Source organism: Amycolatopsis bullii (genome assembly GCF_014654205.1).
Taxonomy (GTDB): domain Bacteria; phylum Actinomycetota; class Actinomycetes; order Mycobacteriales; family Pseudonocardiaceae; genus Amycolatopsis; species Amycolatopsis plumensis.
The window spans coordinates 1-41,662 of sequence record NZ_BNAW01000069.1; the positions used below are offsets into that span (position 1 = coordinate 1).

The window sequence follows — 41,662 nt, forward strand, 5'->3', positions numbered from 1 at the left end:
GTCTCCGCCTACTACTCCGCCGCCGTCCTCGTCCCCGACGCCCTCGCCGTCCTCGAAAGCGCCGAGATCGGCCGGGAAACGCCGTGACCGTCACCGAAGAGACCACCTCGGTCCAGCTGTCGCTCAGCGTCACCGCGGCGCGGACGCTGACCACGACCACCAAGACGCTGCCGCAGATGCGCGGCATCACCACCCGCTGGCTGCTTTCGCAGCTCCCGTGGGTGGACGTCCCGGCCGGCAGCTACCGGGTCAACCGGCGGCTCACCTACACCCTCGGCGACGGCAAAGTCTCCTTCTACAACACCGGCGCCCGCGTTCAGGTGGTGCCCGCCGAGCTGACCGAACTCGCGCTGCTGCGCGGCTTCGGCGACGAAACGGCGTTGGGTGCGCTGGCGGAGGCGTTCGAGCAACGGGAATACGAGCCCGGTGACACCCTCTTCGCCGCCGGCGCCCCGCGGGACACCCTGTTCCTCCTCGCGCACGGCAAGGTCACCCGCCACGGCACCGGGCCCTACGGCGACGACCTGCTCCTCGGCGCCGTCACCGACGGCGACCACTTCGGCGAAGAAGTCCTCGGGCCCGAGCCCGGCGCGTGGCCCTACACCGCCCGCGCGGCCACCCGCGTCATCGCGCTGGTGCTGCCCGCCGGCGTCTACGCGCGGCTCAACGGCCGGTCCGAAGCTCTGCGCACCCATGTCGCCGAAGCACTTTCGCGGCCGCGGAAACCGCAGAACGCCAAGGGGGAAGCCGCGATCGACCTGGCCGCCGGCCACGACGGCGAGCCCCTGCTGCCCGGCACCTACGTCGACTACGACCCCTCGCCGCGCGAGTACGACCTGGCCGTCGCCCAAACCGTGCTGCGGGTGCACAACCGGGTCGCCGATCTCTACAACCAGCCGATGAACCAGCTCGAGCAGCAGCTGCGGCTGACCGTGGAGGCGTTGCGGGAACGCCAGGAACACGAACTGGTCAACAACACCGACTTCGGGCTGCTGCACAACGCCGACCTCAAGCAGCGGCTCACCACCCGCACCGGCCCGCCGACCCCGCTGGACCTGGACGATCTGCTCTGCCGGCGGCGCAAGACGCGCTTCTTCCTCGCCCACCCCCAGGCGATCGCGGCGTTCGGCCGCGAATGCACCGCCCGCCGGATCTACCCGGACACGACCGTGCTGGCCGGCAAACGCGTCACCGCCTGGCGCGGGGTGCCGATCCTGCCCTGCGACAAGATCCCGGTGAGCGCGGCGGGGACGACGTCGATCCTGGCCATGCGCACCGGCGAAGACGACGCCGGCGTGATCGGCCTGCGCCCGAAGTCGCTGCCGGACGAATACCAACCCGGGCTCAACGTCCGGTTCATGGGCTCCGACGACCGCGCGATCACCTCGTACCTGGTCAGTGCCTACCATTCCGCGGCCGTGCTCGTTCCCGACGCTCTCGGCGTGCTCGACGACGTGCAGATCGGCCACTGATGACCACGATGAACACGAGAACCGCGGCGCGCCCGCTCGCCGGCGTCCTCGCGTGGAGCAAGGGACTGGTCGACCCGGCGCTGCGGACGGCCGCCGAGCGGCTGCCGGAGGTGATGCGGCGGATCGCCGCCTACCACTTCGGCTGGCAGGACGCCCACGGGCGGCCGGCGGCCACCGACGGCGGCAAGGCGCTGCGGCCGGCGTTGGTGCTGCTGTGCGCGGAAGCGGCGGGCGGCGACGCGGCCGACGCCGTGCCCGCCGCCGTCGCGGTCGAGCTGGTGCACAACTTCTCGCTGCTGCACGACGACGTCATGGACGGCGACACCACCCGGCGGCACCGCGCGACGGCGTGGACGGTGTTCGGCACCGGGCCGGCGATCCTGGCCGGGGACGCGTTGCTGAGCCTGGCGTTCGAAGTGCTGGCCCCGAGCGGGGCGGCGCACGCGAAGGTGCTGTCGGCCGCGACACTGGCCCTGCTCGAAGGCCAGGCCGCGGACCTGGACTTCGAGCAACGCGACGACGTCACCCCCGGCGAGTGCGTCCGGATGGCGGAGGGCAAGACAGCGGCCTTGCTGGGCGCGGCCTGCACGCTCGGGGCGGCGACCGGACCGGACGGCACGGACGACCGCTTCGGCGCGTTCGGCCAGGCGGTGGGCCTGGCGTTCCAGCACGTCGACGACCTGCTCGGCATCTGGGGCGACCCGGCCGTCACCGGCAAACCGGTGTACTCGGACCTCCAGAACCGCAAGAAGTCCCTGCCGGTGGTGACGGCCCTGTGTTCCGGCACCCCGGCCGGCGCGGACCTCGCCGCGCTCTACGCCCGGAGCGAGCCCCTGGACGAGACCGAGCTGGCCCGTGCGGCTTCCCTCGTCGAGACCGCGGGCGGCCGCCAGTGGAGCCAGGCCCAGGCGGACGCGTTGCTCGCCAAGGCCCTGCGCGACCTCACCGCCGCCGTCCCACCCTCCCGGGCCACCACCGAACTCGCCGCCCTGGCCCGCCTCATCACCACCCGCACCCACTGACCCGTGCCCGCAGGGGCATCACCCGTGATCGGCCGGGCATCTCACGTGATTGGAGGGGCATCTCACGTGATTGGAGGGGCATCGCGGAGATGCCCTCTCAATCACGCGTGATGCCCCTCTGCGCACGCGTGATGCCCGTGGGATCACACGAGATGCCCGTTACCTGCCGGGGCGGGTGAGGCCGGATTTGTCGGCGTTGAGGCTCAGGATGTTCTTGTCCGTGTCCTGGAGGGCCTTGGTGACCTGGGGAGACGAGGGAGATGTCGACAAGTCGATCAGGCGGATCGGGGCGTCAAGGCGGATCAGGGTCGGGATGTACTCGGCTTTGTCGACCTTCCAGCGGTCTCCGTCGCGGACGAAGCGGAAGCGGGCGGCCGCGCCCTCTTCCGTGTCGCCCTTGGGTTCGGAGTGGCGGGCGACGCTGTTGCCCAGCCCGTAGGCCACCCACTTGCCGCCGATCTTCTCGAACGGCTGGACCACGTGGGCGTGGTGGCCGACGATCAGGTCGACGTCGTCCGACGCCAGGATCCTCTTGGCCTGCGACCGCTGCTCGGCCGTCGGCTCGTGCTGGTACTCCACGCCCCAGTGCAGGCTCGCGATGACGACCTGCGCGCCGGCTTGGCGGGCTTTGCGGGCCGCCGCCAGCACGGCGTCGACATCGATCTGGTTGGCCAGCCACGGTTTGCCGGCCGGCACCTTGATGCCGTTGAAGCCGAACGCGTACGACACCTGCGCGACCTTGACGCCGTGGACGTCGAGGATCAGCGGCTTCGCGGCTTCGGCCGCCGACCGGGCCGAGCCGGTGTGCTTGACGCCGACGGCGTCGAGCTTGTCCAGGGTACGGGTGACGCCCTCGGCGCCCTGGTCGATCGTGTGGTTGGACGACGTCGAGCAGGTGTTGTAGCCGGTGTCCTTGATCGCGTCGGCGATCTCCGGCGGCGCGCTGAACGACGGGTAGCCGCTGTAGGGCCCGCCCTCCGGCGCCAGCGGCGTCTCGAGGTGACAGATCCCGAGGTCGGCCCCGGAAATCAGCGGCTTGATCCCGGCCAGCAGCGGCCGGTAGTCGATCTTGCCGCCGCCGTCGGCCTCGGCCTGTTCGGTCAGCGCCGGGTGGATGAGGACGTCCCCGGTGGCGACGACGCTGAACGACCCCTCGGGCGCGCCAGCCGAAGACGGAGCCGCCGTTTCCGGGAACGGCGTCGGCGCCGGCCCCTGCTGCCGCGGCGGGTTGCTGCACGCGGCCACCAGGACGGCGACCCCGGCGAGCGCGGCGACGCGGTACTTCGTCATCGGGTCCCCCTAACGTGGTCCGGCCATCCTGCCAGCCGGTCCGCACGAGCAGCGACGGCATCCCGGGGATCAGCAACATCCACCACAGTCGACAACACCGATCAGAACATTGTTACCTGGCAAAACCGGACAACGCCCAGCCCAGGTACGAAAAAATACGATAAATCACCCGGGCATGCGTCACGACAGAACTACAGAGGGTAGGTCTCGCTCCGCTAACTGCGCCTTGACGCTCCTCGAACGGGTGTTTTGTAATACGAGTCACTGCGCTAACCCGACCGATCCACTCGACCTCGGCCCCCATGGGAGCACTCGATGTCCACATACCCGCACAGGTTCCGGACCTGGAGCGTTGTTGGTTGTTGTTTGATTTCCGGCGCCCTGCTGGCCTCCTGCTCTTCCGGCAAAGACACCGCCGCGCCGCAGCAGCAGGCACCCGCCAACGGCAAGATCACCCTGTACTACCTGCAGAAACAGGGTGACCAGCAGTACTTCGTCGAGCAGGCCCAGGGCGCGCAGGAGAAGGCGAAGGAGCTCGGCGTCGAGCTCAAGGTCGTCAACCTCGGCCAGGACGCCAACAAGGCGATCACCGAACTGGACGCGGCGGTCGCGCAGGGCGCCAACGGCGTCGCGATCGTCGTCCCGGACCAGGCCATCGGCCCGCAGGTGATCGACAAGGCCAAGAGCGCGGGCATCCCGCTGATCGCGTCCGACGACGTCATCAAGGACGGCACCGGCGCGAAGGCCCCGTTCGTCGGCTTCAACGGCAGCCAGATGGGCGACTCGGTCGGCACCGAGGCCGGGAAGCTGTTCAAGGCCGCGGGCTGGGCCGCCGCCGACACGAAGATCATCAGCGCGTACAAGCAGGACCTGACCGTCTGCACCGACCGCGTCAACGCCGCGAAGTCCGCGTTCGCCAAGGCCGCGGGCGCGGACGTCCAGGTCATCGACGTCGGCACCGACAACTCCCCGGTCGACGCGCAGAACCGCTCCGGCGCGGTGATCGGCTCCAACCCGGGCGTCAAGCACTGGGTGGTCTGGGGCTGCAACGACGAGAACGAGACCGGCGTCGTGACCGCGCTGGCCAACTCCGGTGTCCAGGCGGAGAACATCATCGGCGTCGGGCTCGGCGCCTACCTCGACTGCAAGGACTGGGCCGCGAACAAGGACACCGGCAACAAGGCCGCGCTCTACATCTCCGGCGCCGAGGTCGGCCGCTCGGCGATCCAGGTGCTGGTCGACAAGGTGAAGAACGGCAAGGAGCTGCCCGCGGAGACGATCGCCAAGACCACGATCGTCAACAAGGACAACTACAAGCAGGCCGGCGTCAACTGCACCTGACCGCCCACCCCTCGTGAGTGGTAAGGCGGGTTCTAACCCGCCTTACCACTCACGACCGCCGTACGGAAGGCGACCATGTCCAGCTCTCCTCCCGCGCTCGCCGTCGAGGGCATCGGCAAGCGCTTCTCCGGGGTCACCGCCCTCGACGACGTCTCCCTGGAGTTCCGCTCCGGCGAAGTCCTGGCCCTGATGGGCGAAAACGGCGCCGGCAAGTCGACGCTGCTGCGCGTGCTGTCCGGCGACCAGGGCCCGGACGAGGGCCGGCTGCTCCTGGACGGCACCGAAGTCGCCTTCGACACGCCGCGCGCGGCGATGGCCGCCGGGGTGCGCGTCATCTACCAGGAACCCGAGATCATCCCGCACGTTTCGGTGGCGGAGAACGTCTTCGTCGGCGAACTCCCCGCGAAGGCCCGGGTGTTCAGCCGCCGCACGCTCACCAACGCCACGCACGACGCCCTCGTCGAGTACGGCTTCGAAGGCGTCCTCAACCCGGCGACGCTCGGCGCCGCGCTCTCCCCCGCGCAGCGGCAGCTCGTCGAGATCCTGCGGGTGCTCACCGCGGCCACTCCGCCGCGGGTGATCGCCTTCGACGAACCGACGTCGTCGCTGTCCGAACACGAGGTCGAGGCGCTGTTCCGGCTGATCGGGCGGCTGCGCGACAGCGGTGTCGCGGTCGTGTACGTCTCGCACCGGATGAAGGAGATCTTCCAGCTCGCCGACCGCGTCGCCGTGCTGCGCGACGGCAAGCTCGTCGGCGTCCAGCGGGCCGCGGAGACCGACGAGGCCGGCCTGGTCCGGATGATGATCGGCCGCGACCTCTCGGCGCTCGAGCGCCGCGTCACCCAGGACACCGGCGACGTCGTGCTGAAGCTGACCGACGTCACGACCGACGACGTCACCGGCATCTCGCTGCAGGTCCGCGCGGGCGAGGTCGTCTGCCTGGCCGGGCTGGTCGGCGCGGGCCGCTCCGAGCTGGCCCGGGCGATCGTCGGCGACCTGCCGATCCGGTCCGGGACCGTGGAACTCGACGGCAAGCGGCTGCGCGCGCACAACCCGGGTGACGCCGTCAAAGCGGGCATCGGCTTCGCGCCCGAAGAGCGCAAGACGGACGCGTTGCTCATGCAGCGGTCCGTCCGCGACAACGTCTCCATCGCCGTCCTGGATCGGCTTCGGCGCTTCCGGGTCGTGAAGCGGGCGAAGGAACGCGCGCTCGTCGAGGAGTACGTACGCGAGCTTCGCGTGCGGACGCCGTCGATGGAGCAGGAAGTCCGCAAGCTTTCCGGCGGCAACCAGCAGAAGGCCGTCCTCGCGCGCTGGCTCGCGCGGCGGCCGAAGCTGCTGATCCTCGACGAACCGACGCGCGGGGTCGACGTCGGCGCGAAAGCCGAGATCTACCGGATCATCGACGGCCTCGCCGCCGAAGGCATCGCGCTGCTGGTCATCTCCTCCGACCTGCCCGAGGTGCTGACGCTGGCCGACCGCATCCTCGTCATGCGTGCCGGGCGCCTCGCCGGAGAGCTCGGCCGCGAGGAAGCGACCGAAGAGGCCGTGCTGACCCTCGCCATCCCCGAAACCGAACCAGCCGTGGACGACGCCCAGGAGATCGGCGCATGAGTACCCCCACCAAGGAAACGTCGGCGCCTGCCGCACCGCCGCAGCCGAGCGCCGCGCGCCGCGTGCTGTCCGGCATCGGCGTGCAGAACTCCAGCCTGATCATCACGCTGATCGCGCTGGTGATCCTGCTGAGCGTGCTGAACGAGAACTTCTTCCGCACCAACAACCTGCTGCTGATCGGCAGCGCGATCACCATCATGGGCCTGCTCGCGCTGGTCCAGACCCTGGTGATCATCCTGGGCGCGCTGGACATCTCGGTCGGTTCGATGGCCGGGCTGGCCTCGGTCATCTCGGCGATGGTGTTCACCTCGACCGGCAACGCCGAGGTCGGCATCCTCGCCGCGGTCGGCGTCGGCATCCTGTGCGGCCTGGTCAACGGCATGATCATCATCTTCGGCCGGGTCAACCCGGTGGTCGCGACGCTGGCCATGCTCGCCACCTACAAGGGCATCGCGCAGGTCATCTCCGACGGCAAGGCGCAGGGCTACACCGGCGGCGACGACCTGTTCATCTTCCTGGCCAAGGGCGCGATCGCGGGCCTGCCGTCGCTGGTGTGGGTGTTCCTGATCGTCGCGGCACTGCTGCACTTCCTGCTCAAGTACACCGACATCGGCCGCAACGTCTACGCCATCGGCGGCAACGACACCGCCGCGCGGCTGGCCGGCATCAACATCAACCGGTACATCATCGGCGTGTACGCCCTGGTCGGCGTGGTCGCGGCGATCGCGGGCGTGCTGATCACCGCCCGCACCGGCTCCGGCCAGCCGACGTCCGGCTCGGAAGGCCTGGAGCTGCAGGCGGTCACCGGCGCCGCGCTCGGCGGCACGATGCTCAAGGGCGGCCGCGGGTCGATCATTTCGACCGTGCTCGCGGTGGTCATCCTCGGCGTGCTCGACAACGGCATGTCCGGGCTGGGCATCAACCCGTTCTGGCAGAACGTCGCCCACGGCGCGCTGCTGGTGATCGCGGTCGTGCTGCAGCAGCTGCGCAGCGGGGAGCGGCGCGTCGGCCTGCCCGAGTAACGGTGCGCAACCTCCACGCGCGCATCGTCGACGAATTGGGCCGGCTCATCGTCGAAGGCGCTCTCGGGGACGGGCAGCCGCTCGTCCCCGAGGAGCTGGGCCGGCGGTTTTCCGCGTCGCGCACGGTGGTCCGCGAGGCGTTGCGCGTGCTCGAGTCCAAGGGCATGGTCACCGCGCGCCCGCGGGTCGGGACCTGGACGCTGCCGCCCGAGGCGTGGGACGCGATCGACCCGGACGTCATCGCCTGGCGCGTCGGCGGGCCCGGCGGCCGCGAGCACCTACGCGAGCTGCTGGAACTGCGGCTGGCCATCGAACCGCAGGCGGCCCGGATGGCGGCGCTGCACCGGCGTCCCGACGAGCTTTCGGCGATGGCGGCGGCCTACGCGCAGATGGCCGACGCCGAGGACACCGCGGCCTTCGAGGCCGCCGACGCGCAGTTCCACGCGGCGCTGGTCCGCGCGGCGGGGAACACGTTGATCGCGCAGCTGCAGGTGCCGGTGGTGGCGGCGCTGCGGGCGCAGGGCGAACCGGTGGACACGCTCGTCGCGCATTCCCGGGTGCTGACGCTGGTGCTGGCGAAGAACGCCGACGGCGCCGAGACAGCGTGCCGCCGATTGCTGGAAACCGTTGCGGCGTACCGGTGATCGGTACCTTGACACGGTTACCGGGACGCGCTTCACTCGCTGCGGATGCCCGCCGCCATGACCTGTTGAGGAGGACGCTTTCATGCGTTTCCCGGGAATTCGCGGTTTCGGCGTGCTCGCGGCCACGGCGTTGGCGGGCGGTCTCTTCACCGCCCCGGTGGCGACCGCGGCGACCTGCACCATTTCCGACGAAATGGTGTCCGCGGGCAACTACTGGGTGACCAACGGGACGAACCTCGACGCGCCGGACTGGCAGAACGCCACGTTCCACGTCGGCAACCTCGCCCTGGTCCGGACCACCGGCCAGTCCAACCACAAGACCTACCCCTGGGCCCAGGCCAACAAGTACCTGCTCCCGGACGACCCGAAGCGGCCGTTCTTCCCGGACAACCAGGCGGCCGGCGAGGCGTACCTCGACCTGTACACCTACTTCCACCCCGAGATTCCCCTGGATTCGATTCGCACGCGGATCCGCGACGAGGTGGCGTCCGTCCAGGCGGGCCACCGCGACTACTGGAACTACGTCGACGCGCTGAACATGGCGATGCCGTCGTTCGCGCGAATGAGCCTGATCGACCACGATCCGTCCTATTTGGACGCCATGGACCAGCTCTTCCGGTCGTCGGAACACAAGCTGTTCAACGAGTTCACCGGCCTGTGGTACCGCGACGCGCGGTTCAAGGGCTCGGGCGTGTTCTGGTCCCGCGGCAACGGCTGGGCCCTGGCGGCGTTGACGAAGGTGCTCCAGGTGCTGCCGGCGGACGACCCGCGGCGGCCGGAGTACCTGCGTGTGTTCAAGAAGATGGCGGCCACGCTGGCGCTGGTCCAGCGACGGGACGGCTTCTGGAACTCGGACCTGCTGAACCCGTGGGACCACGGCGGCCCCGAGGCCAGCGGCACGGCGTTCTTCGCGTTCGGCCTCGGCTGGGGCGTCAACGCGGGCATCCTCGACGCGGCCCGCTTCCGCCCGGTGGTGGACAGGGCGTGGACGGCGCTGTCGACGAAGGCCCTGCAGCCCAACGGCTTCGTCGGGTACGTCCAGCCGGTGGGCGACCGCCCGGCCGCCGCGCACGCGACCGACACGGCGGCATACGGAGTGGGCGCGTTCCTGCTGGCGGGCCAGCAGGTGGCCCTGCTGCAAGGCTGTTCGGCACCCTAGGGCCAAATGCCACAATCACGTGGCATTTATAAGTGCCACATGATTGTGGCAATTCAGCTTAGGCAGTCGCGGGGGTCTCCGCGGGTCAGGGCCGGGTCCGACTGGAGGAAGGTGCGCGCGACGCCGGGGCCGGAGGACCGGCGCTCGAAGCGGACCGTCACCCGGCCGTGGCCCGCGCCCTGGACCCAGCCCGTGCCGAACTCCTCGTGGACCACGTCGTCGCCTTGACGCCACTCCGAAGGCGCCGCGGGAGCCGGGGCTGACACCACGGTCGACGTCGAAGGCACCGAAGGCGCGGCCAGGCTGAACAGCGCGTCCTGGTGCGGCACCGAAAGCCCGCTGTAGGCCACGCCCGCCAGCCGGATGCCGCCGAACTCCGCCGGGTCGATCAGCAGGCGCTCGGCCGTCGCCGCCAGCTCGGCCAGGTCGTCCGTGGGCGCCGAGATCGTCTCGGACCGGGTCACCGTGTGCATGTCCGTGTGCCGCAGCTTGATCACCACCGTCCGCGCCACCCGGCCGGCCTTGACCAGCCGCTGGTGCGCGCCCACGGCGATCCGGCGGACCTCCGCCCGCAGCGAGGCGAGGTCCTTGATGTCGGTGTCGAACGTCGTTTCGGCGCTGACCTGCTTGGTCTCGGCACGACCGGCCACCGGGCGGTCGTCCACACCGGTGGCCAGCCGGCGCAGGTCGCGGCCGACCACGCCGCCGAGCGTGGCCACCGCGTCCGGTTCGGACAGTGCGGCCAGCTGCCCGAGCGTCTGCACGCCGATGAACCGCAGCTTCCCTTCGGCGACCGGGCCGATGCCCCACAGCGCGCGCACCGGTAGGGGTGCGAGGAACTCCCGTTCGGTGCCCTGCGGCACCACCAGCAGCCCGTCCGGTTTGGCTTCGTCGGAGGCGATCTTCGCGATCTGCTTGCCGTTGCCCGCCCCGATCGACGCCACCAGGCCGGTTTCCGCGCGGATCCGGGCGCGCAACGAGGCACAGAACGAAGTCACCTCGTCGAGCGAAGCGCCGACCAGTGACGGTGGTTCGGCGAAGGCTTCGTCGAGGGAGATCTTCTCCAGAACCGGGGCCACCGACGTGACGACCGCGAAGACCTCTTGGCTGAGCCGCTCGTAGACGCGGAACCGCGGCGGCACGATCACGCCGTTCGCCGGCAGCAGCCGCCGTGCCTGGGCCATCGGCATCGCCGAGCGGATGCCGAACGCGCGCGACTCGTAACTGGCCCCGGCGACGACCCCGCGGGGTCCGGTGCCGCCGACGAGCACCGGGCGCCCGGCCAGCGTCGGGCGGGTGAGCTGCTCGGCCGAGGCGTAGAAGGCGTCCAGGTCGAGGTGGATCACCCAGCGGCTCACGTCAGTCCCCGCCGGTGGCGTCCAGCAGCTGGTGCAGCGCCTTGGTGTAGCTCTCGAACGCGGCCCGGCCGGCCGTGGTCAGCCGGACCAGGGTGACCGGCGTGCGGTGTTCGTAGGCCTTGGTGATCTCGACGTACTCGGCGTCTTCGAGCTTGCGCAGGTGCGTCGAGAGGTTGCCCGCCGTCATGTCCAGCAGCTGCTGCAGCCGCGGGAAGGTGATCTGGTCGCCCGCGCGCAGCCCGGCGAGCGCGACGGTGACCCGCAGCCGCGCCTGGGCGTGGATGACGGGGTCGAGCTGCGGCAGGTCGCTCATCGGCCGGTCTTCTCGCGGACGAAGTAGACGATCGCGCCGAGCAGGAACCCGCCCCCGCCGCAGACGGTGAGCACGAGGAAGTTCGCCGGGTAGCCGATCAGCACGCTCAAGGCGGCCGACACGATCATCCACGCACCGAGGCCGTACATGAGCCGGTCCTGCCACACCATGCCACCGGCCAGGTACATCACGCCGGTGAGCAGCAGCCACGTGCCGGTCCACAGCAGCGACACCTGCTCGGACGACAGCGCCTGGAACTGCGTGATCCGGATGTCGACGACCATCAGCCCGATCGAGCCGAGCGCCCAGCCGTAGCCGTACATCGCGCCGACCGTGCGGGACGGCCCGCGGATACCGCGGCCGGTGCGGATGCTGGTGAACGCCGTGTAGGCGACGGCGCCGAGGAAGAGCAGCGGGACGACGATGCCGCCGGAGACCCAGCCGGGGATGCCCACGCCGGGCAGCGTCGTGACGTAGGTGAAGCCCCAGCCGACGATCCAGGCGAGGGCCCAGGCGGCGAGCATCCGTGCCGGGCCCCCGCCCAGTTCCCGGCGCGTCCGCCGGTTCTGCTGGGCGATCAGGTTCAGCGACTCTTCGGCCGACATCGGCTCGTCTTCCACCTGGTTCGCCCTCTCCCGTGCCACTCCCTCGACTGCACGGAAGCTAACACGCATTCACAGCCGGGCCGTGTCCAGCCGGAAGCGGCGCACCACGATCAGGGCGGGCACGACCAGCCAGCCCAGCAGCACCAGCGCCGCCAGGAGCATCCCGCCCTGGTGGGCCAGCGGTTCGAGGCCGATCCGGCCGAGCCAGTACGTCGGGAAGAAGCGCGCCAGCGAAGCCATCCAGTCCGGGAGCACCCAGAGCGGGATCCACAGGCCGCCGAGCATGCCCAGGGGCATCATCAGCGCGCCGGTCACCGCGCCGACCGTGTCCCCCTTGCCGAACAGGCCGATGGCCAGGCCCAGCACGGCGAACGGGAGCACGCCCAGCCACAGCGAGCCCAGCACCAGCAGCCACTGCGCGGCGGTCATCTCGACGCCCGTCGCCAGGCCGGCGAGGAACAGCACCACGAGGACCGGCAGGGCCACGGCCATCGCCGAGAGGACCTTGACCACCAGGTAGCCGGGGCCGCGCATCGGCGTCAGCCGCAGCTGCCGCTGCCAGCCGTCGGTGCGTTCCTGCGCCACCCGCGTCCCGGTGAACAGGGCGCCGCCGCTCGCGCCGTACGCGGCCAGGTTGATCATGGTCTGGACGTTCGAGGCGAGACCGTTCGGCGCCACGAGCTTGCCGAAGATCGAGCCGAACAACAGGAACATGGCCAGCGGCATGCCGATGGTGAAGACGGTGAACTGCGGGCTCCGGACGATCCGCTTGATCTCCAGGCTCAGGTACGTCGTGTTCACGCGGCGGCCTCCTCGGCGGTCAGCGCCAGGAAGGCCTCTTCGAGGCCGAGCGCGGTGATTTCGATGTCGGACGCGTCCGGGTGGGCGAGCAGCAGGGCGCGGATCGCGGCGTCGGAGTCGGCGCAGGCCAGCTCGGCGCGACCGCCGCGCAGCTGGACGTCGGTGACGCCCGGCAGGCGCGCGAGGTCCGCGTCGGTCGCGCCCGGCACGACGGCCTTGAGCACCCGGCCGGACACCGCGGCCCGGACTTCGGCGACCGGGCCGTCGGCGACGACGACGCCGTGGCGCATCAGCACCACGCGGTCGGCGTAGTCTTCGGCCTCGGCCAGGTAGTGCGTGGCGAACAGCACCGTCCGGCCGCCGGCGGCGAACTCGCGGATGGCCGCCCAGAACGCGCGCCTGCCGTCGACGTCCATCGCCGCGGTGGGCTCGTCGAGCACGAGCAGCTGCGGGTTGCCGGCCAGGGCGAGGGCGAACCGGACGCGCTGGCGTTCCCCGCCGGACAGCTTGCCGCAGCGGCGTTTCACGAGGTTCTCCAGCCCGGCCCGGGCGATCACTTCGGTGGCGGGCAGCGGGTTCTCGTGCGTCGAGACGATCAGGCCGACGAGCTCGCCGACGGTGGCGTCCGGCAGCAGCGCGCCGTTCTGCATCATCGCGCCGACGAGCCCCCGGTCGACGGCCTCCCGCGGGCTGCCACCCGCGACGGTCACCTCCCCCGCGTCCGGCTTGGTCAGGCCGAGCAGCATGTCGACGGTGGTCGACTTGCCCGCGCCGTTCGGCCCGAGCAGCGCGACGACCTCGCCGCGCGCGACCTCGACGGACACCCCGCCGACCGCCGTGACCTGCCCGAACCGCTTGGTGAGGCCGTGCAGCGCGAACGCCGGTCCCCCAGTCATGGCGTCCTCCTTCCGTGGACTTTGAATCGCAAAGTTGATGCGCACTTTGTAACACAAAGTCCGCGCAGGTTCAAAGCCCCCGGTACCGGAAAGCAAGAAAAACGGGGTGCCGGGCAGTGTGCCCGGCACCCCGTTTTTCAGGGTCTCCGCAGGTCAGCCGGTGAACCGCCCGGCCACCATGCCCTGCGTCGCCGCGATGTCGGCCTTCGCGGCCGTCGGGGCCGGCGGCGTCGGCTGCGGCAGCGGGGCGCACTCGACGTCGGCCGTGCGGCCCGGCTTGCGGGCCGGGAGCGCGCCCGTCGCCAGGTAGTCGGCGATCTTGGTGTCGACGCACGCGTTGCCGCGCGGGGTGATCGCGTGGCTGGTGCCGCCCGGCTCCGCGATCAGCGAAGCACCGGGGAACCGGCTGCGGACCTCGAGGCTGCCTTCGAACGGCGTCGCCGCGTCCAGCGTCTCGTCGATCATCAGCACGCTCTGCACGCCCCGGCCGTCGATCTTGGTGGGCTTCCCGGCCTTCGCCGGCCAGTACAGGCAGGGCGCGTTGAACCAGGCGTTCTGCCAGGTGAAGTACGGCGCCTTGGTGAAGGTCTGCCAGTTGTCGCGCTTCCACTGGTTCCAGCTCTGCGGCCACTGGACGTCGGTGCACTGCACGGCGAGGTACACCGCGTAGCCGTTGTCGTCGCCACGGCCGCCGAAGGCCTCGAACAGCGTCTTCCAGTTCTGCCAGTCACCCTGGTTGACGAACCGGGACAGCGCGTCGCCCAGCAGCGTCCACCGCAGCTGGTAGTAGCTCGCCTGCTGGATGACGTCGAGGATCTCGTCCGGCCCGATCACGCCGCCGGCCGGGTTGAACTGCGCCTTGAGCAGCTGCTCGTTGACCACCCGCTGCACGGCGGCCTGCGTCTTGCCGAGGTGGTAGACGTCGTCGTGCTGGGCCAGCCAGCCGAACCAGATCAGGATGTTCTTGTCGAAGGCGATGTCCTGGTTCAGGTTGTCGCCGTACCAGACGCCGCGCGGGTCGACCGTCGAGTCGAGCACCATCCGCCGGACGTTCTGCGGGTACAGCGAGCCGTACACCTGGCCGAGGTAGGTGCCGTAGGAGTAGCCGTAGAAGTTCAGCTGCTTCGCCCCGAGCGCCTGGCGGAGGGAGTCCATGTCCTTGACCGTGTCGGTCGTCTTCATGTTCTCCAGCAGCGCGCGCGAGTTGTTCTTCGCGCAGGCCTCGGCGTAGCCCTTGGAGCGGTTCAGCCAGGTCTTCTCCAGCTGCGGGGTGAACGGCACGTACTGCGGCCGGTTGTAGTCCATGTAGTTCGGGTCGCAGCTGAGCGCGGGCTTGCTGGCGCCGACGCCGCGCGGGTCGAAGCCGACCCAGTCGTAGGCGTCGCCGGCGTGGTTGGGCACGCGCGGGCCGCGGGTGGCGAGCAGCAGGCCGGACCCGCCGGGGCCACCAGGGTTCGTCAGCATGACGCCCTGGTACTGCGCGTCGGGCACCTTGTGCTTGACGCGGCTGACGGCGAGCTGGATCTGTTCCCCGGCCGGACGGCGGTAGTCGAGCGGCACCGAGAGGTACCCGCATTCGGCGCCGGCGGTGACCAGCGTGGGATCGGTGCACGGTCCCCAGGCGATGGCCTGGCCCCCGGGTGCGGCGTTCGCGGCCGGCGCGGCCACGAGCGCGGACGCGACCGCGGCGGCGGCCACCGCGGCCAGAAAGGCACGTCTCACTGATTTCTCCCTTTCCCCTGCGACTTCGGGCGGGAGAACCCTAGTCCCGGCGCGGCCGTGCCGGGACGGTCAAACGGGTGCGGACCCCGAATGCCCTACGAAAGGCGGAAATCGGGTGGCGCGGACGTTCCGGGATCCCGTACGTTCGGTTCCATGATCTTCTTCATCCGGCTTCGCCTCGTCTGAGACGGCGTGACCGCCGGGCTCCCCGCGTACCGGGAGGGTCCCTTCACCTGCGCGCCGTCTGGTCTTTCTCCCTTGAAGGAGCACCATGCTGCGCAAACACATCGTCATGGTCGGCTGCACCGCGCCGAGCCACGTCTACCCGTCGCTGGGCGTGCTCGCCGAGCTGGTCCGGCGCGGGCACCGGGTGTCCTACGTCGTCGGCTCGCCGCTGGCCTCGCTGGTGGCACCGACGGGCGCCGAGGTCGTCGAGCACCCGACGATCTTCCCGCTCGGCGAGGCGGCCGTGTGGCCGGAGGAGCCGGCCGAAGCCATGCGCGTCTTCCTCGACGAGGCCATGGCCATCCACCCGCTGCTGACGTCCCGGTTCGACACCGACCGGCCGGATCTGGTCCTGTACGACATCGGCGGGCTGGGTGCGCCGCTGCTGGGTGCGCGCTACGGCGTGCCCGCGGTGCAGCTGTCGCCGACGCTGGTGGCGTGGGAGGGCTACGACGAGGACATGGCTTCGGTGATGGCGCCGATCAAGGCGTCACCGTCCGGTGTGGACTATGCGAAAACTCTCTCGGGGTGGCTTGCGCCCCACGGCGTTTCGGCCGATCCCTGGGAGTGGCTGGGGCATCCGGAGCGGGTGCTTTCGCTGATCCCGCGGGCGATGCAGCCCCAGGCGGACCGGGTGGGCCCGCACGTGCGGTTCGTCGGGCCGTGCCTGGATCCGGCGCGGCTGGCCGACCGGTCGTGGACGCCGCCGTCGTCGGGCCGCCCGGTGCTGCTGGTGTCGTTCGGGACGGCGTTCACCGACCAGCTCGAGGTCTATCGGGCGTGCGTTGCCGCGTTCGCTTCGGACTGGCACGTGGTGATGTCCATCGGGAAGCACGTGTCGCCTGCGTCTCTCGGGCCGCTGCCGCCGTCGGTGGAGGTGCACGAGAACGTGCCGCAGCTGGCGGTGCTCGAAGCGGCGTCGGCGTTCATCACGCACGCGGGGATGGGCGGGGCGACGGAAGCGCTGTGGTTCGGGGTCCCGACGGTGGCGATTCCGCAGGCCGCGGACCAGTTCGGCAACGCGGCCCAGCTCGAGGCGCTGGGAGTCGGCCGGCACCTGCCCGCGGAGTCGGTGACGGCTTCATCGCTGCGGGAGGCGGTCGATGAGGTGTCCTCGTCGGCTTCGGTGGCTGCGCGGCGGGCGTCACTGAAGGCGGAGATCCGGGGACACGGCGGGGTTTCCGTCGCCGCGGACGCGGTGGAGTCCTATCTGTAGTAGCCGCCGGAATTGCTGCTGCCGCTGCTGCCGGAACCGTTCAGCGTGAGCAGGAGGATCAGCAGGACGGTCCCGGCGACCAGGATCGCGATCGCGACCGCGAGCCAGATCTTCGCGCGGCGGGAGAGTTTCTTCTTCTCAGCGGTTTCGTCGCTCTCGGCGGCCGCCACCGGCTCGGTGGCGGCCGCCTCGGGCTCGGTCACGGCCGCTTCCGAAGCCACCGGCGGTCCGGGCTCGGCGGCCACCGGCGCCGCGGCGGTCCGCGGCTCAGGCTCGGCGGCGACCGGCGCCACCACCTCGACCGGCGGCTCCAGCGGCGCCACCTCGACCGGCGGCTCCGACGCCACCACCTCGACCGGCCCCTCGGCCTCCCCCACCCAAGCGGCCGCCGCCGCCGAAACCGTCCGGCTGTCGTCGTCCACCAGCCGGCGGATCTCCTCCGCCGTCCGCTGCCGCACCCACTCGTTCCCCACCCGGTGAAGCCGCTTCAGCCCTTCCAGCGCGTTCAGCCGGTCCGAAGCGATCGGGCTCGCCAGCCCGTGCCGCAGGTACTCCGGCAGCTCCCACCGCGGGTTCCGCGCCAGCACGATGCGTCCCTCCACATCGGACTGGTGCTTCGGCCGCTGCCGCGGCATCTCCGCCACCACGCGCTCGTGGACGTAGCTGTACAGCTCGTCCACCGTGACGTTTCCGTCGCCGTCGAGGTCGGCGCTTCCGTCTCGCAGGCCCGCCACCAGGTGCCGGGTGAACACCGAGCGGGCTGCCGAGCCCACCACCGCATCGCCCTCGAACGAATACTGCGTCGCGTCCGAGGCCGTCAGCACCGCGCGGCCGCGGCCCTGGAACCGCTCCAGCGTGTGCACGTCCGCACCCGACTTCGCCAGGCGCCCGGCCGGGAACGCACCGCTGTAGCAGCAGTCCAGCACCAGCACCTTCTGCCGCGACGGGCAGCCCGCCATCGCGCGGTCGACCAGCTCCGCCGCCAGTGCCGTGAACATCAGGCTGTCCCGGCGGGTGTTGGCCATCGCCAGGTACAGGCTGCCGTCGTCGTCCTTGACGCCGTGGCCGGTGAAGTACAGGAGCGTGAGCTCGTCGCGGCGGCGCCCCCGGTAGAACTCGCCGATCGCCTCGCCCACCACGTGGTGGGGCTGGTCGACCAGCGTCGTCACCTCGAAGCCGGCGATCGCCGGGTCGCTCAGGACGGCGGCCAGCTCCCGTGCGTCGCCGCCGGGTGCGGTCAGCTGCCGCAACGCCGGGTCGGCGTAGGTCTCCGTCGCGATCAGCAGCGCGTGACGGCTAGCCATGGCGGCGGACGAAGGCGTCGATCAGCTGCTGGCGCTCGGCCGACGTCGCGCGCTCCAGCTCGACCGTGTCGCCGTCGATGGTCACCTTGATCTTGTGCTTGCCCGCCTGGCGGCCCAGCCACTCGCGCAGCGTCTCGACCAGCCCCGGGAACACGCCACCGGCCGCGCTGAACGCCACCATCAGCGAGCCGATCGTCACCGGGTCGGCGGCCTTGGCTCCCGCCGGGAGCTCGGCCGGCACCGGCAGCAGGTCGACGTCCAGCCCGCCCAGCTCGGCCCGCAACCGGCGGGCGAGCAGGTCGAACTCTTCGGCGTCCGCCTCGCCGTCCGGTTCGAGGCGGACCAAGGCCCGCGTGTCCGATTCGGTCATGCGCGCCATCGTGCGCCCGAACGGCCGCAGGGACAAGGTCCGTTCGGGCAGCGTCAGGCGCGGATCTCGTTGAGGTAGTTGTAGATCGTGTACCGGGTGACGTCGAGGCGCCCGGCCAGGTGGTCGACCGCGTCCTTGATGAGGAAATAACCGGCTTCGTCGAGCTCCCGCACCACGGCCGCCTTGTGCCGCTTCTTCATCAGGTCGACCGGGATGCCCGCCTTCGTCACCGCCCGGTCCACGAGGAACCGCTGCAGGCTGTCGACGTCCGGTGGGAAAGTCTCCGGCTCGCCGTTGCCGCCGGCGGACGCGGCCTCCTCGACGCTGTTGACGCACAGGCAGCCGACCGCGACCCCGTCGGCGTCCCGCAGGAACAGCGTCGAGGAGCGGATCGGCCGGCCGTCGGGGCCGTGGGTGCGGTAGTTCGTCAGGTCCTGGGTGGTGCCGCGGCGGACCAGGCCGAGCAGCAGGTCGGTCATCGGGCCGCCGACGCTGCGGCCGGTGAGGTCTCCGGCGATCGCGATGATCGAGTCCGGCAGCCGGCTCAGGTCGTGCAGCAGGACTTCGTTGCCCGGGCCGAGCATCGCCGCGAGCCCCGGGATGGCCGGGACCAGCGCGGTGAGCACGTCGTGCGTGGTCGCCCCCGCGGCCGGGACGACCAGGGGCGCACGCGGCGCCGTCAGCGTCTCCAGCGCTTCCCGGAGCAGGTCGGCGGCCGCGGCCGGGGTCGAGGCGTGCGGCGACAGCCGGACGTGCTCGGGCCGCACGGTCGCCGCGATCCCGGCGTTGGCCAGCGCCGCCCCGACCTGCTCGGCGGGGTGGCCGGGCAGCGTGAACGCCAGGATTCCCGCGCGCCGGTCGACCGCCGAGACGACTTCGGCGCCGCAGGAGGCCAGGACCTCTTCGAAGGAGGCCAGCCGCTCGGCGATCCGGGCCGCGATGGCCCCGGCGCCGGCGTCCTCGACCAGCTCCAAGGCCTCGGCGAACGCGCCGGAGGTGATCGGGCTGAGGTTGGAGATCGACCAGGCCTGCGCGGTCGCGTCCGGCGGGTGGATCTCGTCGTCGAACAGGCCCGGGTCACGCGCGCCGGTCCAGCCCGACAGCACCGGGTCCATCCGCTCCAGCGCGCGGTCGGACAGCACCGCGAAGCCGGTTCCCCAGCCCGCGCGCAGCCACTTCTGCCCGCCGACGACCAGGACGTCGGCGACCTCCCAGGGCTCCTCGACGACGCCGAAGCCCTGGATGCCGTCGACGACCAGCAGCCGGTCGCCGACGACGTCGCGCAGCGCGGCGAGGTCGGCGCGGTAGCCGGTGCGGAAGTCGACCGCGCTGACGCTGACCGTCGTGATCTCCTGCGTCAACGCATTGGCGACGCGCTCCGGCGTGACATAACCGCTGGTCAGACGGCGGACGCGCAGGCGCCCGGCCTGTTCGGCGCGGGCCCACGGGTAGGTATTGGCCGGGAACTCCGACGCCGACACCAGCACTTCGCCGGAGCTGTGGAACGCGGCCTGGAACAGGCCGAGACTGGTGTGCGGCAGCAGCACGGTGTGGTCGGTGTCCGAGCCGGACAGCCGCGCGGCGGCGGCCTTGGCCCGGACCTCCTGCCGCATCAGCTCGTCCACAGTGGACGGCCCGGCCGTGGTGGCCTGGTCGAGCAGGGCGGCCGTCGTGTCGAGCACCGCGTGCGACGGCGGGCCGAAGCGGGCGAAGTCGAGGTAGCCGGCGGGCTCGTCGAACTGGAGCAGGTAGCGGGGCGAAATCCGGGTCACGCGAGGATCCTCGCCAGGAACTGCCGGGTGCGGTCGTGCTTCGGCGCACTCAGTACCTCCGACGGCGGCCCGGTCTCCACGACGGCGCCGTCGGCCAGGAACACCACCTCGTCGGCGGCCTCCGCGGCGAAGCTCATCTCGTGCGTCACGACGACCATCGTCATCCCCTCCCCCGCCAACGTACTCATGACTTCGAGAACCTCGCCGACCAGCTCCGGGTCGAGCGCCGACGTCGGCTCGTCGAACAGCATCAGCTTCGGCTTCATCGCCAGCGACCGCGCGATCGCCACGCGCTGCTGCTGCCCGCCGGACAGCTGCGCCGGGTAGGCGTCGGCCCGGTGCGCGAGCCCGACGCGGTCCAGCAGCTCGAGGCCCTGCTTGTGGGCGTCGTCCGGTTTGAGCCCCAGAACCCGGATCGGGCCCTCGACGACGTTCTCGAGCGCGGTCCGGTGCGCGAAAAGGTTGAACCGCTGGAAGACCATGCCGATGTCCCGGCGCTGGCGGGCGACCTCGCGTTCGCGCAGCTCGTAGAGCTTGCCGCCGCGCTGCCGGAAGCCGATCGGCTCGCCGTCGACCCAGATCTGGCCGGCGTCGATGGTCTCGAGGTGGTTGATGCAGCGCAGGAACGTGCTCTTCCCCGCGCCGGACGGGCCCAACAAGCAGACCACCTGTCCCTTGTGGACTGCCAGGTCGATGCCGCCGAGGACTTCGGTGTGGCCGTAGGACTTCCGGACGCCGACGGCGCGCAGCAGGGGTTCAGACACGGGCACTCCTCACCAGCGGCACGCCGCGCAGGGCCTTGCCGGCGCGGGACAGCGGCCCGCGGTCGGCCTGCCCGAACGCGCGTTCCAGGTAGTGCTGGCCGACGCGGGCGACGGTCACCACGACCATGTACCAGACGGCCGCGGCCAGCAGCGTCTCCATCACCAGGAGGTTGTTGGACGAGATGTTGTTGGCCGCGTGGATCAGCTCGGTCACGCCGATCACCGACGCCATCGACGTGCCCTTGAGCATGTTGATGAAGTCGTTGCCGGTGGGCGGGATGATCACGCGCATGGCCTGCGGCAGCACGACCCGGCGCAGCGTCGCGGCCGGCGTCATGCCGATCGACTTGGCCGCCTCGGTCTGCCCGCTGTCCACGCTGTTCAGGCCGGCCCGCACGATCTCGGCCATGTACGCGCTTTCGTTGAGCGCCAGGCCGAGGAACGCGGCGGTGAACGCGCTGATCAGCACGTTCGTCTGCTCGTGGACGAGGAACGGGATGTCGATGACCGGGAAGACGAGCGCCAGGTTGTACCAGAGCAGGATCTGCAGCAGCACCGGAAGCCCGCGGAAGATCCAGATGTACCCGGCGGCGAACCACCGGGCGACCGGGTTGGCGCTGCGGCGCAACAGGGCGATGACGATGCCGAGCACGATCGCGACGGCCTGGGAGAGCACCGCGAGGACGACGGTGTTGAGCAGGCCGGTCGCCATCACCTTGTAGAAGACGAAGTCCGGGACCTGGTTCCACTCGATCTCCGCGTTGCCGAGGGCGATGCCGAGCAGAACGAGCAGCGCGACGATGATCGCGGCGGCGACCCAGCGGCCCCAGTGGCGGAGCCGGACGATCGGGAGCGGTTCAGGAGCCGCCATTGACGGCCGCCTCCTTGATCGCGCCCTGCTCGACACCCCAGGCCTGCAGGATCTTGCCGTAGGTGCCGTCGGTGATCAGGGCCTGGAGCGCCTTCTGCACGGAGTCCCGCAGCTGGGTGTTCTGCTTGTTGACGCCGATGCCGTACGGGCCGCCGTCGATCGGCTCACCGGGGACGACCTCGAAGAACTTGCCGTCGCCGGCGGTGCGCGAGATGTAGACGGCGCTGGGGAGGTCGTTGAGGATCGCCTGGACGCGGCCGGTGCGCAGCTGGTTCTGGTTCTGGTTGTCGCTGTCGGTCGCGGTGACGGTGATCGCGGGCTTGCCGGCCTGGGTGCACTTCGTGCTCTGCTCGGTGGCGAACTTCTGGTGGCTGGTGCCCTGCACGACGGCGACGTTCTTGCCGCACAGGGTGTCCGGCCCGGTGATGCCGTCGGGGTTGCCCTTGCGGATCATGATCGTGATGCCGGAGGTGAAGTAGTCGACGAAGTCGATCTGCTGCTGCCGGGCCTTCGTGTCGTTCATGCCGGCCATGGTGAGGTCGATGCGGCCGGACTGGAGGCTGGTGATGAGCGAGCCGAACGCCATGTCCTGGTGCGTGACGGCGACCCCGAGCTTGGCGGCGATCGCCTTGGCGAGGTCGACCTCGTAGCCGATCGGCGTCTTGCCGTCGGCGGCGTAGAAGTTGTTGGGCGCGGACTGCAGGTTCGAGGCCAGGTGCAGGCCGGCCTGCTTGACGTTCGCCGGGAGTCCGTCGCTGAGCTGGGCGTCCTTCTGCACACCCTGGACGATCGCCGCGGTGTCCGGGATGCCGGAGGCGGGCGCCCCGGCGGCCTGCGACGTCCCGCCCGCGCCGTCCGGACCGCCACCACAAGCCGTCACCAGCACGGCAACGCTCGCGAGCAACACCGCCTGCACGGTACGAGAACGGGACATAACGGACCTCCACTGTTCGACTGGCCGGAACGCTACAACTCCGAGTTGAAGAGGTCAACTGCATGTTGAAATTCTGTCCGGTGCTAGCTTCGCCCCATGAGCCTGCGGATCGGCATCCTGGGGGCGGCTCGCATCGCGCCCGCGGCCTTGGTCAAGCCCGCCTCTTCCAGCTCCGAGGTCGACGTCGTGGCAGTCGCGGCGCGGTCGCTCGACCGAGCGCAAGCGTTTGCGGCCAAGCACGGCATCGCCCGGGCGTACGCGGGCTACGAGGAGTTGCTGGCGGATCCGGACATCGACGCGGTGTACAACCCGCTGCCGAACGGCCTCCACGGCCGCTGGACGCGCGCGGCGCTGGAGGCGGGCAAGCACGTGCTGTGCGAGAAGCCGTTCACGGCGAACGCGGAGGAAGCCCGCGAGATCGCCGCGCTGGCTTCGGCGTCGGACCGGGTGGTGATGGAGGCGTTCCACTACCGCTACCACCCGCTGGCGCTGCGGGTCGAGGAGATCGTGGCGTCAGGTGAGCTGGGAACACTGCAGCGCGTCGAGACGGCGGTGTGTTTCCCGTTGCCGAAGTTCTCGGACATCCGCTACGACTACGGACTGGCGGGCGGGGCCACGATGGACGCGGGCTGCTACGCGGTCCACATGGCCCGGGTGTTCGGAGGCGAGACACCCACGGTGGTCTCGGCCACGGCTCGCTTGCGCTCGCCGCAGGTGGACCGGGCGATGACGGCGGAGCTGACGTACCCGTCGGGCCACACGGGCCGGATCAAGTGCTCGATGTGGTCATCATCGGTGCTGAAGATCAGCGCTTCGGTGACCGGCTCCCGCGGATCGGTCCGGGTGTTCAACCCCCTGATGCCCCAGGCATACCACCGCTTCACGGCGGAGATCAACGGGGTGAAGCGCACGGAGAAGTTCCCCCGCCGGGCAACCTACGAGTACCAGCTGGACGCCTTCGCGGCAGCGGTACGGGAGGGCGCACCGGTGAAGACCTCACCGGAGGACGCGGTGGAGAACATGACGGTGATCGACGAGATCTACCGGGCGGCGGGGCTCCCGGTCCGGCAGCCGAGCTGAGCAGCCCCCGAGTTCCACGCTACCGGAGGGCACCGACAAGAACCGGAGGCCGCGCAGCGGTTGTCCACAGGCCACACGTAGACCGCAGGCCGGCAACGCAACCCGACCAACGACGTGATCGCGAACCGGCGCCCGGCAACGCAAGCCAACCCACGACGTCACCAGACCTCCCCCGCCCCTCATCCCAGCCTTCCCTTCAGGCGGCGGCCGCCTGAGAATCCCACCGGAGGGGCGGGGGAGGTCGGACCCGCCCAGCCGCGGCAGAGCCAAAACGCCCCCCAGGTCACCCTTACCCACCCACAGAATCTCCGATCCCCGACCCACCCCGAACATCCGCCAAAGCAAACCCCAGCAAGTTCAACCCCCGCCAACCCCGCGGCTTCCCCACCCGCGGATCATCCACAGCCAACCCGATCCCCCACACCCGATCCACCGGACTCGCCTCAACAAGCACACGCTCACCGGTTCCAGCCGAGTAGCGCCCCAGCTCCGGATGCTGAGCGAACTTCGCCGCGTTCCCCTCGACCACAATCCGGTACCGGTGGGCCACCCACACGTCCTCGTCAAAGCCGCGCACCCGCCGCCCGAGATCCTTAACCTGCTTCGGATGCACCGCCGCGAGCACCTGCGCGGCCACCTCGTCGTCACCGAAAAGCTTCGCCTTGCGCCACATCATGTAGTGCTCGGCCGTCGCGAAGCGGACCTCGTCGACCGAAAACGGCGCGGGCCACCACTGGCTGAAACACCCCGCACCCACTCCGCCGCCGCGAGGGGGCCGGTGTCCCCAGAAGTACACGTACTTGAACCGCCGGCCCGCGTCGAGTGCGCGGGTCAGCTCCTCGACACTCCGCGGATGACCGGCCATACCGCCAGTCTCACGCACGAACCGGCCGCCCCGCACCCGAAATAGCGCGAGGCGGCCGGAGCGAACCCTACGCGGCCACGTAGTTGCCGCTGAGGATCAACAGCACCTGGACCGTGATCCCGGTCCCGTAGTAGTCCGTCGCGTCCGGAGACCACGACGACACCGCCGTCCACAGCTTGTCCAGCCACGCCTGACTGCCCGGGTCCGCCATCGCCGCCACCGCGAACGGCGCCGTGAAGCACGGGTGCTGCCCGCTCTCCGTCTTCGACCCCGACAGCGAATACCCGCTCTGGATCTTGGCCGGGTCCCCGCCCGTCGCCGACTTGATCCAGGTGTTCATCTTGCGCACCTGGGCCGCCGCCGCGCTGCCGGAGAACGAAATCGCGTCCGCGCCGAGACGCCACGGGTCACGGCACGCGTTCCAGCTGTACTTGCCGTCGTACGGGCCCTCCAGGAAGTCCGCCGGCGCCGGCTTCGGCGTCGAGTTCGTGTTGACCACGAAGTCCGGCAGCAACCCCGTGTTCGGCGCGTACGACGACTGCAGCTGGCTCACCGCCGTCTCCGAACGAGTGCGGACCGACGTCCAGAAGCTGTCCCCGGTCGCCGCCGCGAACGCGCGCAGGTGGCCCGGCATCCAGTCCGACGAACGCGAGCTGTTGCGGTACTCCGCGTCGTTGCCCCAGTCGCCCAGCAGCGTGAACTTCGTGGTGCCGTTGACCTCGCTCTTCTTGATCGCGTTGATGATCCGGACGGCTTCGGCCTTGTAGTTGACCGCACCGCCGCTGCCCCACTTCTTGTCCGCGATCAGCAGGCCGTAAGCGATCTCGAGGTCGCCGTCGGTGGCGGAGTCGCTGCCGTTGACGCTCTTGCAGTTCGCATCCTGCTCCGCCGCGTGCAGGTCCTTGTTGTTGACCGACGGGTGCGCCTTCACGAACTTCAGGATCCCGTCGACGATCGAGCGCGCCTGCGGGTCCTTCTCCGCCATCATCGCGGAGATCGTCATGCCGTACCCCTCGCCCTCGGCGACGAAGGCGTGGTCGGCGTCCTTGGACAGCACGGCGTAGGTGCCGGTGCCGCACTTGGTGGTCAGGAAGTTCTTCTTCCAGAAGTCGTAGTACTTCTGCAGCGCCGCGTCCTGCGTGGCCTGCGAAACGGACGGCCGCAGCGTTCCCGGCACGTACGGCGTGCCGGCCGCGGACGCACCGGCGGGCACACTCAGCAGCCCCGCGGCGAGCGCGGCCGAAACCACCACCGCGCGGACGACTCTTCTCATGACTCCTCCGTAGGACATCGTTGGCTGCGGCGAAGGTGATCGAAGCCTGACAGAAGGTTCAAGACCAGGTCAAGAGGGTTAGGAAACTTTCCTTACTATTACCGTCGGTGGGTCCCGCCCCACCTCGCCGACCCGGACGGACTAGCGTGGCGGTCATGAAGATCGACCTCGACGGCCGCGGGCCGGACTTCCGCGCGTTCTGGACCGAGCGCCACCTGGCCACGCTGACCACGGTCCGGCCGGACGGCACCCCGCACGTCGTCGCGGTCGGCGTGACCGTCGACTTCGAGGCCGGCCTCGCCCGGGTGATCACCTTCGCCCCGTCGGTCAAGGCCCGCCTCGTGCGCGCCGCGGGCGCGGCCGGGATCCCGGTCGCCGTCTGCCAGCTCGACGGCCCGCGCTGGTCCACATTGGAGGGACGCGCGGTGCTGCGTGACGACCCGGAATCGGTGCGGAACGCCGAAAACCGGTACGCCGCCCGCTACCGGCAGCCCAAACCGAACCCGCAGCGGGTCGTCATCGAGATCGCCGTGACCCGGGTGCTCGGCAACGCCTAGCCCCCGGCTCGCGAGTGCACCAGGCGGGTGTACTCGGCCAGCAGCTCCGTCAGCTCGCCGTGCTCCCCCGCCGACGCCAGCTGCTGGTGACCCACCAGCATCGCCATCCCGAGTGACGTCAGCGTCCGTGCCAGCGCCCGGTCGCCGACGATCCCTTCGACCGCCTTGCCGACCGCTCGCCGCCGGGCCGCGTCGACGCGCTCTTGCACCGCCCGGACGGTGCCGTCGTTCAGCGCCCAGGCCCGGATGGCCGCCTCGGCCTCGTGGGGCAGCGCCAGCGTGCGGTCCATCAGCACGGCGAAATCCACAGGGGAGCCGAGCAGCTGCCGGCTCTCCCAGTGCTCCAGCAGCTGCGTCACGAACCCCGGCCAGCCCAGGAAGTGGTGGTAGAACGACCCGCTCGTGACACCCAGTTCGCGGCACAGCGCGCCGACGTTCAACCCCGTGAAACCGTGCTCCGCGAGCACCTTCAGCGAAGCCTCGAAGTACTCGCGGCGCGAGGGCATCAGACGTTCCGGTCCCGGTCCCGCCAGTACGGTTCGCGCAGCGAACGCTTGAGGATCTTGCCGGTGGCGTTGCGCGGCAGGGCGTCCACGACGTCGACGGTGCGCGGGCACTTGTAGTGGGCCAGCCGCTCGCGGCAGAACTCCACGATCTTCTCCGCGTCGAGCTGGTCCCCGGCGACGACGGCCTTGACCTGCTCACCCCACCGGTCGTCCGGGATGCCGATCACGGCGACCTCGGCGACGCCGGGGAACTCCGCCACGACCCGCTCCACCTCCGGCGAGTAGACGTTCTCGCCGCCGGTGATGATCATGTCCTTGACGCGGTCCTCCAGGAACAGGAACCCGCCGTCGTCGAGCCGGCCGACGTCGCCGGTGCGGACCCAGCCGTCCACAATGGTCTCCGCGGTCGCCTCCGGCTTGCCGAGGTAGCCCGCCATCCGCTGTTCGGTGCGCACCCACACCTCGCCGACCTCGTCGTCTTCCAAGGTGACCGGGTCGACGATCCGGATGTCCACTCCGGACAGTGCGGTGCCCGCCGAGGCCAGCCGCTCCGGGCGGGTGGTGTCCCGGTGCGCCTCCGGGTCCAGGGCGGTGACCGCGCCGGAGAGCTCGGTCATGCCGTAGACCTGCGCGAACTTGACCTCCGGCCAGGCGGCGAGCACCGTGCGCAGCAGCGGGAGCGGCATCGGCGAAGCGCCGTAGCAGAGGTACTTCAGCCGGGAGAACGCCTGGAGCGCGGCCTCGCCGGCCTGCGCGATCCCGGCCACGACGGCGGGCACCAGGAAGGCGTGCGTGATCCCGGCCTGCAGCGCCGCGAACAGCGACGCCGCGTCCGGCTCGCGCGTCAGGTAGGACGGTTCCCCGTAGAGGAACCCGGAAACCGCGTAGCAGCTGCCGCCGACGTGGAACAGCGGCATCGCGACCAGGTTGACGTCGCCCGGGCCGATCGGGAACGCGGTCCCGGCGGCCAGGCCGTGCGCGAGGACGCTGCGGTGGGTCAGCACCGCGCCCTTCGGGAAACCGGTGGTGCCGCTGGTGTACATGATCAGCACGCCGTCGTCGGTGTCGACGTCGGCCTCGCTGTGCGGCGCACCGGACGCGAGGAAGGCTTCGTACTCGTCGGCGTCTCCACCTACGACGATCACGCGCTCCACCGCGGGCAGCCGGTCGAGCACCGCGTCGAGCGCGGGCCGCAGTTCGGCGCCGACGAAGACCACTTTCGCCCCGGCGTCCTTGAGGACGTAGGCGAGTTCGTCGCCCGAGAGCCGCCAGTTGACCACGGCGTCGGCCGCGCCGAGCCCGGCCGCGGCGAAGGTCGTCTCCAGGCAGGTGGGGTGGTTCTTGTCGACGAACGCCACCCGGTCGCCGCGGGTGACACCGGCGGCGGCGAGGGCGCCGGACAGCCGCCGGACCCGCTCGTCGAACTCCGCCCACGTCCAGCTCCGATCGCCGAAGAGAAGCGCGGTGTCCGTGGGGCGTTCCCGCGCCCAGTGCGCCAGGAGCTCGCCGAACAACCGGACCCGCGGGCGGACGTCTTCGGGCATGGAGTTCCCTTCGGGCCGGCACTGGACCGTAGACCGCTCTATGGTGCGTCGCCGCTCAGGGCGCGTCAATGCCGGACAGGAGGTCACCCGCCGGCCGCGGATGCAGTGAACGACTCATTCCTGGCGTCGCACGTCAGGAATGAGTCATTCACTGCAGGCATACCGGAAGAGTCAGGCGAAGAGCGCGAGCAGTCCCTCGGTGGACCGCACCACCACGTGCGCCGCCGTCCGCTCGGCGTGCGGGCGGTCCGGGCGCTCGGCCTCGTGCCGCCAGCGCCGCAGCGCGTCGAGGCCGGCGTCGTAGATCTCGTTCGGGTCCGCGTCCGGCTCCAGGCCGAGGCGGTCGGCGGGCGCCGTGCCCTGCGCCCCCAGCAACCGGACCGCTTCTTCGGCGGGCTCGCCGGACAACGCCGTGCGGCCGCCGCGGATGTCGGCGATCAGCCGGAGCTCGCGGAAGTCGTGCGCGGCCGCGGCGAACCGTTCCACCCGGGACACCAGCCGGTCGCCGCCCGGGCGGGGCTGCGCCGCCAGCAGCGCCTCCAGCCGGATGATCGCCGTGCGCGCCCGCAGCGCCTCGGCGCGCGCGACGAAGCACCCGGCCAGGGTGTCCCGCAGCTCGCCCAACCCGCTGCGGCGCACCAGTTCCGCCGAAAGCTTGACGCGGTCGTCGCAGCCGGTGCGGATCAGCGTGAGCGCCAGCCGGACGCCGAACATCCCGAACCGCACCACCAGCGACCGCCGCGTCTCGACCGGGATCGGGCCCGGGAACGCCGGATCGGTGAACGAATCCACCGACAGCACGTGCCGTTCGAGCTCCTCGCGCGGCACCGCGGCGAACGCCGCCAGGAGGTCGAATTCGTCGTCACGCAAGGATCGGCCGCCGTAGGCGAGCTGCCCGGCGACGGCGATCACGCCCAGGAAGCCGGTGCACAACGGGTCTTCCCGCCACGCGCGCCGCGCGAGCTGCTTCGCGGTGAGGAGCGCGTCGATCCGGCCCGCGCCGACCTCGTCGGCCCGCGACAGCACCAGCACCGAGTTCACCGCGCTCTGCCGCGCGAACGCCGAGCCACCCGGCGGGTGCGCCGCCGCGAGCTCGTCCGGCTCGAGGTGGCGGACCAGCCGGACCGTCGCGTCCGGGACGTCGTCGGCCGGGCCGGGGTCGTCCAGCAGCACCAGATCACGCAGTGCGCGCGTCGGCCACTCGCCCAGCGCGGCGGCGAGCGTCGTCTTCCCCGACGACGGCGCCCCCGTGAACGCGACGCGCAACGGCTGCTCCAGCCGGTTCAGGCAGTCGTGCAGCATCGCCGAAGCCCGCGGGTCGTCCCGGTAGAGCCCGGCCGCGGCGTGCAGCAGGTCGCGGACGTCCTGCGTCACGCCGAAAGCTCCCGCCGCTGCTGCCGTCCGGCGATCGTGCCGAGCTCGCCCGCGCGCTGGTGCAGCCCGGCGAGCCGGTCGATCTCGCGGCGGATGTGCCCGGTCCGCCGCTCGCGCTCGGCGGTGCCGGCCAGGATCGTCTCGCGCTCGAGCGTCAGCTCGTCGGCGAGTTCCTCGGCCAGCCCGGTGAAGTGGTCGCGCAGCCGCCGCTGGACGACGCGGATGGCGTCGCGGCATTCCTTGCTGAACCGGAGGAAGACGTCGTCGACGTGCCGCTGCGCCGCCTGCTTGGCGACGGCCTGGCGCCGCTGCAGCCGCATCCCGCCTTCGTCCTTGATCGTCTTGGCGGCGAACGCCGCACCGGCGCCGAGCGAGACCGGGTTGATCAGCGGCAGCCCGGCGAGGCTGGTGACCAGGCCGAACATCAGCACGCCGCCGTAGGACCCGCGCAGGCCGGTGAACGCCTGCTGGCCGATCTTGAACTTCTCGATCTTCGGCCGCCCGACGTCGTCGAGGTGCTCCAGACCCGAGCCGTCGAGCCGCAGGTCGGGCAGCGCGTGGTCGTACTGGGCGCCGAAGCACGCCGCGACCGCCTGCGCGATCCACTCCGCCCGGTCGGCCAGCCATGTGTAGTTGACGTCGACGGCCTCGGCCAGCGCGTTGTCCAGCCAGGGCGCGAATTCGTCCCACACCTTCGCCGGGTCGCCTTCGTCGAAGGTCCGGTCGATCGTGTTGACGATCTTGCGGGTCCGCTCGCGAAGGTCGTACTCGGCGTCGGACAGCAGGTCGGTGATCTCGTCGGAAAGCAGGTTCTGCCACCGGGTGTTCTGGCGGCGCAGGTCGTCGGCGCGGCGCTGGGCCCGCTGCAGCAGGGCGGCCTGACCGAGCCCGGCGTCCTGGCCCACGGCGTCCATGCGATCGCGCAGTGACTCGACGAGTTCGGCGGCGGCGGCGCGCACACCGACGGCGGCGAGCAGCGCGCGGGACTGCTCGGGCGGACGCGCGGCCTGCTCGGTGATCCACCCCAGCAGCTCCGGGAATCCCGAGCGGGCGTTGAGTTCCGCGTCGCCGGTTTTCGCGGCGGCTTGGCGGACGACGGCCGAAACGGGCAGGACGGGCGCGTCGATCCCGGCCTCGCCGAGCAGGCCGCGATCGCGTTCGGCGACCGCGCGCCACCCGGGGCAGGCATCGATCTTGGTGAGCGCCAGCACGACGTGCGGGCACCACGTGCGCACGTGCCGCGCGAGCGCGAGTTCGGCGGGACTCAGCGGAGCGGTCGCGTCGGAGACGAGGATCACCGCGTCGGCTTCGGCGAGCAGGTCCAGTGCCGCGGCCGTGCGCGGCGACCGCGGGTCACCGACCGGCGGGGTGTCGACCAGGACGAGGCCGGCGGAAAGGAGTTCGCGGGGCACGCCGACCTCGACGCGGCTGAGCGTGCCGGCGGGCCGGGCGCCGAGCTCGCCGGTGAGCCGTTCGACCGCGACGGGGATCCGTTCGCGGGACCGGCCGACGAGGGTCGCGGCGGGTTCGGCGGAGTAGGCGATTTCCGTGGGCACGGCGGGGGTCGCGGCGTCGCCGACCGCGCACACCGGCGCATTCAGCACGGCGTTGAGCAGGTATCCCTTGCCCTGTTTGGGGAAGCCGAGCACGCCGAGCCGGGTCTGCCCGACCGGGGCGTCCCGGCGTCTGCGCAGGCGCTCGGCGAGATCGGCGCGGCCGTGCGTGCGGCACGCGTCCAGCGTCTCGTTGAGCACTTCGAGCCAAGCCGGTGCGGTCACGATGGTCGAGTGTCCCCGGTTCACTCCCCGTACGCACACCGGGTGCCCGTCCCGCGGCTGCACCCAGACCGCGGGACGGGCACCGGTGACCGGTTCGGGGATCAGTGCCCGAGGTGGATGTCGTTGCCGGAGGCGAGGTCGCCCAGGTGCAGGTTGCCCAGGGCGTTGTGGCTGACGTCGGCGACGTCGGACACCACGTCGTGGACGGCCGTGGTGTTGCCGGAGGCGAGCTCGCCGACCTGGCCGACGACGTTGTGGTCGACGTTGAGGCCGGTGGCGGAGGTCACCGTGTTGGTGACGTCACCGAGGCCGTGGACGGCGTTCGAGACCTCGCCGGTGACGTGCTTGACGTCGACGTCTCCCGCACCCTTGAGGATGCCGGAGAAGTCGCCGACGTGGCTGGTCACGCCGCTGGTCACGCCGCCGACGCCGAGGGAGCCGGTCACGTTGCCGACGGTGTCGGCGATGTCGCCCACGTGGCCGTTGACCTCGTGGAGCTCCGCGTTGGAGGTGGCGAGGACCTGCTGCGCCTCGCCGACGCCCGCGGCCGCGGCGTAGGCCACGTTGCCGGTCACGCCGGTCTCCGGGTCGGTCAGGTACGCCGGAGCCGCGGTCAGGTTGGCCAGCGCCTGCGAGTCCAGGCCGTGGGCCAGGTCGCCACCGACGATGACGCTGGTGACGTTGCCGGCCAGCGCGGTGACGTTGCCGGCGTTGGTGATGTCGTTGACGGCCGGGACGGCGGGCAGGCCGAGGTCGCCCACGACCGGGAGCTCGCCGACGCCCAGGTCGCCCACGCCCGGCAGGCCCGAGGTGGCCGGCAGGCCCAGGCCCGAGGTGAGGGCGGTGAGCTGGTCGATCGCACCCTGGAGGCCCGGGGCGTCGGTGCCGACCGGGGACAGGTCGCCGACGACGGGCAGGCCGCCCACGGCCGGGAGGCTGTCGACCGGCACGTAGTCGAGCACCAGCGGGATGACCTCGTGCACGTCGGCGGCGCTCACGTCGCCGAGACCGGCGGCGGCGAGGACGCCCTGCGGGTCCGTCCCGAAGGCCGCCAGCGCGGTCGGGTCGTTGAGCAGGTTGAGGGCGAAGTCGTGCAACGTCTGCACGGAGTCCATGGGGATTTCTCCTGATCCGGTGGTTCGGGGGACAGCACGGGCCGCAGGGACCGGTGCTCCGACATCAAGGTAGGGAGAGCGTCCCCCAGCGCACATCGGGGATCACTCCGAGTCGCAGCCCAGTCAGCCGATAGGGGATCGATATGTCATCGTTAGGGAGTTAGGGGGTCATCCGAGACGCGTTCAGTTGGGTTAAATCCCTCCAGACCCTTGCCTGACTAACCCGTTTGGGTGAGGATGCCCGGAGCCCTAGGGGGATTCCGTCCCCCCGATCGGCCGCCACGAGGTGAGGAGGAAAGCGCCGTTGCCCTACGTCCTCGGGATCGATGTCGCCCAGGGCCGGACCCACGCCGCCACCTGCCGCCGACAGGGCCCCGGCTGGGGCGAGCCCGAACCCCTCTGGCTGGGTGACCGGTCCCCCGCCGCGGCGTCCGCGCTCTTCCTCGACGACGAGGGGTACCTGCTCACCGGCGACGCCGCCGCGCAGGCGGGCGCTCAGGTCCCGTCCCGGCTGCTCACCGGATTCCACCGGCGGATCGGCGACGACGTCCCGATGCTCGTCGAAGGCGAGCCGTTCCCGCCCGAGACGCTCACCACCGTGCTCGTCGAGGGGATCGCCGAGCACGCCGCGAACCTGTTCGGCGGCCCGCCCCACCACCTGGTGCTGACCCACCCCGGCGACTGGGGTGGCTACCGCCGTGACGTGCTGCGCCGGGCGCTGGCCGACGCCGGGTTCACCGCGGTCACGCTGGTCCCCGGCTCGATCGCCGCGCTCGCCGCGCACCTGCCCCTCCCCGGCCCCGGCGCCCAGGTCGCGGGCGTCTGCGAGTTCGGCACCGACGGCGTGAACGTGACGCTGGCGACGGCGAGCGGCGCCAGTGGCTGGCAGCTCGGGCCGGGTGCCGAGGGGGTGGCCCCGGCGGCCGCGCTGAGCACGCTGTTCGCGCTCGCCGGAGCGGCGTCGACGTCCCCCAAGGGCCTCGCCGGCGTGGTGTTCTGCGGCGACGTCCCCCCGCACGCGCTGCCGGCCCGGCCGCCGTGCCCGGTGTTCGCGGGACCGGTTCCGCCGGCGACCGCCGCGCTCGGCGCGGCCGCCCTCGCGGCGCTGCGCGCCGACCACCGGGTGACACCGCTGGAGCGCCCCGCCGTCGAAACCACCTTGCTGCCCAAGGTGGACACGCTCGGTGAGCTCGGCGAGCGGCCGCCCCGGCCGCCGGTCGAGATCACGCCGTTCGAGCTGCCCGAGAAGACCGGGCCGATGAACCTGTTCCGGCGGCGGCGCCCGCTCGCGGCCGCGGTCCTGCTGCTCGCCGCGGCCGCCTCGGCCGTGGTGATCACCCTCACCGCCCGCGAAGCGACCGCCGGTCCGTCCGCTCCCACCCCCACCCACTGCGCCCCCTCCGGGGAAGGTCACTGTTGAACACTCTGCTCACGCAGGTTCCCCGTCCGGTTCCGGTGCACCCGGCGGCGCGGCAGCTGCTCGACCGCGTCGCCGCCGAGCCGGCCGCCCCGTTGCGGCTCGCCGTCGTCGCCCCCGGCGGCTACGGCAAGAGCGTGCTGCTCGCCGCGCTCGACCGCCGCTACCGCGAGGCCGGCGTCGACGCCGTGCTGGTCGACGACGCCGACCGGCTCGGCGCGGACCAGCTCGAGGACCTGCTCACCGGGGCGGACGGCCCGATCGTCGTCGCGCACCGGCCGGCCGCGGTGGCGCCCGGCTGGACGGTGCTGCAGCTCGGTCCGCTCGGGGTCGAGGACGTGGCGCGGCTGATTTCGACGGTGACGGGTTCGCCGGCCGACCCGGCGGTCGCGGCCGAACTGCACGCCCGCAGCGGCGGGGTGCCGCGGCTGGCCGAGCGCGCGCTGCTCGGGCGGCTGGAGGAGTTCCGGCCCGAGCTCGACGAGCTCGACGACGACGTGCTCCGCTACCTGATCGCGGCCGAAGCCGGGGCCGGGCGCAACCTCGACCTGCTGTGCGCGCTGCTCGACCGCCGTCCCGACCAGCTGCCCGCGATCGTCGAGGGCGCCCGCGCGACCGGCCTGCTCGCCCCCGACGACACGCTGCTGCCGCTGGCCGCGGCGGCCGTCCGCGACTTCGGGCCGCCCGCCCGCCGGCTCACGACGGTGCAGCGGCTGGTCGAACTGCAGCTGGCGAACGGCCTGCCGGTGCTCGACCTGGCCCGGTCCCTGCTCGGCACGGGCAGTTCCGGCGCGTCGGCGGCGGCCGCGTTCGCCGCGGCGGCGGCCGAAGCGCTGCCCGCCGACGCGCACTTGGCGACGCGGTTGTTCGAAGCCGCGGCCGAAGCGGGCGACCGTTCTCCCGCGGTGACAGCGGGCTGGGCGCGCGCGGCCGCGTTGTCCGGCGACCTCGACACGGCGTTGCGGCTCGGCGACGGGATGCTCGGCGCCGCCGACCCGGAAACCCGCGCGGCGGGCGCGGAGATCGCGGCGACGGTCCTGGCCCACCGCGGCGAACTGGCCCGCAGCGCCGAGCTGTACCACTGGGCGGGCCGCGCCGACGCCTTCTCGGCGACGGCGCTGGTCGGTACCGGTGACCTCGAAGGGGCCCGGCGCCTCCTCGACTCCCCCGCGCCCGGCGTCGCCCCGACGCTGTTCGCGGGCGCGGCCACCCGGATGGCCCGCGGCATCGTGGATTCGGTATCCGGCTGCGCAACGGAGACGTTGTCGACCCTGCTCGGCGCGGCCACGATGCTCGAGCCCGCCTTGGGGGGCATGTTGCTGCCGGACAGTCCCGCAGCGCTGGCCGCGCTCGTCGCCCTGCACACGGGCGAGCTGGCGCTGGCGGAGTCCGTGCTGACCCGGGCACTGGACGGCGGGACCGGCGGGGACCTGCTGGCCGTGCGGCACCGGTTGCTGCTGGGCTGGGTCGCGATGACGGCGGGCGACCTGGCGGCGGCCGCGGAACACCGTGACGCCGTCGCGGGCCGTCCTCTGGAGGCGCGCGACGAGCTGTTCTTCGCGACCCTGGAACTCGGCCTGGCCCGGCGCGCGAGCGACCTGGTGGGTCTGCAGCGGTCGTGGAACCGGGCGTACCAGGCCTCGATGCGGCAGCAGACGGACCTGTTCACGCTGTTGCCCTTGGGCGAGCTGGCGATCGCCGCCGCCCGCACCGGCGCGTTCGCCAAGCTGTCCGGCCAGTTCGAGCGCGCCCACAGCCTCCTGGCCCGCCTCGGCGAGCCTCCACTGTGGGCGGTATCCCTGGTCTGGCACGAGCTGCACGCGGCCATCACGCTGGAGGATGCCGACGCGGTCAAGGCCCACCTGGCAACGTTGACAGCCCACGCCCATTGCGGCCGCCACCCCCGAGCACTGGCCACGGCGGCCCAGGGCTGGCTGGCGGTGCTCGGCGGAGGCTTCGACCCGGACGCCATCACCGCGGCGGCGGCCGAGCTCCACGACCTGGGTCTCCGCTGGGACGCGGCCCGCCTGGCCGGCCAGGCGGCGATCCGGACGTCCGACCGCAAGGCGATGGTCCAGCTCCTGGAAGCGGCCCGCCAGTTCCAGGGCCCACCGGCACGCCGCGAGCCCGGAGCCTCGTCGGAGCCGGCGGCGGGAGCCGGCTTGGCGGCGTTGAGCGAGCGCGAGCTGGAAGTGGCCCGCCTGGTGGTGGAGGGGCTGACCTACAAGCAGGCGGGGAGCAAGCTGTTCATTTCGGGCAAGACGGTGGAGCACCACATGGCCCGGATTCGCGGGAAGCTCGGGGCGGCGGACCGGCGGGAGTTGCTGGCGACGCTGCGGGAGCTCCTTTCCCGCCCGGACGCGACTTAGGCGGCCCGGACCACCGGGCCCGCACCCCACGCAGACCTCAGCCCCGGCCTCGTTGTCCACACCACCGCCGGATCGTGGACAACGAGGCCGAGCCGGCTCAGGCAGCCGGTGTTGTCGCCGTGAACGTGGCCGCCGGGCCGGTTCCCGTTGCCGTGATTGCCGCGACCGTGAACGTGTAGGCCGTTGCCGGTTTCAGGCCGGCCACCACTCGGGTCATGCCCTTGACCGTCGGCTGCGTGACCAGGGCGTCGCGGCCCTGGACCGGGATCGTGCGGCCGTCGGACACCGTGATCAGGTAACCCAGAACCGGGGTGTCGCCCGCCGCCGCCGGGGGGTTCCAGCGGATCGAGGCCGCCGTCGCGCTCGGCAAGGCCCGTGCGCTCGTCGGGATTCCCGGCAGCGTGCCGGTTTTCGGACCGGGGGTCACCGGTGCCGACGGCAGCGACGGCTCGCTCGTTCCGTACGCGTTGCGCGCCGCGACCGTCACCGTGTACGGCGTCCCGTCCGTCAGCCCGGGCACTTCGGCGTACGCACGCTTCGCGAAGTCGGCTGCCGTAATCGTCGACGAGTACGTGCGGCCGCCGCCCGTTGCGGTCACCACGTAGGCCGTCACCGGGGCGTTGTTGAAGGCGAACGTCGGGTTCCAGGTGGCGTACAGCTTCCCCGCGACGGCGAACGTGCCGACCCGCGACGGCGCCTCGGCCGGGGCTCGGCCGCCGACCTGGCGGGTGAGCAACCCGCGGTAGGGCGGTTCGAGGCCCGCGTTCGCGACGATCGCGGGCGGCGCGTCGGCCGGGTTCGCCAGGAGGTGGTTGCCGCGGGTGATCGCGCCCTTGTCGGTCTTGTCGCGGTCGCCCTGTTCCCAGTAGTTGCCTTCGGTCAGCGTCGGGTCGTTGTTGCCGAGGTCGTCGCGGTAGTCGACGTGCACCGTGCCCACGTTGGCGTACGCCATGTCGTACAGGACGTTGCCGCGGATCGTCTCGTACGTGTTGCCGTTGTCGGTGTAGACGCCCTTGCCGAGCCCCCACTGGCCGTGGATGACGTTGCCGGTGACCTTTTCGCCGTCGTCCAGCGAACTTCCGGTGATGCCCTGGGTGTAGACACCGCCACCGTCGTCGAGCATCTGCATGTAGTCGAAGATCAGGTTGTCCGAGACGACGTTGTCGTGCGACAGGTTCGGCGTCGCGGGCCGCTTGATCTTGTCCGGCCAGCCGCCCCAGCCGACGGAGATCGCCGAGTAGCCGACGTGGTCGATCTGGTTGTGGGAGATGGTGTTCCGCACGGTGTAGCCGTTGACGATCGGCACGCCGCCGTGGAATTCGCGCGGCAGGCCGTAGAGGTGGTTGTCGGTGACCCGGACGTCCCGCACGACGTCGTCGTCGGTGTCCGTGACGGGCTTGTCGACGCCGCCGATCTGCACGCCGTTGCCGGAGATGTCGGTGAAGACGTCGCCGCGCACCTGGGATTCCTTGGTGCCGTCGATGAGGTCCAGCCCGGCGCCGCCGAGGTGGGCGAACACGCTGTCGCTGAATTCGACGCGCCGGCCGTGCGAGACGGAGACGTTGGCGGGTTCCCGCGTCCACGACGCGTACGGGCAGGTGCCGCCGGGGACGAACTGGCACAGGCCCTGGACGGCCCAGCCATCGGCGCCCGTGATCGTGTACCCCGCCTGGATTTCCGAGAACCCTTCCGGCGACGAAGGCCTCAGCCAGGTCGCGTAGGAGTAGCGCAGCCCGCGGAAGGCGACGTCCTGGATGCCCCGGGCGTCGACGAGCTTCTCCAGCACGGGCATTTCGACGTCCGCGCGGCGCAGGTCCTGGCCGGCCTTCGGCAGGTAGTAGACGACGTGGGCGGACCGGTCGAGGTACCACTCGCCCGGGGTGTCGAGCAGTTCGAAGGCGTTTTCGGCGTAGGTGGGGTGACGCCCGTTGGTGAGATCGGCCGGGCCGACCATGTTGACGCTGCGGCCGGGGATGTCGGGGAACAGCACGCGTTTCGTCGAGTTGTCCCAGCAGGGGTTCGCCATGGTGATCGTGGTGCCTTCGGCGGCGGCGAGCGGGCAGCGCGGCTCGGTCCACTGGCCGAGGCCGTCGCGCTGGACGTTCCAGAGCGCCTCGCCCGAGACGTACACGAACTCGACGTCCTTCGGGTTGCGCCAGTGGGCGAGCGTGTCCGCGTCGGCGGTGTAGCCGGTGGCGGTGGCCTTGACGGTCACCGGCAGGGGGCCGCGAGCGCGTTGCCCGCGGACGCCGTCGACGTAGAACTGACGGGTGTTGTCCAGGCCGGCGGGCGCGGGCGCGGCGAACAGCCCGGGACGGCCGGGCACCGGCCGCCAGCCGGTGACCCGCGCGCCGCCGTTCAGCTCGGTGTCGCCGCTCCCCTGCCAGATGACGCGGTGGCCATTGCCCCCGGAGTCCCGCGCGTCGAGCCGCAGCGGGGCGGTCAGCCGGAAGACGCCGGGCGCGAGGTGGACGGTGAGGTCCCGGGTCAGGTGCGGCGCGCGCTGCCGCACGAGGTCGCGGGCGCGCTCGAGGGTCCGGACGGGATGCCCGGCGGTGCCGGAGGCCCGATCGAAGCCGCCGGGCGAGACGTAGACGTCCTGGCCGGCGGCGTCAGGAGTGGCCGCGGCCACCGGGCCGGTTGTGGCGAGCAGGGCGCCCGCGCCGAGGAGAACGGTCACCACGGTGCGGCGCCGCGTCGAGCCCCACTTGGTCAGCATGCACGAAAGATAGGATCTCTACGGCGCGATGTCGACAATTTCCCGCTCAGCGGAGCAGGCAGTCACCTATTCATCGGATGCCTTCAGTCGCGGCTCGGGCCGAACCGTTCGGTGCGGATGCGGTGCGGATCGTGCCCGAGAGCGACCAGGATGTCCGCCACCGTTTCCACGAAACCCGTCGGGCCGCAGACGAAGCACGACGCCCCGAACTCCGCCGGCCAGCCCGCCGTGTTGATCGTCGCCACGTCGATGCGCCGGGGAATCCCCGGGCGGCCTTCGGGCAGCTCGCGCGTGTACACGTACGTCACGTCCACACCCGCCACGGGCGTGCGCAGCTCGTCCGCGTAGTACAACTCCGCCGGGGTGCGCAGCGAGTAGATCAGCTTGAACGGCGTGCGGACGCCGGCCGCGCGGCGGGCGCGGATCATCGCCATCAGGGGGACGATGCCGGAGCCGCCCGCGATCAGGAGGACCGGCGCCGGGTCCGTCGGGCGCCAGGCGAACCAGCCGCCGATCGGGCCGCGGATCTCGACCGGGTCGCCGACCGCGTACGGGCCGGTGAGGTGCTCGGACACCTCGCCGTCGGCGACGCGCTGGACCGTCAGCTCCACCCGGTCGCCGTCCGCCGGCGCCGCGAGGGAGTAACTGCGCTGAGCGCGATACCCGTCCGCGGCCGTGAGCCGGACGTCGACGTGCTGGCCCGCCAGGTGACCCGGCCAGCCGGGCAGGTCGAAGACGAGCGTGCGCGCCGTCGGCGTCTCGTCGCGGATTTCGGCCAGGCGGGCGACCCGCCAGGCTAGTCGCCCTGATACCGCTGTTCGCGCCATGGATCCCCGTAGTCGTGGTAGCCGGCGTTCTCCCAGAAGCCCGGCTCGTCCCGGGTCTTCAGCTCCAGCCCGCGCACCCACTTCGCGGACTTCCAGAAGTACAGGTGCGGCACGAGCAGCCGCGCCGGGCCGCCGTGCTCGGGGGTCAGCGGCTTGCCGCCGTACTCGTAGGCGATCCAGGCCTGCGCGTCGAGCAGGTCGGCCAGCGGCAGGTTCGTCGTGTACCCGCCGTAGGCGTGCACCATGACGTAGTCGGCCTCGGTGGCGAGCCCGCCGACCAGCGTGTCGATCGAAACGCCGCGCCAGCGGGTGTCCAGTTTGGACCACTGGGTGACGCAGTGGATGTCCACAGTGGGCTTTTCGCTGGGCAGCGCCATCAGCTCTGCCCAGTTCCAGGTGTGCTTCTCGCCGGTCTCGGTGGTGACGGTGAATTCCCACGTTTCGGTGCGCACGCGCGGAGTCGGGCCCGCCGACAGCACCGGGAAGTCTTCGGCCAGGTACTGGCCGGGTGGCAGCCGCGGGTTACCGCTGCGGGCCCGGCCCTGGAAACCCGGTGTCACGACACCCATGCGGCGCTCCCTTCCCGATCGCGACGAGCCTACGCCCGGACCCGCAGTCCCAGCGACGTGACGAGCACCGCAGCCTGTTCGGGTGACACGATCGCCCCGGCCAACTCGGCGTTCAGCGGGTCGAGCGCCGAGAGGTCACTGCCGCGCAGCTCGGCTTTCGGCAGCTTGACGGCGTGCAGCGCCGCCCCGGACAGGTCGACGTCGGCGAACACCGCGCCGGCGCAGTCCGCCCCGGTGAGGTCGGCCTCGCGCATCCGGACTCCCTGGAAGGTGACCGCCCGCAGGTCGGCACCCGCCAGACCGGTGAACGACCAGTCCCCGCCGGTGACCCGCAACGGCCGCAGCTCGCACTCGGTGAACGTGGCGCCGACGAGCTTGCACCCGGTGAATTCGGCGTCGAAGAAGTTGCACCGCCGGAAGGTGCAGCCGGTGAAGGCCGAGTCCGTGTGGCGGGACGCGTTGAAGCGCACATTGCCGAAGACGCAGTCGGTGAAGACCGAGTTCCGGGTGACCGCCTCCGAGAAGTCGGTCTCGTGGAACTCGCACCGCACGTAATGCCGGCCGGTGATCTCCTCCCCGTACCAGTCGTCGCGGAAGAAGCGCTGCTCCTCTTGCACGGCCTCGGACATGCCCGCCAGGCTAGCGGCAGACCCCGGAGCGGCCGCGCATGCTCGACGCCGACGAGGTTCGGACGGCGGTGCCGATGCCGGCCGCGGTCGACGCGGTGCGTTCCTCGACCTCGCCGCCGGTCGTTTCGCGGTGCCGCAACGGTTGTCCTTCGTCCGTACGCGGGTAAGGCGGGGGCAGGGCGGGCGGAGTTGGCCGCTGGGATGACGGCATGCGTACTTGGAGGGACAACACTGCGGGCGGCGACTGTCGGCGCGAGCGGCGAGCAGCGGCCGATGGGCGCGCGCGGCGGCGGGCAGGTGCCAGGCGGGGGCGGGCGGTGGCGAC

At 71.5% G+C, this 41,662-nt stretch carries 38 protein-coding genes; 13 read left to right on the plus strand and 25 right to left on the minus strand.

All coding sequences use genetic code 11. The features are described from left to right. The 3 genes from IE317_RS44930 to IE317_RS41100 all read left to right on the plus strand — a co-directional run. Window positions 1-87, plus strand: an 87-nt coding sequence (locus IE317_RS44930; protein WP_229903190.1) for a hypothetical protein, incomplete at its 5' end; no start/stop codon positions are given. Then, complete coding sequence (locus IE317_RS41095) at window positions 84-1,472, plus strand: family 2B encapsulin nanocompartment shell protein (RefSeq protein WP_191316762.1); 1,389 nt, start codon at window positions 84-86, stop codon at window positions 1,470-1,472. The genes IE317_RS44930 and IE317_RS41095, both read left to right, overlap by 4 nt. Beyond that, window positions 1,472-2,494: a family 2 encapsulin nanocompartment cargo protein polyprenyl transferase gene (locus IE317_RS41100; protein WP_191316763.1), complete on the plus strand. Its 1,023-nt coding sequence runs from the start codon at window positions 1,472-1,474 to the stop codon at window positions 2,492-2,494. Before IE317_RS41095 ends, IE317_RS41100 begins: the two co-directional genes overlap by 1 nt. 159 nt (window positions 2,495-2,653) lie before the next feature. On the opposite strand, the gene IE317_RS41105 is transcribed toward IE317_RS41100, so the two are convergent. Further along, window positions 2,654-3,784 (minus strand): CapA family protein, encoded by a 1,131-nt coding sequence (locus IE317_RS41105; RefSeq protein ID WP_191316764.1) that lies wholly within the window; start codon window positions 3,782-3,784, stop codon window positions 2,654-2,656. 366 nt (window positions 3,785-4,150) lie between these two features. Here IE317_RS41105 and IE317_RS41110 point away from each other — a divergent pair, with 366 nt between their 5' ends. The 5 genes from IE317_RS41110 (at window position 4,151) to IE317_RS41130 (ending at window position 9,564) form a co-directional block, all read left to right on the plus strand. After that, a complete protein-coding gene (locus IE317_RS41110; RefSeq protein ID WP_191316765.1) occupies window positions 4,151-5,125 on the plus strand; it encodes a substrate-binding domain-containing protein in 975 nt (324 codons plus the stop codon). A 75-nt stretch (window positions 5,126-5,200) separates the two neighbouring features. Further along, entirely contained in the window at window positions 5,201-6,739 is a 1,539-nt protein-coding gene (locus tag IE317_RS41115; protein ID WP_191316766.1) for a sugar ABC transporter ATP-binding protein, read from the plus strand. Beyond that, the gene (locus tag IE317_RS41120; protein WP_191316767.1) at window positions 6,736-7,761 is read left to right on the plus strand and encodes an ABC transporter permease; all 1,026 of its coding nucleotides are present in this window, start codon (window positions 6,736-6,738) and stop codon (window positions 7,759-7,761) included. Before IE317_RS41115 ends, IE317_RS41120 begins: the two co-directional genes overlap by 4 nt. 2 nt (window positions 7,762-7,763) lie before the next feature. Next, the gene (locus IE317_RS41125) at window positions 7,764-8,405 is read left to right on the plus strand and encodes a FadR/GntR family transcriptional regulator (protein WP_191316768.1); all 642 of its coding nucleotides are present in this window, start codon (window positions 7,764-7,766) and stop codon (window positions 8,403-8,405) included. An 82-nt stretch (window positions 8,406-8,487) separates the two neighbouring features. After that, window positions 8,488-9,564, plus strand: a complete 1,077-nt coding sequence (locus tag IE317_RS41130) for a glycoside hydrolase family 88 protein (RefSeq protein ID WP_191316769.1) — start codon at window positions 8,488-8,490, stop codon at window positions 9,562-9,564. A gap of 53 nt (window positions 9,565-9,617) precedes the next feature. Here IE317_RS41130 and IE317_RS41135 read toward each other — a convergent pair whose 3' ends face one another. From IE317_RS41135 to IE317_RS41160, 6 genes are all read right to left on the minus strand, one after another. After that, window positions 9,618-10,922: a DNA polymerase IV gene (locus tag IE317_RS41135; RefSeq protein WP_191316770.1), complete on the minus strand. Its 1,305-nt coding sequence runs from the start codon at window positions 10,920-10,922 to the stop codon at window positions 9,618-9,620. A 1-nt stretch (window position 10,923) separates the two neighbouring features. Next, window positions 10,924-11,235, minus strand: a complete 312-nt coding sequence (locus tag IE317_RS41140) for a transcriptional regulator (protein WP_191316771.1) — start codon at window positions 11,233-11,235, stop codon at window positions 10,924-10,926. Then, window positions 11,232-11,855: a hypothetical protein gene (locus tag IE317_RS41145; RefSeq protein ID WP_191316795.1), complete on the minus strand. Its 624-nt coding sequence runs from the start codon at window positions 11,853-11,855 to the stop codon at window positions 11,232-11,234. The genes IE317_RS41140 and IE317_RS41145 overlap by 4 nt, the downstream gene beginning before the upstream one ends. A gap of 54 nt (window positions 11,856-11,909) precedes the next feature. After that, a complete protein-coding gene (locus tag IE317_RS41150) occupies window positions 11,910-12,641 on the minus strand; it encodes an ABC transporter permease (RefSeq protein WP_191316772.1) in 732 nt (243 codons plus the stop codon). After that, window positions 12,638-13,537, minus strand: coding sequence for an ABC transporter ATP-binding protein (locus IE317_RS41155; RefSeq protein WP_191316773.1), 900 nt, complete (start codon window positions 13,535-13,537; stop codon window positions 12,638-12,640). Before IE317_RS41155 ends, IE317_RS41150 begins: the two co-directional genes overlap by 4 nt. 153 nt (window positions 13,538-13,690) lie before the next feature. Next, complete coding sequence (locus IE317_RS41160; RefSeq protein WP_191316796.1) at window positions 13,691-15,235, minus strand: alpha/beta hydrolase; 1,545 nt, start codon at window positions 15,233-15,235, stop codon at window positions 13,691-13,693. A gap of 295 nt (window positions 15,236-15,530) precedes the next feature. Between IE317_RS41160 and IE317_RS41165 the strand changes: the two genes are divergently transcribed. Continuing rightward, complete coding sequence (locus tag IE317_RS41165; RefSeq protein WP_191316774.1) at window positions 15,531-16,700, plus strand: macrolide family glycosyltransferase; 1,170 nt, start codon at window positions 15,531-15,533, stop codon at window positions 16,698-16,700. Here the strand turns inward: IE317_RS41165 and IE317_RS41170 are convergent. From IE317_RS41170 to IE317_RS41195, 6 genes are read right to left on the minus strand one after another with little or no spacing between them, the layout of a single operon-like run. Further along, the gene (locus IE317_RS41170; RefSeq protein WP_191316775.1) at window positions 16,691-18,004 is read right to left on the minus strand and encodes a caspase, EACC1-associated type; all 1,314 of its coding nucleotides are present in this window, start codon (window positions 18,002-18,004) and stop codon (window positions 16,691-16,693) included. The two genes, IE317_RS41165 and IE317_RS41170, sit on opposite strands and share 10 nt — an antisense overlap. Then, window positions 17,997-18,374, minus strand: coding sequence for an effector-associated constant component EACC1 (locus IE317_RS41175; protein WP_191316776.1), 378 nt, complete (start codon window positions 18,372-18,374; stop codon window positions 17,997-17,999). The genes IE317_RS41170 and IE317_RS41175 overlap by 8 nt, the downstream gene beginning before the upstream one ends. 53 nt (window positions 18,375-18,427) lie before the next feature. Then, the gene (locus IE317_RS41180) at window positions 18,428-20,146 is read right to left on the minus strand and encodes an aminotransferase class V-fold PLP-dependent enzyme (RefSeq protein WP_191316777.1); all 1,719 of its coding nucleotides are present in this window, start codon (window positions 20,144-20,146) and stop codon (window positions 18,428-18,430) included. After that, the gene (locus IE317_RS41185; protein ID WP_308443427.1) at window positions 20,143-20,910 is read right to left on the minus strand and encodes an amino acid ABC transporter ATP-binding protein; all 768 of its coding nucleotides are present in this window, start codon (window positions 20,908-20,910) and stop codon (window positions 20,143-20,145) included. Before IE317_RS41185 ends, IE317_RS41180 begins: the two co-directional genes overlap by 4 nt. Continuing rightward, on the minus strand, window positions 20,903-21,781 hold the full coding sequence (locus tag IE317_RS41190; protein ID WP_191316778.1) for an amino acid ABC transporter permease: 879 nt from the start codon (window positions 21,779-21,781) through the stop codon (window positions 20,903-20,905). Before IE317_RS41190 ends, IE317_RS41185 begins: the two co-directional genes overlap by 8 nt. Continuing rightward, entirely contained in the window at window positions 21,768-22,715 is a 948-nt protein-coding gene (locus tag IE317_RS41195) for an ABC transporter substrate-binding protein (RefSeq protein ID WP_191316779.1), read from the minus strand. The genes IE317_RS41190 and IE317_RS41195 overlap by 14 nt, the downstream gene beginning before the upstream one ends. 96 nt (window positions 22,716-22,811) lie before the next feature. Here IE317_RS41195 and IE317_RS41200 point away from each other — a divergent pair, with 96 nt between their 5' ends. Then, window positions 22,812-23,795, plus strand: a complete 984-nt coding sequence (locus tag IE317_RS41200; protein ID WP_191316780.1) for a Gfo/Idh/MocA family protein — start codon at window positions 22,812-22,814, stop codon at window positions 23,793-23,795. Window positions 23,796-24,084: 289 nt separating this feature from the next. Here the strand turns inward: IE317_RS41200 and IE317_RS41205 are convergent, their stop codons facing one another. Together IE317_RS41205 and IE317_RS41210 are read right to left on the minus strand one after the other, a co-directional pair. Next, complete coding sequence (locus IE317_RS41205) at window positions 24,085-24,660, minus strand: NADAR family protein (protein WP_191316781.1); 576 nt, start codon at window positions 24,658-24,660, stop codon at window positions 24,085-24,087. 67 nt (window positions 24,661-24,727) lie between these two features. Next, window positions 24,728-25,933 (minus strand): glycosyl hydrolase family 8, encoded by a 1,206-nt coding sequence (locus tag IE317_RS41210; RefSeq protein WP_191316782.1) that lies wholly within the window; start codon window positions 25,931-25,933, stop codon window positions 24,728-24,730. Between the two features lie 155 nt (window positions 25,934-26,088). Here IE317_RS41210 and IE317_RS41215 point away from each other — a divergent pair, with 155 nt between their 5' ends. After that, window positions 26,089-26,490 (plus strand): TIGR03618 family F420-dependent PPOX class oxidoreductase, encoded by a 402-nt coding sequence (locus IE317_RS41215; RefSeq protein WP_191316783.1) that lies wholly within the window; start codon window positions 26,089-26,091, stop codon window positions 26,488-26,490. On the opposite strand, the gene IE317_RS41220 is transcribed toward IE317_RS41215, so the two are convergent. The 5 genes from IE317_RS41220 to IE317_RS41240 form a co-directional block, all read right to left on the minus strand. After that, a complete protein-coding gene (locus IE317_RS41220) occupies window positions 26,487-26,996 on the minus strand; it encodes a TetR/AcrR family transcriptional regulator (RefSeq protein ID WP_191316784.1) in 510 nt (169 codons plus the stop codon). The two genes, IE317_RS41215 and IE317_RS41220, sit on opposite strands and share 4 nt — an antisense overlap. Continuing rightward, window positions 26,996-28,540, minus strand: a complete 1,545-nt coding sequence (locus tag IE317_RS41225) for an acyl-CoA synthetase (RefSeq protein WP_191316785.1) — start codon at window positions 28,538-28,540, stop codon at window positions 26,996-26,998. The genes IE317_RS41220 and IE317_RS41225 overlap by 1 nt, the downstream gene beginning before the upstream one ends. Before the next feature lie 171 nt (window positions 28,541-28,711). Beyond that, window positions 28,712-29,914, minus strand: a complete 1,203-nt coding sequence (locus tag IE317_RS41230) for a GTPase (protein WP_191316786.1) — start codon at window positions 29,912-29,914, stop codon at window positions 28,712-28,714. Further along, window positions 29,911-31,692 (minus strand): isoniazid inducible protein IniA, encoded by a 1,782-nt coding sequence (locus IE317_RS41235; RefSeq protein WP_191316787.1) that lies wholly within the window; start codon window positions 31,690-31,692, stop codon window positions 29,911-29,913. The genes IE317_RS41230 and IE317_RS41235 overlap by 4 nt, the downstream gene beginning before the upstream one ends. Window positions 31,693-31,793: 101 nt before the next feature. After that, window positions 31,794-32,807 carry an IniB N-terminal domain-containing protein gene (locus tag IE317_RS41240; protein WP_191316788.1) on the minus strand — a complete coding sequence of 338 codons (1,014 nt, stop codon included), beginning with the start codon at window positions 32,805-32,807 and terminating at the stop codon, window positions 31,794-31,796. A 304-nt stretch (window positions 32,808-33,111) separates the two neighbouring features. Between IE317_RS41240 and IE317_RS41245 the strand changes: the two genes are divergently transcribed. Both IE317_RS41245 and IE317_RS41250 read left to right on the plus strand, forming a co-directional pair. Continuing rightward, a complete protein-coding gene (locus IE317_RS41245) occupies window positions 33,112-34,227 on the plus strand; it encodes a molecular chaperone DnaK (RefSeq protein ID WP_191316789.1) in 1,116 nt (371 codons plus the stop codon). Next, window positions 34,224-36,593 (plus strand): helix-turn-helix transcriptional regulator, encoded by a 2,370-nt coding sequence (locus tag IE317_RS41250; protein WP_191316790.1) that lies wholly within the window; start codon window positions 34,224-34,226, stop codon window positions 36,591-36,593. Before IE317_RS41245 ends, IE317_RS41250 begins: the two co-directional genes overlap by 4 nt. A 97-nt stretch (window positions 36,594-36,690) precedes the next feature. Here IE317_RS41250 and IE317_RS41255 read toward each other — a convergent pair whose 3' ends face one another. The 5 genes from IE317_RS41255 to IE317_RS45240 form a co-directional block, all read right to left on the minus strand. Continuing rightward, window positions 36,691-39,312, minus strand: coding sequence for a right-handed parallel beta-helix repeat-containing protein (locus tag IE317_RS41255; protein WP_191316791.1), 2,622 nt, complete (start codon window positions 39,310-39,312; stop codon window positions 36,691-36,693). 83 nt (window positions 39,313-39,395) lie between these two features. Next, a complete protein-coding gene (locus IE317_RS41260) occupies window positions 39,396-40,139 on the minus strand; it encodes a ferredoxin reductase (protein WP_191316792.1) in 744 nt (247 codons plus the stop codon). Then, entirely contained in the window at window positions 40,109-40,708 is a 600-nt protein-coding gene (locus IE317_RS41265; protein WP_191316793.1) for a sulfite oxidase-like oxidoreductase, read from the minus strand. Before IE317_RS41265 ends, IE317_RS41260 begins: the two co-directional genes overlap by 31 nt. Before the next feature lie 29 nt (window positions 40,709-40,737). Then, window positions 40,738-41,337: a pentapeptide repeat-containing protein gene (locus IE317_RS41270; protein ID WP_191316794.1), complete on the minus strand. Its 600-nt coding sequence runs from the start codon at window positions 41,335-41,337 to the stop codon at window positions 40,738-40,740. Window positions 41,338-41,347: 10 nt separating this feature from the next. After that, window positions 41,348-41,476 carry a hypothetical protein gene (locus IE317_RS45240; RefSeq protein ID WP_268246971.1) on the minus strand — a complete coding sequence of 43 codons (129 nt, stop codon included), beginning with the start codon at window positions 41,474-41,476 and terminating at the stop codon, window positions 41,348-41,350. Between the last annotated feature and the right edge of the window lie 186 nt (window positions 41,477-41,662).

What these genes read in the sequence shown, in the direction of transcription:
- IE317_RS41100 (WP_191316763.1), top strand. Translation starts at nt 1,472, where the DNA reads ATGACCACGATGAACACGAGAACCGCGGCGCGCCCGCTCGCCGGCGTC.
- IE317_RS41105 (WP_191316764.1), bottom strand. Translation starts at nt 3,784, where the DNA reads ATGACGAAGTACCGCGTCGCCGCGCTCGCCGGGGTCGCCGTCCTGGTG.
- IE317_RS41115 (WP_191316766.1), top strand. Translation starts at nt 5,201, where the DNA reads ATGTCCAGCTCTCCTCCCGCGCTCGCCGTCGAGGGCATCGGCAAGCGC.
- IE317_RS41120 (WP_191316767.1), top strand. Translation starts at nt 6,736, where the DNA reads ATGAGTACCCCCACCAAGGAAACGTCGGCGCCTGCCGCACCGCCGCAG.
- IE317_RS41130 (WP_191316769.1), top strand. Translation starts at nt 8,488, where the DNA reads ATGCGTTTCCCGGGAATTCGCGGTTTCGGCGTGCTCGCGGCCACGGCG.
- IE317_RS41140 (WP_191316771.1), bottom strand. Translation starts at nt 11,235, where the DNA reads ATGAGCGACCTGCCGCAGCTCGACCCCGTCATCCACGCCCAGGCGCGG.
- IE317_RS41155 (WP_191316773.1), bottom strand. Translation starts at nt 13,537, where the DNA reads ATGACTGGGGGACCGGCGTTCGCGCTGCACGGCCTCACCAAGCGGTTC.
- IE317_RS41165 (WP_191316774.1), top strand. Translation starts at nt 15,531, where the DNA reads ATGCTGCGCAAACACATCGTCATGGTCGGCTGCACCGCGCCGAGCCAC.
- IE317_RS41170 (WP_191316775.1), bottom strand. Translation starts at nt 18,004, where the DNA reads ATGGCTAGCCGTCACGCGCTGCTGATCGCGACGGAGACCTACGCCGAC.
- IE317_RS41175 (WP_191316776.1), bottom strand. Translation starts at nt 18,374, where the DNA reads ATGACCGAATCGGACACGCGGGCCTTGGTCCGCCTCGAACCGGACGGC.
- IE317_RS41190 (WP_191316778.1), bottom strand. Translation starts at nt 21,781, where the DNA reads ATGGCGGCTCCTGAACCGCTCCCGATCGTCCGGCTCCGCCACTGGGGC.
- IE317_RS41195 (WP_191316779.1), bottom strand. Translation starts at nt 22,715, where the DNA reads ATGTCCCGTTCTCGTACCGTGCAGGCGGTGTTGCTCGCGAGCGTTGCC.
- IE317_RS41200 (WP_191316780.1), top strand. Translation starts at nt 22,812, where the DNA reads ATGAGCCTGCGGATCGGCATCCTGGGGGCGGCTCGCATCGCGCCCGCG.
- IE317_RS41205 (WP_191316781.1), bottom strand. Translation starts at nt 24,660, where the DNA reads ATGGCCGGTCATCCGCGGAGTGTCGAGGAGCTGACCCGCGCACTCGAC.
- IE317_RS41210 (WP_191316782.1), bottom strand. Translation starts at nt 25,933, where the DNA reads ATGAGAAGAGTCGTCCGCGCGGTGGTGGTTTCGGCCGCGCTCGCCGCG.
- IE317_RS41215 (WP_191316783.1), top strand. Translation starts at nt 26,089, where the DNA reads ATGAAGATCGACCTCGACGGCCGCGGGCCGGACTTCCGCGCGTTCTGG.
- IE317_RS41220 (WP_191316784.1), bottom strand. Translation starts at nt 26,996, where the DNA reads ATGCCCTCGCGCCGCGAGTACTTCGAGGCTTCGCTGAAGGTGCTCGCG.
- IE317_RS41225 (WP_191316785.1), bottom strand. Translation starts at nt 28,540, where the DNA reads ATGCCCGAAGACGTCCGCCCGCGGGTCCGGTTGTTCGGCGAGCTCCTG.
- IE317_RS41240 (WP_191316788.1), bottom strand. Translation starts at nt 32,807, where the DNA reads ATGGACTCCGTGCAGACGTTGCACGACTTCGCCCTCAACCTGCTCAAC.
- IE317_RS41255 (WP_191316791.1), bottom strand. Translation starts at nt 39,312, where the DNA reads ATGCTGACCAAGTGGGGCTCGACGCGGCGCCGCACCGTGGTGACCGTT.
- IE317_RS41260 (WP_191316792.1), bottom strand. Translation starts at nt 40,139, where the DNA reads ATGGCGCGAACAGCGGTATCAGGGCGACTAGCCTGGCGGGTCGCCCGC.
- IE317_RS41265 (WP_191316793.1), bottom strand. Translation starts at nt 40,708, where the DNA reads ATGGGTGTCGTGACACCGGGTTTCCAGGGCCGGGCCCGCAGCGGTAAC.
- IE317_RS41270 (WP_191316794.1), bottom strand. Translation starts at nt 41,337, where the DNA reads ATGTCCGAGGCCGTGCAAGAGGAGCAGCGCTTCTTCCGCGACGACTGG.